Origin of the sequence: Stenotrophomonas sp. TEPEL, from assembly GCF_004348785.1 — a bacterium.
Classification (GTDB): Bacteria; Pseudomonadota; Gammaproteobacteria; order Xanthomonadales; family Xanthomonadaceae; genus Stenotrophomonas; species Stenotrophomonas indicatrix.
Genome location: NZ_QQXJ01000001.1, coordinates 2503366 through 2560003 on the forward strand (window position 1 = coordinate 2503366; position 56638 = coordinate 2560003).

Here is a 56638-nt window from a genome sequence, read left to right on the forward strand (position 1 = left end):
GCAAGAGCAACGTCAACGTCCAAAGCGGGTATCCGTGGTTTGGCGGGGCGGTGTCGGAGCGCGGGGACGCCGCAAGTACGTCCCTGTAGGCTTGGCAGCCGCATGNATGCGGCNNCCNAGCCTACAGGGACGTACTTGCGGCGTCCCCGCGCTCCGACACCGCCCCGCCAAACCACGGATACCCGCTTTGGACGTTGACGTTGCTCTTGCCTCTGCGGGTGCAGGGCGCAGCCCTGCCAACAAAAAACCCCGCTTGCGCGGGGTTCTCTGTGTACTGCATGCAACAGAGGCTTACGGACGGCGCGCCAGGGCCTCGACGTCCTTGGCCTTGGGCAGCAGGTCCTGCTTGGTCACGCGCAGGGCACCCACGGTCAACATCGGCACCGCCACCAGGATCGAGGACAGCACCACGATCACCGCACCGATCATGTGCGTCTCGGCCAAGCCTTCCATCGAGCTGCCACCGTACAGGTACAGGGCCAGTGCGGACAGGAAGAACATCACCGCGGTGATCACCGTACGCGACAGCGTCTGGTTGATCGAACGGTTCAGCACTTCCATCGGCTCCACGCGCAGGCTGCGGAAGTTCTCGCGGACGCGGTCGAACACCACGATGATGTCGTTGATCGCAAAGCCCATCACCGACAGCAGGCCGGCCAGCACGGTCAGGTCGAACTCACGGCCAAGCAGCGACACGTAGGCCACCGTCACGATCAGGTCGAACATCGCCACGATGCTGGCGGTGACCGCGAACTTCCATTCGAAACGCACCGCGATGTAGATCAGGAAGCCGGCCAGCATGAAGATGGTGGCGTACAGGCCATTCATCGCCAGGTCCTTGCCGATCTGCGGGCCAACGAACTCGTTGCGCAGCACGGTAGCCTGGTTGTCAGCCGAAGAGACCGCCTTGACCACGGCCGCGGCAGTGGCCTTGTCCTCGGCCGAGGCGCCACCGGTACCCGGAGCGTGCTCACCGTGCGGAGCCAGGCGGATCAGCAGGTCGGTGTTGCCACCGACGCTCTGTACCTGTGCGCCGTCGAAGCCGTTCTGCTCGAGCTTGGAGCGGACCTGTTCGACGTCCACCGGGCGCTCGAAGCGGGCTTCGATCAGGGTGCCGCCGGTGAAGTCCAGAGCGTAGTTGAAGCCCTTGAAGCCGATGATGCCGATCGAGGCCAGGAACACGATGATCGTGACGACCATCGCGACATGGCGCCAGCGCATGAAGTCGATCTGGGTATCGTTCGGGAGGATGTGCAGCGGAAACAGTTTCATGTGCGTGTCGTCCCGTCAGATGGCCACGTTCTGGAGCTTCTTGCGACGGCCGTAGATCAGCGTCGCCAGTGCGCGCGATACGGTGATCGCGGTGAACATGGAAGCGAAAATACCGATGATCATGGTCAGCGCGAAGCCCTTCAGCGGACCGGTACCGAATGCGAACAGCGCCACACCCACGATCAGGCCGGTCAGGTTGGCGTCGAGGATGGTGCCCGACGCGCGCTCGTAACCGGTCACGATCGCGGTCTTGCCCGGCACGCCGGCACGCAGTTCTTCACGGATACGCTCGTTGATCAGCACGTTGGCGTCGACCGATAGACCAACCGACAAGGCCAGGCCAGCGAAGCCCGGCAAAGTCATGGTCGCGCCGAACAGCGACATCACCGCCACCACGATCAGCAGGTTGAACAGCATCGCCACCGAGGTGATCAGGCCGAACATGCGGTAGTAGATGGTGAAGAACACCAGGGTGAACATGAACGCGTAGACCACCGCGGTGATGCCGTTCTTGACGTTCTCCGCACCCAGGCTCGGGCCGACCACGCGCTCTTCCACGAAGTCCATCGGTGCAGCCAGCGAACCCGACTTCAGCAGCTTGGCCAGGTCCTCGGCTTCCTTCTTCTGCAGACCGGTGGTCTGGAAGTTCTTGCCGAACACGCCGTTGATGTTGGCCACCGAGATCACTTCCTCGTTGACCTTGAAGCCACGCACTTCCTCACCGTCGACGACGGTCACGGTCGGCACGCGCTCGGTGTAGACCACCGCCATCGGCTTGTTCACGTTGGCGCTGGTGAAGTCGAACATGCGCTGGCCACCGACGTTGTTCAGCGTCACGCTGACTGCCGGGGTGCCGCTGGTGGAATCGGTCACCGCCTGCGCGGCCACCATCTGGTCACCGGTGACGATCACGCGCTTGTTCAGCAGCACCGGACCGCCGTTGTCACGGCGCTGGTAGACCTTCGCTTCCGGCGGAATACGACCCGACGCGATGGCGTCCTGCGCGTTGCCTTCCACCACGGCCCGGTATTCCAGGGTGGCGGTGGCACCGATCATGCGCTTGGCTTCGGCCGTGTCCTGCACGCCCGGCAGCTGCACCACCACGCGATCAGCACCCTGGCGCTGGATGATCGGCTCGGACACGCCGAGCTGGTTCACGCGGTTGCGCAGGGTGTTGATGTTCTGCTCGATGGCGCCGTTGGCGATCTGCGCGATCTCCGCTTCCGGAATGGAGACCGTGATGCGGTTGCCACTGACGTCGTAGCCGAGGGTCGGCTGCGCCTTGGCCAGCGCGGCGCGGGCACGGGTACCGGCGTCTTCGCCGGCCGAGGGGCTCAGGTTGGCGACGATGGTGTTGTCGGCACGACGCTCGACCGACTGGTAGGCGATGCGCGCATCACGCAGGGTGCTGCGCACGTCCTCGGTGTAGGCGTCCAGACGCTTGTCCAGCGCGGCTTTCTGGTCGACCTGCAGCACGAAGTGCACGCCGCCCTGCAGGTCCAGGCCCAGCACCATCGGGCGGCCGCCGAGCTTGGCCAGCCAGTCAGGCACGGTCGAGGCCAGGTTCAGGGCAACCGTGTAGTTCTCGCCCACGCTGTCACGCAGCGCATCGCTGGCGGCAGACTGCGACTTCAGGTCCGACAGGCGGACGATCAGGCTGTCCCCTTCCTTCTCTGCACCGATCGTGGTGACACCGGCCTTCTTCAGGTCGGCCAGCACACGGTCGCGCAGCGCATCGTCGATCTGCCCGCCACGGTTGGCGGTGATCTGGATGGCCGGGTCCTTCTGGTACATGTTGGGCAGTGCGTACAGCGTGCTGAGCGCCAGTACGATCACGATGACGACGTACTTCCAGCGTGGAAATTCGAGCATTGCTTGGGTCCCGCGCGGCGCCATCCCCGGCGCCGCGGTTGTGCTTCAGAAAGGGAGTGCTTACTTGGCCGAATCCAGGGTGCCGGTCGGCAGCACGCTGCCGACAGCGCCCTTCTGCACGCGGATGCGCACGTTCTCGGCCACTTCGACGGTGACGAAGTTGTCGCCGATATCGGTGACCTTGCCGGCGATGCCGCCGTTGGTCAGCACTTCGTCGCCGCGCTTGATCTTCTCCAGCATGGCCTTGTGCTCCTTCTGCCGCTTCATCTGCGGGCGGATCATCAGGAAGTACATGATGGCGATCAGGATGATCGGGAACAGCAGCGTGGTCAGGCCCATGCCCTGCGGTTGGCCGCCAGCGGCCTGGGCGTGGGCGGCGGGAATCAGGAAGGCAAGCAGGTTCATCGTTGGTCCTTTGGTTGGGCGGCGCTTCGGCCGTTTCACGGGCACGAGGTGTCGACCGCGGATCTTGGTCAGCCTTGAAGTATGCCACGGCCCCGGGCGTTCGTCCTTGGGCCGTTTGGCAGGGGGTGCTGCGGGTTTACAGGGGCGGCGCTACCGCCCCGCGTGCTGCGTAGAAGGACTCGCGGAAGGCCAGGAAGGTTCCCGCCTCGATGGCCGCGCGGATGTCGGCCATCAGTTTTTCGTAATAGAAGAGGTTGTGCTGGGTGCCCAGCATCGGCGCCAGCATCTCGTTGCAGCGGTCCAGATGGCGCAGGTACGAGCGGGTATAGCCGCCGGCACAGGCCACGCAGCCACAGCCCGGCTCGATCGGGTCCATGTCCCGCGCGTACTGCGAATTGCGGATGCGGACGGTGCCAAACGAGGTGAAATAGTGGCCGTTGCGCGCATTGCGGGTCGGCATCACGCAATCGAACATGTCCACGCCACGTGCGACACCCTCGACCAGGTCTTCAGGGCGGCCAACGCCCATCAGGTAGCGCGGACGGTCGGCCGGCAGCTCCGGGTCCAGATGGTCGAGCATGGCGTTGCGCTCGTCTTCCGGTTCGCCCACGGCCAGGCCGCCAATGGCATAGCCGTCGAAGCCGATCCCCTGCAGGGCCTCGGCCGAACGGCTGCGCAGGTCGGTATGCACCCCGCCCTGGACAATGCCGAACAGGGCCGCATCGTTGCCCAGCTCGTCATGCGCGTTGCGGCTGCGCTGGGCCCAGCGCAGGCTCAGTTCCATCGACCGGCGGGCGACGTCCTCGGTGGCCGGGTACGGCGTGCACTCGTCGAAGATCATCACCACGTCCGAATCGAGCACCTTCTGGATCTTCATGCTCTCCTCCGGCCCCAAGAACACCCGGGCACCGTCGGTCGGCGAGGCGAAGGTCACGCCCTGCTCGGTGATCTTGCGGCGGTGGGCCAGCGAGAACACCTGGAAGCCGCCGGAGTCGGTCAGGATCGGGCCATCCCAGCGGCAGAAGCCGTGCAGGCCGCCGTGGTCGGCGATGATGTCCAGGCCCGGCCGCAGGTACAGGTGGAAGGTGTTGCCGAGGATGATCTCGGCGCCCAGCGCACGCACCTGGTCCGGCAGGATGCCCTTGACCGAGCCATAGGTCCCCACCGGCATGAAGGCCGGCGTTTCCACCGTGCCACGCGGGAAGGTCAGGCGGCCACGGCGGGCGCGGCCATCACGGGTCTGGAGCTGGAACTGCAATCGGGACATGGAGCGGTCGTTCGGGCAAATAGCTGTCTATTGTCTCCCAAAACCGCCTTTCCTGCTTCGGTAGCGCTGCTCGATCGCGTGCTGGTAGGCCTCGAACACGCGCTCCTTGCCGGCAAACGCCGAGATCATCATCAGCAGCGTGCTTTCGGGCAGGTGGAAATTGGTCACCATCGCGTCGACGCTGCGGATCCGGTAGCCGGGGGTGATGAAGATCTGCGTTTCGCCTGCGAACGGCAGCAATTCCCCCTCACGCATCGCACTTTCCAGCGCGCGCACCACCGTCGTGCCCACGCCGATCACCCGGCCACCGGCCGCACGCGTGCGTCGTACCTGCTGCACCAGCTCGGCACCGACGTTCAGCCACTCGCGGTGCATGACGTGATCCTTCAGGTCGTCGGCGCGCACCGGCTGGAACGTGCCTGCGCCCACGTGCAGGGTGACGTGGCCGAAATCCACGCCCTTGTCCTTCAGTGCCGCCAGCAGCGCCTCATCGAAGTGCAGGCCGGCGGTCGGTGCCGCCACGGCGCCCACTTCGCGGGCGAACACGGTCTGGTAGCGCTCGCGGTCGTCCACGCCGGGCTCGCGCTGGATGTAGGGCGGCAACGGCAGCCGGCCGGCGTGCAGCAGCCACTGCTCCAGCGATTCCGGCACGTGGAACTGCAGCACGTAGAACTCGCCGTCGCGGCCCAGCACTTCGGCTTCGCCACCGGCGTCCAGGGCGATGCGGCTGCCGGCCTTCGGCGACTTGCTGGCACCGACCTGGGCCCGGGCCTGCTGGCCGCCGAGCAGGCGCTCGATCAGGATCTCCACGCGCCCACCGCTGGCCTTCTGCCCGAACAGGCGCGCCGGAATCACCCGGGTGTCGTTGAACACCAGCAGGTCGCCCGGTTGCAGCAGGGATGGCAGGTCGCGCACCTGCAGGTCGGTGAAGGCAGCCGGTGCCGGCAGCACCAGCAGCAGGCGGCTCGCCGAGCGTTCGGCCAAGGGGGCCTGGGCGATCAGTTCGGCCGGCAGTTCGTAATGGAAATCGGACTTCTTCAAGGCAGTGGACGGCAACAGGTCGACAATGGCGCGCATTGTACGTCCAGCGTCTGCGAGCCGGCACGAGCGAGGCCGAACGTCGCGCAAAATGCTGCTATGCAGCAGTCTTTTGCGGGGTTATCGCGCAAAAAAACAAGTGCTAGCATCGACGAGGAAGTCCGCTGCACGAGCCCGCCCCAAGCGCGCGTGAAGACGCGCGTTTCGCTTTTGAAGGCCCGTGCGACCCAACGTTTCAGGAGATCTGCAATGAGCTTCATCGAACGCCTCGCCCCCCTCCGCGCCCAGCCCGGCACCCGCCTCACCAACGGCCTGGATGACGCAACCCTGACCGCCCTCGCCGCCAACCAACCGCAGTTGGTCGCTGCGGTCGATGCCGCTGCTGCCGAATTCGCGCGCGTGCATGCTGAGCTGGGGCCGCTGCTGGCACAGGATGAGCAGGCGCAGATCGATGCCATGCAGGACGGCTTCGTCAATTTCTACGCCGATGATGCGGTGACCCCGTACGTGGCGCTGGCCGCGCGCGGTCCGTGGGTGGTCACCCTGAAAGGCGCGGTGCTGTACGACGCCGGCGGCTACGGCATGCTGGGCTTCGGCCACACCCCGGACGCCGTCATGGAAGCGATGTCACGACCGCAGGTGATGGCCAACATCATGACCCCCAGCCTGTCCCAGCAGCGCTTCATCACCGCGCTGCGGGCCGAGATCGGCCACCGTCGTGGCGGCTGCCCGTTCACGCGCTTCATGTGCCTGAATTCCGGCTCTGAAGCGGTTGGCCTGGCCGCGCGCATCGCCGACGTCAACGCCAAGCTGCAGACCGATCCGGGTGCCCGCCATGCCGGTGCGGCAATCAAGCGCGTGGTCATCAAGGGCAGCTTCCACGGCCGCACCGACCGTCCGGCGCTGTATTCCGATTCCAGCCGCAAGACCTACATGCAGCATCTGGCCAGCTACCGTGGCGAGGAGTCGGTGATCACCGTCGCCCCGTACGACGAGGCGGGCCTGCGCAAGGTGTTCGAGGATGCCGCGCACAACAACTGGTTCATCGAAGCGGTGTTCCTGGAGCCGGTGATGGGCGAAGGTGACCCGGGCCGCTCCGTGCCGCCGGCGTTCTATGCGCTGGCCCGCGAACTGACCCGCGCCCACGGCAGCCTGCTGCTGCTGGACTCGATCCAGGCCGGCCTGCGCGCCCATGGCGTGCTGTCGGTGGTCGACTATCCGGGCTTCGAAGGCCTGGATGCGCCGGACATGGAAACCTACTCCAAGGCACTGAACGCTGCGCAGTATCCGCTGTCGGTGCTGGCCGTGACCGAGCACGCCGCGCAGCTGTACCGCAAGGGCATCTACGGCAACACCATGACCAGCAACCCGCGTGCGCTGGACGTGGCCTGCGCCACCCTGGCCCAGTTGACCCCGCAGGTCCGCGCCAACATCGCCGAGCGCGGTGCCGAGGCCGTGCGCAAGCTGGAGCAGCTGAAGAACGAACTGGGCGGCCTGATCACCAAGGTGCAGGGCACCGGCCTGCTGTTCTCCTGCGAGCTGGCCCCGCAGTTCAAGTGCTATGGCGCCAATTCCACCGAGGAATGGCTGCGCCAGCACGGCATCAACGTGATCCATGGTGGCGAGAACTCGCTGCGCTTCACCCCACACTTCGGCATGGACAGCAGCGAGCTGGACCTGCTGGTGGGCATGGTGGGCCGTGCGCTGCGTGAAGGGCCGCGCCGCGAACAGGCGGCTGCCGCGTAATCCCAGACCCTCGTAGAGCCGGGCGCTGCCCGGCTGAAGGGCTGGCCGTGATCTGAACGAAATGGCGCCGGGCATGGCCCGGCGCTACAGAGAACAACGGCAAAGCCTCATAATTGCCCGGACACCCCGCCCTGCGACCGGCTTCACTGGTTGACCGCGGGGCGTTTTCGTTTCCGGCCAAGACAGGAAGATCCATGAAGTCGATCTGTGTGTACTGCGGTTCCAACGCTGGCAGCAAGCCGGTCTACACCGAACGCGCCATTGCGCTGGGCGATCGTATTGCCCGGGACGGCATGCGCCTGGTGTACGGCGGCGGCAATGTCGGCCTGATGGGTACCGTGGCCAATGCCGTGCTCGCCGCCGGCGGTGAGGTCACCGGCGTGATTCCGCGCCAGCTGGCCGACTGGGAAGTGGCCCATCGCGGCCTGACCGAACTGGAGATCGTCGGTTCGATGCATGAGCGCAAGTCGCGCATGTTCGATCTGTCCGATGGCTTCGTCGCCCTGCCCGGCGGCTTCGGCACCATGGAAGAGATCTTCGAGATGCTGACCTGGCGCCAGCTCGGCATCGGCAACAAGCCCTGCGCGTTCCTCGATGTGGACGGCTTCTATGCGCCGCTGATCGGCATGATCGATCGGATGGTGGAAGAGCGCTTCCTGCACCCCGAGCAGCGCCAGGACCTGTGGTACGGCTCGGACATCGAGGAGATGCTGACCTGGATGAAGAACTACCAACCGGCCCAGGCTTCGAAGTGGATCGACGAGAAGCGCCGCGCGGCGCTGCGTTGAAGACTACGTGCGCGGTGGCTCAGGCTGCCGCGCGCGTCCACGGTGCCGGCCGGCCCAGCAGGTAGCCCTGGCCATAGTCGCAGCCAAGCTCGAACAGCGTGTCACGCTGCGCCTCGGTCTCGATGCCTTCGCCGATCGTCTCGATGCCCAGCGTGCGTGCCAGTGACAGCACGCCTTCGACCAGCGCGCGCGTGCTCTGTGCCTCCGGGCCGTGCAGGCCGGCAATGAAGCTCTGGTCGATCTTCAACGTGCTGATCGGGAAACGGTGCAGGTAGGACAGCGCCGAGAAACCCGTACCGAAATCGTCCAGCTGCACCTGGATGCCACGTTCACGCAGGCCCTTCAGGATGCGCAGCGTGTGCGGACCGTCGTCGAGCAGCGCGACCTCGGTGATCTCCAGGCGCAGCCGCCGCGGGTCCGCGTTGTTCGCCTCCAGCAGGCCATACAGGCGCTCGCTGAACTCGGCGGAGCGGAAATGCCGTGGCGACACGTTGACCGACACATAGCCACGCCCGCCGTCGGCAAGGCCGACAATGACCTGCTCATAGATCAGCCAGTCGACCTGTTCGATCAGGCCACTTTCCTCACCCAGTTCCAGGAACGCGCCCGGCAGCAGCAGACCACGGCGCTCGTGCTTCCAGCGCAGCAGGGCCTCGTGACCGACCACCTCGCCGTCGGACAGGCGCACGATCGGCTGGTAGAACGGCACGAAGTCGCGGTTGTTGATCGCCCGCCGCAGGTCGGCCTCCAGATCCAGGCTGCGCAGCGCCTGCTCGCGCATCTCCTCATCGAAGATCGAGCAGCGGTCGTGGCCCTGGGCCTTGGCCCGGTACATCGCCGCATCGGCGTCGCGCAGCAGTTCCTCGCCGGTGCGATAGCGCGGGTTCCACAAGGTGATGCCCAGGCTGCCGGAGGGGAACAGCTCGCGACCGGCGATCCACATCGATTCCTGCAGCGCAAGCAACAGCCGCTGGCCGAAATCCAGGGCCTGCGCCAGGCCCTCCGGACAGTGCAGCAGCACGGCGAACTCATCACCGCCCAGGCGCGCCACCACATCGTTGTCACCGGCCATGGCCACGATGCGCTTGGCCACTTCCACCAGCAGGCGATCGCCGGCGGCGTGACCGATGCTGTCGTTGACCAGCTTGAAGCGGTCAAGGTCCAGGAACAGCACCGCGAACACCGGGCCGCCTTCGCGCCGGGCCAGCGCCAGCGCATCCTGCAGCCTGTCCAGCAGGTGCAGGCGATTGGGCAGTCCGGTCAGCGCATCGTGCATGGCCTGGTGGGTCAGCCGCTGCTCGGCGCGCAGGCGCTCGGCAATCTGGCCCAGCAGCTTTTCGTTCACCTCGCCCAGCTCGCGGGTGCGCTCCTCCACCCGCTTCTCCAGTTCGGCATGCGCCGAGCGCAGTCGTTGCTGGTCGCGCTGGCGCGCAAGACCAGTGCCGATGTTCTGCGCAACGAAGATCAGCAGGCGCTGGTCATGCACGCTGAAGGCGACCTGCTCGGTGTAACTCTGCACCACGATCGCACCGACCACTTCGTCGTCGCGCAGCAACGGCACGCCGAGCCAGCACTGCGAACGTGCGCCGGATTCGCGCACCTCGCCGGTTTCCAGCAGCGCATCGATCTGCGCACGCGAGGCCAGCAATGGCCGACGATGGCGGACCACATACTCGGTCAGGCCGCGACTGAACGCGCGTGGTGCACGACTCGCGTTGTGCTCGTCGACCGAATAGACGAAATCCAGCCCATCGCCCTCGGCATTGACCAGCGCGATATAGAAATTGCGTGCATCCAGCAAACGCCCGACCACGCCGTGCACCTGCCCGTAGAACTGCGCCAGGCTGTCGGCCGACATCGCCATTTCGGCGATGTTGTACAGCGCGGTCTGCAACTGCTCGGCGCGGCGGCGCTCGGCTACTTCATCCTGCAGGCTGAGATTGGCCCGCTGCAGCTCCTGCGTGCGCCGTTCCACCTGCTGCTCCAGCCGCACCTGCGCCTGACGGCGGTCCATGGCGGTCTGCACGTGCTGGGCGACAAAACCCAGCAGGGCCCGTTCGGCCTCGCCGTAGAGGTCGGCATGCTCGTAGCTCTGCACCACGATCGCACCACACACGCGGCCATCGCGCAGCATCGGCACGCCCAGCCAGTCCAGGCTTTCCGGGCCGCGCTGCGGGTCGTGTTCCTGGTCTATCCCCGCCAGCAGCTCGCGCGAAGGCCCGCTCAACGGCCGGCCATGCCGCAGCAGCGCTACTGTCAGGCTGCGCGGCATCTGGTCGATGTCGTAGCCCTGGGCAGGATCGGCGACGAAATCATCGACCTGGTCGGCGAAGTACAGGAAGCGGATCTGCCGGCGGGCATCGTCATACTCGACGATGTAGCAGTTCTGCGCATACATCAGCGTGCCCAGCACGCCGTGCACGTGGCGCAGCATCTCGCTCATTTCCAGGTCCGCACCGGCCAGGTCGGCAATCTGGAACAGGGCCTGCTGCAACCGCTCAGCTTCTTCCAGCGCCTTGATCTGCCCCGCCTGGCGGCCCCGCTGCAGGGCCAGCTCCATGGCCTGCCGGGCCAGCCCCCACCAGGCCGGGGAGGGCGTCGCCCCACGCACCGACAGCAGCAGCCGGGCGCCGTCGTACTCCCAGCCGTGGCGGCCTTCGGCATGGTCGGCCAGCGGCTGCCAGATGTCCTCGTCGCTGTCGCTGATGGGCCAACCGCCCTGCCCGCTGCCGAGCTGCGGATCGTCCCAGCCGACGCGCACGATCGCCGTTTCCTGCAGCAGCGCATGCAGCGCACGCACCAGCGCTGCGCTCAGCACAGGCTCGATGTTTGACGCTTCCAGCGCGCGGTCGGCTTCGGTGGACAAATGACGTTCTCTTGGCGCCGCCTGAGCGCCGCCTCCCCTGAATTACCGAGCATAACGCGCCACCCGGGGGGCAATGGAAGCCCGGCGACCCCGAAACGTGCCCTCGGGCGTTTTTCCTGTCGATCCCCTCCCGGTTCCTGCCGTGACTGTCGCCCTGTCCCACCCCATCGCTGGCTATGCGCCACCGCCTGCAGGGCTTACCCTGTACGGCGTGGATGCCAGCGCCCTGCCAACCGATGAAGCCTTGATGCTGGCTTGGGCCGCCGGTGAAGTGCACGCGTTCGAAAGCCTGTATGCCCGTCATCGCAAGCGCCTGTTCGGCTTCCTGCTGCGGCAGCTGCGCGACACCGCGCTGGCCGAGGAGATGTTCCAGGACGTCTGGCAGCGGGTGATCAGCGCGCGAGCAGGCTGGCAGGCCGATGCAGCCTTCAGCACCTGGCTGTTCCGCATCGCCCACAACCGCCTGAACGACCACTGGCGCGCCGCCCGCCATCGCCCCCCTGCACCGGCCGATGCCGATCTGCGCCTGGCCGCGCTGGAAGACGGGCAGACACCGGAAGCGGAACTGTCCGAATTCGAGCAACGTCGCCGCATCCAGCTGGCGATGGAAGAACTGCCCGCAGAACAGCGCGAAGTGCTGCAGCTGCGGCTGGAACAGGAACTGAGCCTGGAGGAGATCGGCCAGATCACCGGCGTTGGCCGGGAAACCGTGAAATCGCGGCTGCGCTATGCGATGGACAAGCTGCGTGCGGGACTGAACGCATGAACCGAGACGATGCACTGACGCCGGAAGAACGCGAACTGGCACGCCTGCTTGGGCGCCGCACCGAACAGGGCCCTCCGCCGGCACTGGACGCGGCGATCCTCGCCGCTGCGCGTGCGGCCGTGGAGACGCCAGCACGCGAGGCGGCCCCAGCGCCGGTGGCACCGCGCACGCCGCGCCCGCGCCGCCGCTGGCCGGCCGTGTTCGGCGTGGCCGCATCGACGGTGTTCGCCGTTGGCATCGCCTGGCAGATGCGTCCAGAGCCGCCCTCGGCCCCTGCCGAGGCAGTTGCCACCGCGCCGGCTGCACAGGAAATGGCGGCCGATGCGAGCGCCGAAGGCACGGCCTACGACAGCGCGGCCGCCGATGTCGCGGGCACCGAAGCCGCACCGGCACCTGCACCGGCCGCAGTACCGGCGCCTGCGCCGGCCAAGGCAGTACCGGTACCGGCACCGGCCATCGCGGACGTGGTGAAACCCGCGCCTGCCGCACCCCGGCAAGCACCCGCTCCAATGATGGCACCGCCACCTGCACCTGCAGCCGACACAGCGTTTGCGCCGCCTCCTATGCCAGCGGCAGCGCCTCCCGCGGCCGAAGCCTATTCGGCGCCTGCGCCTGCGGCCCCTGCCGCGACGATGAGGGCGCGCAAGGCCACTGCGGCGGCGGCGGCGGAATCAATGACCTCCGCGCAGGCCATCGCCGAAGACCGCGTCGCGCTCACCGCGGCCAAGCAGGGCGCGGCCGGCAGAACCGCGCCTGGCGTCATGCGCCGTGCAAGCGACGCGAACCTCAGCGCGGACGCGGTACAGGCCGAAGTGCAGGCCGATGCCGGGCTGCCACGCCGGCAATGGCTGCAGAAGATCCGCGAGCGCCGCGACGCCGGCCAGCGCGACCTGGCCCGGGCGAGCCTGGAGCGTTATCTGCAGACGTATCCAGAGGCGCGCCTGCCAAAGGATGTGCGACCGTTGCTGGACGACTGAAGCACATCGGCGGCAAGCCCGTAGAATGAAGGGAATGCCCGATACCCTCGCCCAACCGGTCAACCACACCCTGGACGTCAAGCACAGTCGCTTCATCGCGCATGCCGCGCCGATCGAGAGCGCGTCTGCGGCGATGGCATTTTTTCTGCAGGACGTATCGGTAGCCGATGCGACCCACAACTGCTGGGCCTACCGGCACGGCCAGGACTATCGCTCCAGCGACGACGGCGAGCCCGCCGGCACCGCGGGCCGCCCGATCCTGGCCGCCATCGATGGCCAGGGATTCGACCGGGTGATGGTGGTGGTTACCCGCTGGTTCGGCGGCATCAAGCTGGGCGCCGGTGGCCTGGTCCGGGCTTACGGCGGCGCCGCTGCCGAATGCCTGCGCACCGCGCCGCGCCTGCCACTGGTGGCGATGGCGCGGCTGCAGCTGGTGGCTGGATTCGAGGACCTGGGCGCGCTGCATGCGGCCCTGCCGGCCCACGCGGCCGAAAAGCGCGATGAACAGTTCGATGCCAATGGCGTGAGATTGCGGGTGGAATTGCCCGCAGAGCAGGTCGACGCATTGAAAATCCGCCTGCGCGACGCCACCCGTGATCGTATCCGTATCCAAGATGACCCCCTCGATGACTGACAAGGACGCACCGGCGACCGACCCGGCCTCCCCGCCGCTGCGCCGCCTCGGCAGCCTGCGCACACTGTGGCCGTTCGTGCGCCGGCACAGTGGATTGTTCAGCGCCTGGCTGCTGGCCCTGGCCGTTTCTTCGGCGGCGACCCTGAGCCTGCCGCCGGCGGTGAAGCAGATGATCGACCACGGCTTCAGCAGCGGTGGCCAGATCAACCGTGCCTTTGCGCTGCTGATGCTGGTCGCCGTGGTGCTGGCGTTGGCGACGGCGGCGCGTTTCTACTTTGTTTCGCTGCTCGGCGAGAAGGTCGTGGCGGATCTGCGCAGCCGGCTGTACGCGCACCTGATCCAGCTCGGTGCCAGCTTCCACGACCGCAGCCGCAGCGGCGAGCTGGTATCGCGCCTGACCGCCGACAGCGAACTGCTGCGCAGCGTGGTCGGCTCGACCATGTCCGTGGCGCTGCGCAGCAGTGTCACCGTGGTCGGCAGCCTGGCGATGCTGTTCGTCACCAGTCCGCGGCTGGCCGCGTGGTCGCTGCTCGGCATCCCGCTGGCGGTGCTGCCGATCATCATCGGCGCGCGCAAGCTGCGCGTTGTCGCCCGCAACAGCCAGGACCGCATCGCCGATGCCAACAGCCTGGCCAGCGAAACGCTGGGCGCCGTGCGTACGGTGCAGGCGCATGCGCGCGAGCCTTATGAACGCGGCCGTTTCGACCATGCGCTGGGCGATGCGATCCGTGCCGCGCGCCGGCGCATCGGCGCGCAGTCGCTGGTGACCGCCAGCGCCATCCTGCTGGTGTTCGGTGCGATTGTCGGGGTGTTGTGGCTGGGTGCGCACGACGTCATCGACGGTCGCCTCAGCGCCGGTACGTTGGGCCAGTTCGTGCTGTACGCACTGATCGGTGGTGGTTCGGTCGGTGCGCTGGCCGAAGTGTGGAACGAACTGCAGCGCGCCTCCGGCGGCATGGGCCGCATCGGCGAGCTGCTGCAGGAAGACATCGAGATCCGCGCGCCGGCCAAGCCGCGTGCGCTGCCACAGCCGCTGCGTGGCGAGATCCGTTTCGATGACGTGGTGTTCAACTACCCACAGCGGCCGGACCAGGCCGCGCTTGACCATTTCAGCCTGTACGTGCGGCCGGGTGAAACCGTCGCCCTGGTCGGCCCGTCCGGCGCCGGCAAGAGCACGGTGCTGTCGATGCTGCTGCGCTTCCACGATCCGGCAAGCGGCCGCATCTGCGTGGACGGCATCGATGTGCGCGAGGTCGATCCGGCCGAGCTTCGCGCGCAGCTGGCGCTGGTGCCGCAGCAGCCGACATTGTTCGCCGCCAGCGCACGCGACAACATCCGCTATGGCCGGCTGGAGGCCAGTGACGCCGAGGTGGAGGACGCAGCTCGTGCCGCCGAGGCCGACGCCTTCCTGCGTGCGCTGCCAGAGGGCTACGACAGCGAACTGGGCGAGCGCGGTGCCCGCCTGTCCGGTGGCCAGCAGCAGCGCGTGGCGATCGCCCGTGCCTTGCTGAAGGACGCACCGATCCTGCTGCTCGACGAAGCCACCAGCGCACTGGATGCACAGAGCGAACATGGCGTGCAGCAGGCGCTGGAACGCCTGATGGCCGGGCGCACCACGGTGGTCATCGCCCATCGGCTGGCGACCGTGCTGAAGGCCGACCGCATCGTGGTGATGGAGCATGGCCGTATCGTGGCCGAGGGCACGCATGCGCAGCTGCTGGCTGAAGGCGGCCTGTATGCGGAGCTTGCGCGCCTGCAGTTCATCGATTGATGACGTCCGGCTAACACCGGCCGGATCACTCTGGCGGCGTAGCGAAGAACCACTGAAGGAGGCCAGGCATGTCGTTCCGTCAGTTCCCTGCTGTCGACAGCAATGGCGAAAGCCACATCATCATCGAGTTCAAGCCCGAGGCCGGCGGCAGCGGACACGGCTCCGAAGCGACGCCGCGTTATGAGCTTGATGACGGGCGCCAGCTGGTACGCAACGGCCGCGAGTTCACCACCAGCGGCGGCGAGGTCAGGTTGTCGATCTAGCGATCCAACGCAGAGCCGGGCATGCCCCGGCTCTACTGCTGTTCCGGACCGAAAGAAGGTTGGTCATTTTTTGACCAACCATCTTGACAGCCTTGCACGCCAAGGCCTGCCGCAGGTTATCCACATGTTTGCGCAGAAGCCATCCACACGCCCTGTGGATGAATGGCGTTACGCCAGTACCCGGCCGATCCCGCTGGCATCCACTTCGGCCGCCGCTGCCGCGATAGGCCCTGGCTCACTGCCGGCCACGAAACCGATGCGGAAATGCACTTCGCCGGCGGGCGTGCGCGAGGAGTGGATCGAGGCCAGGCTGATGCCATGCTGCTCGAACACGTTCAGCAGCGCACGCAACGAACCGGCGCGGTCTTCAGGCAGATGCACCGAGAGTGCATTGCGCTCGGTCAGATCGGCCAGCAGATAGCCGACGCGCTCGAAGGTGTAGTTGCCCGCCGCCAGCGCCTGATCGCCGAAAGCACTCCTGTTGGCCTCCAGCAGGTGATCGCGGAACGCGCCCCGCGCAGCGTCGTCGCCCTGCCCCACCTGTACCTGCAGCGTCTGCAGCTGGCCGATCAGGCGTTGCAGCATCGGCGCCACATAGGGATTGCCGAACTGGATGTCTTCGTAGATCGCCGGATTCAACGACAGGATGCGCGAGATGATCGCGGTATCCAGTTCGAACGAAGCCGATCGATACGGCAGCATCGCCGCCAGCGTGCCCAGCTGCGGTTGGTACTCGCGCAGCACACCTGCCTGGGCCAGGTGGGTCGCATGCACCATCGCCTGCACCAGCGCCATCATCTGGTCATGGTGCTGCGGGCTGGCGCGCACACATTCGGCCTGCAGTGCCAGGCACAACGCGTCGACCCAGGGCCGCCAGTGCTGCAGTCGCGCCTCGCAGACCACCATCACCCGGCCCTTCAGGGTCGGCGCCTTGGGCGGCGCCGTCATCGGATGCAGGCCCACCACCTCGGCGCGCGAGGCCAGCATCGCCTGCACCGGCGCTTCCTTCACCGAGGTCACATCCAGCCACAAGCGTTCCTGCTCGCGGCCCGCCGACAGGCGCGCGTACTCGGCAATCAACGCGAACGTGTGCCGGATCGGTGCGGAGAACACCAACACGTCGGCCTGTTCCAGCAACTGCTCCGGCGCATGCGAATCGGGATCGGCCGGATCGTGGCCGATCACGCGCACCTGCATGTGCTGTTCGAAGAACCGGGTCAGCCATCGCCCATAGGCGCCGGCACTGCCGACGATGCCGACCGTGCGCGGCGTGCGTTCGTGCAGATCGCTCATGCCAGCCGTTCGGCGCGGAAGCGCATGCCGTCGGCCAGTGCCGCCGGTGCGGCCGCGATCACGTCGAACTCTTCGAAGCCGTGGGCCAGGGTCGCCTCCAGCGCCGCATGGGTGCCGGCGATGGCCCGCGAGATGGCCATCTGCATCGGCTCACCACGCAGCAGGAAGGACACCATCAGCGACATCAGCACGTCGCCGGTGCCTGCCACATCCACCGGCAGCAGCGGCGAGGTCCAGCGCCAGGTTTCCTCGCGCCCCACAGCCAGCGTCACCAGTTCGCCCGGATTGCCGCCGACGCTGTGTGCCAGCACCCACTGCGGCCCCCGCGCCAGCAGCGCGCGCGAAGCAGCAATGGCATCGGCTTCGGCCAGCGCCGGCATGCCGGTCAGGCGACCGAGTTCGAAGGCATTCGGGGTAAGCAGCCATGCATGCGGCAGCAGGCGCTCAGCGAAGATCGCTTCCAGTCCCGGCTCCACGTAGGGACCGGTGTGGGTATCGCCGATCACCGGGTCCAGGCAGTAGCGCAGCTGCGGACATGCCGGCAGGATCCCGTCCAGCCAATCAGCAAAGGCCGCACCGTTGGCGGCGCTGCCGAAGTAGCCGGAGACCAGCATCTTCGCCCGCTGCGGAAGACCCCGTTCATGCGTGCCGAGCAGCAGATCGGCGAACCAGTCGCTGGGCAGTACACGGCCACGGGTGGTCTCGTAGAACGGCGCATTGCTCAGCAGCGTGGTCGGGATCGAGGCCACGCGCACGCCCAGCGCACGCATCGGGGGCAGCGCGGCGCTGTTGCCGGCATGGCCGTAGACCAGTTGTGATTGGACCGAAATGACATCGATCGGCGAAGGACCGTCGGGCCGCTGGCGGCGGCCGTGGACGAGGTGGTTGTCGAGGGATTCGCTCATGCCCGCATTCTACGCCCAAGGGGGTTTTCGGCAGGGCTGCGCCCTGCACCTGCAGAGGCAACAGCCACAACCAAAGCCGAGGCAACAGCAACAGCCGGCTCTGGCTTTTCTGTGGTTTGGCGGGGCGGTATGGGGCTGCAGGACACGCCGTAAACCCATCCATGGGGGCTCGATGGCGCCATCCATGGCGCGCGGGGGCGTGAGCGCCATGGATGGCGCGACCGAGCTTACAGGGACGTACTTGCAGCGTCCCCCGCAACCGGACCCACCCCGCCATCCCACGAAATGCACGCTTTTGCCGTTGCCGTTGCCGTTGCCGTTGATCTGGCCTCTGCAGGTGCAGGGCGCAGCCCTGCCGAAGAACACCCTCAGTGCGCAGCAGGCCTGGACGGCGGCAGCCAGGCCGCGACGATGCCCAGCAACGGCAGGAACGCGGTCAGCTGGTAGACGAATTCGATGCTGGTCTTGTCAGCCAGCAGACCGAGCACCGCTGCGCCGAGGCCGCCCATGCCGAAGGCAAAGCCAAAGAACAACCCGGACACCATACCGATCCGGTGCGGCATCATTTCCTGCGCATAGACCACGATCGCCGAGAAAGCCGAAGACAGCACGAAGCCGATCAGCACCGCCAGCACCGTCGTCCACAGCAGGTCGGCATGCGGCAGCATCAGCGCGAACGGTGCCACGCCCAGGATCGAGGCCCAGATGATCGGCTTGCGACCGATACGATCGCCCAGCGGACCGCCGAAGAATCCACCCGCGGCGGACGCCACCAGGAAGGCGAACAGATGCAGCTGCGCCTGCGCCACCGGAATGCCGAAATGATGCATCAGGTAGAAGGTGAAGTAGCTGCCGATGCTGGCCATGTAGAAGTACTTGCTGAAGATCAGCACCAGCAGGATGGCCAGCACCCGGGCGATCGTGCGCGGCGGATGGCGCGCGGCAGTCACACCGTGTGCTGCTGGCCGGGGCGCGCCCAGATGCAGCGAATACCAGCGGCCGACATAGGTCAGCAGGGCAATGCCGATCAACGCTGCACCGGCAAACCACGATGCGGAATGCTGGCCATAGGGCACGATCACCGCTGCGGCGATCAACGGCCCCAGCGCCGTGCCGAAGTTGCCTCCCACCTGGAACACCGACTGCGCCAGGCCATGACGGCCGCCGGAGGCGAGGCGGGCGATGCGCGAGGCTTCCGGATGGAAGATGGCCGAACCGATGCCGACCAGCGCGGCGGCCAGCAGCACCATCGCGTAGTTGGGCGCAAAGCCGAGCAGCAGCATGCCGCACAGGGTCGAGGCCATGCCGATCGGCAGCGAGTACGGGGCCGGCCGGCGGTCGGTGGCGAGGCCGACCAGCGGCTGGAAGATCGAGGCGGTGAGCTGGTAGGTCAGCGTGATCAGGCCGATCTGGGTGAAGCTGAGATTGAAGCCGCCCTTGATCACCGGATAGATGGCCAGGATCAGCGACTGCATCATGTCGTTGACCATATGCGAGCTGGAGATCGCCGCCAGCACTCCTGGCGATACGGGGCGGGCGGATACGGCGGGAGCAGCCAGAGTCGACATTGCGCACGGTCAGGATGGGGGCGAGCCGTGCATGCTACGGTGGGCATCCGCTCCCTTCTGCCGCGTTCTGGTCATGGCCTATCGCAAAAAGGACACCCCCTGCCCCATCCGCGAAACCGCGCCGTGGAACGAGGTGCCGGTGCATCGCCCGGTCACCTGCCGCGCACGTGACTACCGCGCCGGCACCCGCATCGCGGCGCACAAGCACCGGCGGCACCAGCTGGTCTATTCCATGTCCGGGCTGATGGTGGTGCGCTCGGAGGTCGGCCGCTGGGTGGTGCCCTCCACCCGCGCCATCTGGATGCCGGCGGGCATGGCCCATGCGGTGGACTGCATCGCCGAGGTGCACATGCGCAGCCTGTACATCGAACCGTCATTCGCCCCACAACTGCCCGCCGAGCCCTTCGCCGTGGAGGTGGCACCGCTGCTGCGCGAACTGCTGCAGGCAGCCATCCTGATCGACGGACCGCATGAAGAAGACAGCCGCGATGGCCGCTTGGTGCGGCTGATGCTCGACGAACTGCACCGCATGGACGTACTGCCGTTGCACCTGCCCGAGCCCGTCGACCCGCGGCTGCACAGGATCTGCCAGCACATCCAGAAACATCCCGGCGACGAGGCGACCCTGCAGGACTGGGCACAGGCGTTGGCGATCGACGTGAAAACCATCCAGCGCCACTTCGCCAGCGAACTGGGCATGACGTTTGGCCAGTGGCGGCAGCAGGCGCGCCTGCTGGCCGCGATGGAACGGCTGGCCCGCGGCGAGAAGGTGATCGATGTTGCGCTGGCGATGGGCTACGACAGTCCCAGTGCATTCACCAGCATGTTCAAGCGCCAGCTGGGGCAGACGCCGGCGGCGTTTTTCCGTTGATCCGTTGATCCGTTGATCCGTTGATCCGTTCCACCGCGTGCACGCATGGTGCGGATCTGCTGCGCCGGAAACGAAAACGCCGGGCATGGCCCGGCGCTGTCGTTCATCATTTTCCTCAAGGGATCAGGACGTCATCCGGTCCCAGAAGCCCTTCACGCCATCAATGAAGGTCGCAGACTTCGGCGAATGCTTGCGTGCATCCTCGCCGTTGAAGGTGGCTTCAAACTGCTCCAGCAGCTTGCGCTGGTCGCTGGTGAGGTTGACCGGGGTCTCCACCACCACGCGGCAATACAGGTCACCTTCGCTGCGGCTACGCACCGAACGAACACCCTTGCCGCGCAGGCGGAACAGCTTGCCGGTCTGGGTCTCGGCCGGGATACGGATTTCCGCTTCGCCACCGAGGGTGGCCACGCGCACGATATCGCCCAGTGCGGCCTGCGAAATGCGGATCGGCACTTCGCAGTGCAGGTCGTCGCCGTCGCGCTGGAAGATGTGGTGCTCACGCACGCGCACTTCCACGTACAGATCGCCCGGCGGCGTACCCGCCGGACCGGCCTCGCCCTCACCCGCCAGGCGGATGCGGTCGCCGGTATCCACGCCTGCCGGCACCTTCACCGACAGCACCTTGTCTTCCTCGACACGGCCGTTGCCGTGGCAGGTCTTGCAGGGCTTGGCGATGATCTGGCCACGGCCACCACAGTTGTGGCAGGCCTGCTGCATGGCGAAGATGCCGCGCTGGATGCGCACCTGGCCACGACCATGGCAGACGTTGCAGGTCTCGACCTTGCCGTCTTCCGAACCGCTGCCATCGCAGTCGCCGCATTCGGCCAGGGTCGGAATCTCGATGCGGCGCTCGACGCCACGCACCGCTTCTTCCAGGTCCAGCTCCATCACGTAACCGATGTCGGCGCCGCGACGCGCCTGGCGCGGGCCACCACCGCCGGCCCCACCAAAGATGTTGCCGAAGATGTCGCCGAAGATATCGTTCATGTCCGGGCCGCCCGGACCACCGCCACCGCCGCCCATGCCGTGTTCGAACGCGGCATGGCCATGGCTGTCGTACATGCGGCGCTTGTTGCCGTCGGACAGGACTTCGTAGGCTTCCTTGCACTCCTTGAAGGAGGCTTCGGCCGCCGCATCACCCGGGTTGCGGTCCGGGTGGAACTTCATCGCGCAGCGACGGTAGGCCTTCTTCAGCTCTTCGTCGGTGGCGGTGCGGGCAACGCCCAGCACTTCGTAGTAATCGCGCTTGCTCATATCGTGGATCGCATTCCGGAAAGTCGGGATTCGTCAAAGCGGAAGAGCGGAACCAGGTCCGCTCTTGCGTCGGGCGCCCCGACACGCCAGAGGGCGGTCAGGACCCTGGTACGACAACGGGACGCTGGCGAGCAGCGTCCCGTGTCGGTCCGGATCAGGACTTCTTGTCGTCCTTGACTTCGGTGAACTCGGCGTCCACCACGTCATCCTGCGCCTTGCCCGCATTGCCGGCGTCGGCACCCGGGGCGGCACCGCCCTGGTCGGCCGAAGCCGCAGCGAACAGCGACTGGCCGGCTTCTTCCAGCACCTTCGACTTGGCTTCGATCTGCGCCTTGTCGTCACCCTTCATCGCGGTTTCCAGATCGGCCAGGGCCGCTTCCACCTTGCCGATCACTTCGCCACCAACCTTGCTGCCGTGCTCGGTGATCGCGCTGCGGGTGCCGTGGATCAGGGCATCGGCCTGGTTGCGGGCCTGCACCAGCTCCTGGAACTTCTTGTCTTCTTCGCGGTTGGCTTCCGCGTCGGCGACCATGCGTGCGATCTCTTCCTCGGACAGACCCGAACCGGCCTTGATCTCGACCTTCTGTTCCTTGTTGGTCTTCTTGTCCTTGGCCGACACGTGCAGGATGCCGTTGGCGTCGATGTCGAAGGACACTTCCACCTGCGGCAGGCCGCGCGGGGCCGGCTCGATGCCGGACAGATCGAACTTGGCCAGCGACTTGTTGAAGCGGGCCTGCTCGCGCTCACCCTGCAGCACGTGCACGGTCACGGCCGACTGGTTGTCCTCGGCGGTGGAGAACACCTGCGAGGCCTTGGTCGGGATGGTGGTGTTCTTTTCGATGATCTTGGTGAACACACCGCCCATGGTTTCGATACCCAGCGACAGCGGGGTCACGTCCAGCAGCAGCACGTCCTTGACATCGCCGCCAAGCACGCCGCCCTGGATCGCAGCACCCAGTGCCACGGCTTCGTCCGGGTTGACGTCCTTGCGCGGTTCCTTGCCGAAGAACTCGGTGACAGCCTGCTGCACCTTCGGCATGCGGGTCTGGCCGCCGACCAGGATCACTTCGCTGATGTCGCTCGAACGCAGGCCGGCGTCATTCAACGCAACGCGGCACGGCTCGATCGACTTCCTGATCAGCTCTTCCACCAGCGATTCCAGCTTGGCGCGGGTCAGCTTGATGTTCAGGTGCTTCGGACCCGACGCGTCAGCGGTGACGTACGGCAGGTTCACTTCGGTCTGCTGGGCGCTGGACAGTTCGATCTTGGCGCGCTCGGCAGCATCCTTCAGGCGCTGCAGGGCCAGCGGATCCTTGCGCAGGTCGATGCCCTGGTCCTTGTTGAACTCTTCAACCAGGTACTCGATGACGCGGTTGTCGAAGTCTTCGCCACCCAGGAAGGTGTCGCCGTTGGTGGCCAGCACTTCGAACTGCTTCTCGCCGTCGACATTGGCGATCTCGATCACCGAGACGTCGAAGGTGCCGCCGCCCAGGTCGTACACAACGATCTTGCGATCCTTGTTGTCGCCCTTGTCCAGGCCATAGGCCAGCGCGGCCGCGGTCGGCTCGTTGATGATGCGCTTGACGTCCAGGCCGGCGATGCGGCCAGCGTCCTTGGTTGCCTGGCGCTGGCTGTCGTTGAAGTAGGCCGGCACGGTGATGACCGCTTCGGTGACCTTCTCACCGAGGAAATCCTCGGCGGTCTTCTTCATCTTCTCCAGCACCTTGGCCGAGATTTCCTGCGGTGCCATCTTCTTGGCATCGCTGGTGGCCACCCAGGCATCACCATTGTCATGGGCCAGGATGCTGTACGGGACGTGCGCGATGTCCTTCTGCACTTCGGCGTCGGTGAACTTGCGGCCGATCAGGCGCTTCACCGCGTAGAAGGTGTTCTTCGGGTTGGTCACGGCCTGGCGCTTGGCCGAGGCACCGACCAGGACTTCGCCGTCCTTGGTGTAGGCGACGATCGACGGGGTGGTGCGATCACCCTCCGCGTTTTCGATGACGCGGGCCTTTCCGCCGTCCATGATCGCCACGCACGAGTTGGTGGTGCCGAGGTCGATACCAATGATCTTGCCCATGGGGGACTCCTTGAAGGAATGTTGTTTTTGTCAGTCCGGCCGTTCGACCGGTGGATGAATGGGATGTGGGGGAGGCTCGTGGAACATTCAAGCCATCCCCCGAACGCTGTGTTTCCGTTCGCCCAACACGTTCAGCGTCGGTCGTGCCGATGCCCCGGTCGCGGCGGGAAAACCCGCGCCAGGCCAGGCCCGGCGCCCGCGGTCAATCGGCGGCAACCACCACCAGCGCCGGCCGCAGCAGGCGCTCGTTGAGCAGGTAGCCCTTCTGGAACACGGTCACCACGCTGCCCGGGGCGGCGCCGGGGGCAGCGACCTGGCTGATCGCCTGGTGGTGTTCCGGGTTGAACGGCTGCCCGGTCGGGTCCAGCAGCACCAGGCCGTTGTCACCGGCGACCTTCAGCAGCTGCTTGTAGGTCAGCTCCAGGCCCTCGCGAAGCGGATGGGCATCGTCGCCGGCGGCCTTGAGGCCGGCATCGAGGCTGTCGAATACCGGCAACAGTTCGCCCAGCAGCTTCTCGTTGGCGAACTTGCGCGCCTGTTCGATGTCGCGGGCCACGCGCTTGCGCTGGTTGTCGAGGTCGGCGCGCTCACGCAGCGCTTCGGCCTTGACCTGCTCCACTTCGGCACGGAGCTGTTCGATCTGTTCGTTGACGCCCTCGGCGGCAGCTGCGTCGGCGGCGGCCTGCTGGGCGGCGATGTCTGGCTGATCTTGATTCATGTCTGGGTCCCTGGCGGTCACTCTCCGCCTCCACCCACCCTAGTGTGGGCGGGATGCTGCGTTTCAAGCGTCCGATGCACCCGGAGTTCGCCCGCCCGGCGAAAAGGCCGCGCCGAGCACATCGGCGGTAGCCTGGACCAGCGGAATCATGCGGTCGTAGGCCATCCGCTTCGGCCCGATCACGCCCAGCACGCCCAGTACCTGGCCGTTGGCGGTGTACGGCGCGGTGACCAGCGAGACCCCTTGCAGGGGCACCACGCCGGTTTCCTCGCCGATGAAGATGCGCACCCCGGGGGCCTGGATGGTCCGCTCCAGCAGCTGCAGGATCTCGCGCTTGCTGGAAAACAGCTCGAACAGCTCGCGCAGGCGCTCCAGGTCGGACAGGTCCTGCACCCCCATCAGACGCGTCTGGCCGGCCACCAGCATGTCGTCGGCCGGCGGCTGCAAGGCCTGCTCGGCCAGCTCGACGCTGTGCGCCAGCACCTGTTCCAGCTCGGAACGGGCGTCGCGCAGCTCCAGCAGCAGGCGGGTACGGATCTCGGCCAGGGGCAGCCCGGCAAAGTTGGCATTGAGGTAGTTGGCCACCTGCTCCAGCTGCCCCGGTGCGAAATCCTGGCGGGTCTCGATCACCCGGTTCTGCACTTCATTGTCGGCAAAGACCAGGATCGCCAGCACCCGGCGCCCGTCCAGCGCTACGAAATCGATCTGGCGGAACGCGAACTGCTCGCGGCGCGGCGCGCTGACCACGCCAACGAAGTGGCTCATCGCCGACAGCAGCTCCGAGGCACTGCCGAGCAACGCCTGGGTACTGCCGCCTCCGGCCAGCTCCTGACGCAGTCGGGCCAGCTCGCCTTCGCCCGGCGGCTGCATCTGCAACAGGCTGTCGACGAACACCCGGTAACCATGCGCGGTCGGAATCCGGCCCGCCGACGTATGCGGCGAGGCCAGCAGGCCCAGGTCTTCCAGGTCACCGAGGATGTTGCGGATGGTGGCCGGACTGACCTCCAGACCGGCCACGCGCGCCAGCGTCTGCGAACCCACGGGCTCGCCATCCTGGATGTAGCGCGCGATCAGCGTGCGCAGCAGGTGCCGTGCGCGCGGGGCAAGTTGGTCGGGAGAACCGTGCATGGAATCAACCTGTGAGACAAGGACATTAGATAATGGCGGCGCATCCCCTTGGCAAGTCATTGGACGACCCCGCCGCGCGTGCTAGCGTTGCGCGGCTGCAGACACCCCCTTACCCATGCTCAGACATCTTTCAATCAAGGATTTCGCCGTCGTCCGCGCCACCGAACTGGAGTTCGGGCCGGGCATGACCGTGGTTTCAGGCGAGACCGGCGCGGGCAAGTCGCTGATGGTCGACGCCCTGGGCTTCCTGTCCGGCCTGCGCGCCGACAGCGGCGTGGTCCGCCATGGCGCGGCCCGGGCCGAACTGTCGGCCGAATTCGCGCTGGACCAGCTGCAGGCCGCCCGCCAGTGGCTGGCCAGCAATGAGCTGGACGATGAAGACCAATGCCAGCTGCGCCGCGTGATCCGCGCCGACGGCGGCTCGCGCTCGTGGATCAACGGCCGCCCGGTCACCCTGGCGCAGCTGGCCGACCTCGCCGGCCTGCTGGTGGAAATCCATGGCCAGCATGAGCAGCAGGCCCTGCTGACGCGTCCGTCGCAGCTGGCCCTGCTGGACGCCTATGCCCGCAACGAAAGCGAACGCCGCCAGGTGCGCCGCGCTGCCGCCACCTGGCAGGCGCTGGTCGATGAATCCCTGGCACTGTCGCAACAGGGCGACGTGAGTGACCGCATCGGCTTCCTCGAACACCAGCTGCGCGAACTGGACCGTGAGGATCTGGAGCCGGAGTCGATCACCGCGCTCGGCGCCAGCCATCGCCGTCAGGCGCATGCCAGCGCCCTGTTGGCCGCCTGCCAGGCAGCGTCGGACCAGCTCAACGGCGACGAAGGCCACTCGGCGCTGGACCTGCTGCAGCAGGTGCGGCATGAACTGGCCAGGGTGGCCGAACATGACCCGCGCCTAGGCGACGTCGATGCCCTGATCGACAGCGCCTCCATCCAGCTGCACGAGGCCCTGGCCCTGCTCGACCGGGTGCATGACGACCTGGACGCCGATCCGGACCAGTTCGAGGAGAACGAGCGCCGCCTCGGCCGCCTGCACGACCTGGCCCGCAAGCACCGCGTACCGATGGATGAGCTGGGTGCGCAGCGTGAGCGCATGCGCGCCGAAGTGGAACAGCTGCGCGGCGCCGACGAGCGCCTGCAGCGTCTGGCCGGCGAAATTGAAAAGGCCGCAGCGGCCTGGCGTGCCGAGGCCGCAGCACTGACCACCAGCCGCCGCACCGCAGCTGCCGAGCTGTCGGCCACCACCACCGGCATCATCGCCGAGCTGGGCATGGGCGGCGGCCAGTTCCTGATCGAGCTGGAGCCGCAGGACAACGGCAAGCCGGACCCGCAGGGCGCCGAGCGCGTCGAGTTCCTGGTGGCAGCCAATGCCGGCCAGCCACCGCGTGCGCTGCGCAAGGTCGCTTCCGGTGGCGAGCTGTCACGTATTTCGCTGGCCATCGAAGTGGCCGCGCTCGACCTGGATGCAGTGCCGACCATGGTGTTCGACGAAGTCGACTCCGGCATCGGTGGCGCGGTGGCCGATATCGTCGGCCAGAAGCTGCGCGCCCTCGGCGAAAAGCGCCAGGTGCTGTGCGTGACCCATCTGCCGCAGGTCGCCTCCAAGGGCCACGCCCATTACCGGGTCAGCAAGGCACCGGTGGAAGGCATGACCCAGAGCGCGGTGGAGAAGCTCGACGCAAAGGCCCGCGAGGAAGAGCTGGCGCGCATGCTGGGTGGCGTGGAAGTGAGCAAGGAAGCCCGCGCCGCCGCGCGCAAGCTGCTGCAGGTGTAGGCCCCTGCACGCCTGTTGGCGCGTGAATCGCGCGCATCATCCACGCATGGCGTGGATCTCCTGCGGGCCTGACGCCTGGTATTGCCGGCCGCTGGCCGGCAACCCGGTGCGCATGGGCGAAGGTCATGAAATTGCCGGCCNGCGGCCGGCACTACCCCCGCGGCTGCGTCAGGTCGACGTTCTCCACCAGGAAATCAAGGAACGCGCGCACCCGCAGCGGCAGGTAGCCCCCCTGCCCCAGGAACACCGCGTGCACCTCTTCCAGGTCGCCCGGGTTGGCGTCCTCCAGCACCGGCAGCAACCGGCCTGCCGCGATGTCGGCCTGCACCTGGAACGCCGCCAGCCGGGCCAGGCCCAGCCCACCCAGCACCAGCTGACGCAGCGCGTCGCCATTGCTGGCGCGCGCATTCCCGCTCGGCAGCACCCGCTGCTGCTGGCCATCCTGCAGCAGCGGCCAGCCCTGCACCGACCGTGCATGGCCGATATCCAGCCGGTTGTGCGCCAGCAGTGCGTCGGCATTGGCCGGCAGTCCGTGTCGTGTCGCATAGGCCGGTGCCGCCACGATCATCATCCGCGTTGCACCCAGCCGGCGCGCGACCAGGCTGGAACTCTTCAACGGACCGGCCCGCACCGCCACATCGGTGCGCTGCTCCAGCAGATCGATCACCTCGTCGGTCAGGGTCAGGTCCACACCGACCTGCGGGTGGCGCTGCAGGAATTCCGGCAGCAGTGGAAGCAGGAAGTGCTGGCCGAACGGCACGTTGGCATTGACCCGCAGCCGGCCGCGCGGCTCGGCGTGGGCGCTGGCGCAGCGTTCGGCCTCTTCCAGATCAGCCAGCACCCGCAGGCCGCGCTCATAGAACGCGCAGCCCTCCGGGGTCAGCTGCAACTGGCGGGTGGAGCGCTGCAGCAGGCGTGTACCCAGCCGCTGCTCCAGCCGCGCAACCAGCTTGCTGACCGCCGACGGCGTCATCTCCAGGCTGCGGGCGGCGGCGGAAAAGCCGCCGGTTTCGATCACCCGCACGAATACTTCCAGTTCGCCGGATCGGTTGATGTCAGTGCGTGCCATGCCAATGAATTTGATTCACAGATGATTGTCCATGCGCATTCTAGTTCACAGATGACCCTGGACGCACCATGACCGTCCCTCCCACCGGGTCATCCCGATGAATCGCCTGAGCCAACTGCCCGCTACCGCCCTGCTTGCCCTCTCCGGCGACGCCGCCGCGTCACCTGCCCCGCACTGGGTCGCCAGCTGGCAAGCCAGCCCGCAGCCGGTGTGGGGCAGCGATTTCCTGTTTCCCACCCTCATTCCCGGCCAACTGCAGGACCAGACCTTCCGCCAGAGCGCTCGCATCAGCCTGGGCGGGTCGCGCCTGCGGATCCGCCTGAGCAATGCCTACGGCACCCAACCTTTGCGGATCGGCGCTGCCAGCATCGCCGCCCATACGGGGGACACGCCGCAGCCGCTGCGCTTCGACGGCCAGCCCGGGGTCGTGATTGCGCCCGGGCAGGACCGCCTGAGTGATCCGCTCCCCCTTCCCACCGCTGATCGGCAGGCGGTGCAGGTCAGCGTTTACCTACCCGACCGCACGCCGCTGCAGAGCTTCCATTGGGAAGGGCGGCAGACCAGTTGGATTGCGCCGGGCGACCAGCATCAACGGCCCGCACTGCGGGACGCCAGCAGCACCACGGCCCGCCTGCTCCTGTCGGCCATCGACGTCGAGGCCCCGGCCATCGCGCGCAGCGTGGTGGTGATCGGCGATTCCATCACCGATGGTGCCACCGCCAGCCTCGACCAGGACCAGCGCTGGACCGATCACCTCGCCGCGCGGCTGGCACCAGAAGGTGTAGCAGTGGTCAATGCCGGCATCTCCGGCGGTCGCCTGCTGCGCGATGGCATGGGCGAATCGGCCCGCGAGCGCTTCCAGCGTGACGTGCTCGACCAGTCCGGTGTCGCCAGTGTGATCGTGCTGATCGGCATCAACGACATCAGCTGGCCGGGGACGGCCTTTGCCCGCGACGAGACGCGACCGACCCTCGCCGAGTTGCAGGCCGGCTACCGCGAACTGGCCCAGCGCGCCCATGCCCGCGGGCTGCGCATCCTCGGCGCCACCCTGACCCCGTTTGCCGGCGCCCTGCCCGGCACCCCGCTGGACGACTACTATGCCGCGGACAAGGACGCCCTGCGCCGGCAGCTCAACGCCTGGCTGCGCACGGACAGCCCGTTCGACGCGGTGATCGACCTCGACGCGGCCCTGCGTGATCCGGCCGATCCCTCACGGATGGCGGCAGCCTACGACTCCGGTGACCACCTGCACCCGGGCGATGCGGGGAACCGGGCGATGGCCGAGGCGGTGGCTCTGGACGTCCTGATGGGGCCATCCACGCAGGGCGTGGATCTACCGCGACGCTGAGGCCATAAAGCAAAAACCCCGGGCATGCCCGGGGTTTCGTCGCAATCAACTGGCTGCGGGGCTTACTTGCGCTTCCTGCGCACGTACAGCACCAGCGAGTGCTCTTCCAGCTCGTAGCCGTGGTCGGCCGCGATCTTGCGCTGCAGGTCTTCGATCTCGGTGCTTTCGAACTCGATGATCTTGCCGGTGTCCACATCGACCATGTGGTCGTGGTGGCCGCCGCGGTCGAGTTCGTAGACGGCCTGGCCGCCTTCGAAATTGTGCTTGAGCACGAGGCCGGCAGCCTCGAACTGGGTCAGCACCCGGTACACCGTGGCCAGGCCAATCTCGTCGCCATGCTCCAGCAGCTGGCGGTAGATGTCCTCGGCGGTCATGTGGTGCTGGTGGTTCTGGGCATTACGCTGCTCGAGCAGCGCCAGGATCCGCATCCGCGGATGGGTCACCTTCAGGCCGACTTTACGCAGGTCGTGGGTTTCCATAGGTCTCCGTTCATTGGCGATTTAGCGCCAGCTGCCTCGGATTGGGTCGCGGTGGCACGCCGGGAGTGTATCATCGGATCGATTTCCCCAACCGCCAGTCCCGATGCGCAATCTCCTGTTGGTCGCCGCCGTTGCCTTGTCCACCACCGGGTGCGGCATCATCTACAAGCAACCCATCTACCAGGGCAACCTGATCCGGGAAGATGCCGTGGCCAAGCTGCAGGTCGGGCAGAGCAAGCAGCAGGTCAACGCCCTGCTGGGCACCCCCTCGGTGCCGGACCCGTTCCACGCCCAGCGCTGGGACTACACCTCGACCGAGCGCGTGAACCGCCTGGGCCGTACCGACGTGAAGAATTTCGTCGTGTACTTCGAAAATGATGTGGTCACCCGTTGGGAAGGCGATTACTTCCCGGCCAACGACAAGGCCCTTGCCCAGCAGACCGTGCGCCAGTTCGGCCGCAATCTGCCGAAGGACAAGAAGAAGAAGGGCGGCCGCTGAGCCACCCTGCCCGTCCTCCGGGACGGGCCTGGGGATCACTTGCCGCGGGCGCGACGCCGGCGGTTGTCCTTGGGGTCGGCCTGCAGCACGCGCAGCAGCTCGACGCGATCGCCATCCAGCAGCACCTGCTGCGGTCGCGCCAGTACGCCATGCACTGCGGCGGCCGGACAGTCGGCACTGCCTTCGAGCCCGGCCGTTGCTATCGCATCAGCCACGGTCGCCCCTTCGTCCAGCTGCAACCGGCGCGACAGCACCCGTTGTGGCCAGGCCAGCACGACCTCGACCTCGATCATCGTTCAGTCCTCGTCGGCGACGCGGACGAAATCGTTGACCATGCGATCGGCCAATCCCTGGAAGCCGATGGCCAGCGCCGGACCCAGCAGGCGTGAACTCGGCTCGAAGTCCAGGGTGAGGGTGACCTTGCAGGCATCTTCAGCCAGGGCATGGAACTCCCAGCGGCCGTGCAGTTGCTTGAACGGCCCCTCGCGCAGCTGCATGTCGATGCTGTGCGGGCGATGCAGGGTGTTTTCGGTCTGGAACCAGGTACTGAATGAACCCAGGCCCAGGTCCAGGCGAGCGACCAGCCGGTCTTCGCCCTGCTCGACGATGCGGGCGTCGGAGCACCAGCGGAAGCGGCGCGGATAGGCCTGGACGTCGTTGACCAGATCGAACATGCGCGCGGCCGAATGTTCGACCAGGGCACTGCGGCGGATAGTAGGCATGAATACAGGACGCTTCGGCAATCGACCGGGCGGGCCCGAATCGGAGACAATACGGAAATGAGCAAGAACACCGGCAAGGATAAAGCAAAGAGCGCGACGGCCAACAAGACCATCGCGTTGAACAAGCGTGCCCGTCACGAGTACCACATCGAAGACCGCTTCGAAGCCGGCCTGGCCCTGCAGGGCTGGGAAGTGAAGTCGATCCGCGCTGGCCGCGGCAACATCGTCGACGCCTACGCCTATGTGAAGGACGGCGAGATCTTCCTGATCGGCGCGCAGATCACCCCGCTGATCCAGGCCTCCACCCACGTGGTGGCCAACGACCGGCGCGAGCGCAAGCTGCTGCTGCACCGGAGCGAGATCGACAAGCTGGTCGGCAAGGTCGAGCGTGATGGCTACACGATCGTGCCCACCGCCATGTACTGGAGCAAGAACAAGATCAAGCTGGAAGTGGCGCTGGCCAAGGGCAAGCAGACCCACGACAAGCGCGATGCCGCCAAGGATCGTGACTGGGCGATCGAGAAGCAGCGGGTGATGCGTCGCGGCAACCGCGACGCCTGATGGAGCGCGCCGGCACACCTGCGGTCGCCAATGCTGAAGACGCGCGCGAGCTGTGCGCGCGGTTGTCTGCGTTCAACCGCGCCAGCAGCGGTTTCGACTTCGAAGACGTGCCGGTCCGGCTGGCCTGGCGCGATGAACAAGGTCAACTGCGCGGCGGACTGCTTGCCGATGTCTGCGCAGGTTGGCTGCAGGTGCACGTCCTGTGGGTCGACCCGGAACTTCGCGGGCGTGGCATCGGCCAGCGCCTGTTGGCGGATGCCGAGACCCAGGCCCGTGACCTTGGTGCGCGCGGGGTGATGCTAGACACCTTCGACTGGCAGGCCGAACACTTCTACCTGCAACAGGGCTATGAAGTGTTCGGGCGGCTCCCCGACTGCCCGCCGGGCCACGAGCGGATCTATCTGCGCAAGGTGCTGCCAGGCCTTTAGCCCACGGCACGCCCGTCTGCTTCCGAAGAACTGCGCCAGACTGCCCCAGCGCGGGGCATCGCCCACCGTTACGGGCAACGACTCAACCCGCCAGCAGGCCCTGCCCGCGCAGACGCGGTGACAGCGCCGCGTGCATCACTGCCAGATGCATCACCACCGACAGCTCCGGAGCATGGCGATCATCACCGGCACGCCACTGCTGCGCCAGCCGCGCGGCGTCGACGGGCAGCAGGGCCAGCAACTGGGCGTCGTCCAGCGCGTCGGCGGAGGCCTGCAGCTGCCGCGCCAGTTGCCGCGACTGCCACACGTGCACGCCAATACTGAGACTGGCCACCGACATCAGGGTCAGGGCCAGGCCATGTTCGAACCACTGTGACAGCACATCCGGACCCCACAGGAGTGCGGCCAGTACCGCCAGGGCCGGCAACCGCCAGCCCAGCCAGTGGAAGCGGCCACGCCGAGGCCAATGCACCACCACCGCACTGGAAATCAGCGCGGCTGCGGCCGTGGCCGGCAACCCGGTTGCCCAGGTTGCAGCCAACAACACCGCCAGCACCGCCCAGACCCAGCCGGGCGGCAGTGCCCGCCGCTGGTAATCGGCCCCTACCGGGCCAACCAGCTGACGCAGGCTGCGTTGTTGCATTGCTTCGGTCACCGGCCGTCCTCCGTATCTGTTCTGGCTGGAATGGTCCTAGCCAGTGTGTCGCAAATTCGTGCCCACGACGTTAGCAATCCGCTATGACGGAAGCTCTACAACATGTTGCGGATTGGCGTGACGACGGTTGGGCGAGCCGGGTGACTGTTCAGGGTTTTTGGCGTAGCATGTGCGGTGTTAGGCAGGTACTGATCGTGGCGACACGGAACAGGCCTCGCACCTTGCAGAACTTGAAGAAACCGGGGGTGCATTGGTTTCGACGGGGGTTGTGAAGTCGCCTGGCGCATGCCGAGGGGGTAGCTTTCCTCGTAAATCCAGCTGCAAAACTCTAGTTGCCAACGACGACAACTACGCTCCGGTCGCTCTCGCAGCCTAAAAACTGCGGTGCGTGACCTTCTGCCGACTTAGGCGGAGCCTCGAAACTGCTTGTGTCCATGCTCGCAGCGTAGAGTCATTATCATGGAATCGCGCTGGGCGGCTGCCTGTCAGTCCGGCACAAGAACACAACAGGCTGGTTCCCGGGTGCGCTTTGCACACCGTGCTGCTCGGGGATGAGATTCAACGGTGAGCTAAGCATGTAGTGCTGGGGATGGAGTGCCTTCGGACGGCGGTTCAATTCCGCCCACCTCCACCATTTGTACCGCCCTTCGGGGCACGAAAAGCCAGATCTCCCGTCGATTGGGGTCTGGCTTTTTTGTTGGCCGCATCAGGTCCAGAACCGCTGCCTCGACAAGGAGAAGCACCGTGGCGTTGATGAACAGCTCCGAATGCAACTGCAAGGCACGCAGCGATACGGCGATCTGCCCGACCTGCGATGCAGCTGCCCCACCGGCCACTCAGCAGCCAATCGACGCTGTCTATGCGGCACCGGTATCGCAATCTGCGCCTATCGCCAGGAACCGGGCCATCTACATCCTGCTCGCCCTGTTCCTGGGCATTTTCGGCGTCCACAACTTCTACGCCGGTTACCACGGACGCGCGGTCTGCCAACTACTGATCACGCTGTTGTTGGGCTGGCTCTTGATCGGCGTGCTGTTCACCGGCCTATGGGCACTGGTGGAAATGATCACAGTGGAAACCGACGCCTCTGGCGTGCAGATGGTGTAATCCTTGGCTACGGGAGGGGCCGCCATGGATCTCGACAGAATCGACGTTGTCTCTTGGCTCGACCAGATCCTGGATCAGGATCCGGCAACCTATGAAGACGCCTACTGGGGTCCCCGCCCGGCCGCGGCCATTGCGGTGCCCCACCTGCTTGCCCGGCTGCCGGCGGTGGATGATGGTTACTCGCGCGGAAAGCTGCTGGAACTGCTCGGCGAATCAGGCGACAGCACGGTCAGCCCGACCCTGCGGGCTGAGCTGCAGCATCCGTTGGAAGAGGTCCGCCAGTGGGCGCAACTGGCCTTGGATGCCCTTGATCGGGGAATCCCTTGGCAGCCCAGCGAGGGGGCCTAGCCGACAACGCTGCCCTGCCCCACACTTCAGCCTGTCTTCCCGGACTTGGTGCCGGCGCCTACGCTGCTCCGCGACATACAGAAGGATCTGCAATGAACAAGCCCCTTGTCGCCCTGATGCTGGGCCTGGCCTTGACAACCGCCGCTGTTGCCGCACCTCCGGCAACCAGCACCACCGCGCTGGAAACTCTGCTGGCCTGCAAGGCGGGTTCCGATTTCACTGAAGCGCAGGTGGAGCAGGCATTCCATGCCGCCGGCCTGAGCCGCGACCCCGGCAGCGTGTTCGAGCCCAAGGGCAAGCCGGTAGCGCTGTTCGGAGGCACCGTAGCCAGCGCGGATGTGAGCATTTCCAAGCCCTACAAGAGCCTGCACGTGTATCTGCAGGGCGTTGATCACCAGCGTTTGGCCCGATCCTGGGGAGTGACGACGGTCAATGACGCGGCCGAGACCGAAGCGCCTTCCTACCTCAAAAAGATTGATGCCACGCACACGCTGCATGTGGGTGCCGGTGACGAATACGAAGGTTATTCGGCTGCGGTGACCTGCCTGATAGAGGGATGATCTGCGGGGAGACCGGCTGACAGGCGGGGTTCGCCGGGCACGGTCCGGCGCTGCCGCAGGCCTGCTTCCGCGTTGACACGCCTGCCGCTAGAGTGGCGCCAGCGCAGGGAGTCCACATGGAAAGAACAGGCATCGGCGTCATCCGCACCACCTTCATCCTCGTTGCCCTGCTCGCCCTGAGCGGATGCGCGACGCTGCGCCAGTTCGGCCCATCGGTGCAGGTGGGCACGGTCACTCCGGGTCAGTACATCGCGCTCAAGCGCGGCGACATTCTCACCAGCGGCAAGCTCAGCGCGGCCACCATGGAGACCCTGCGCGTGGCCGGCCTGGACGAGGGCGCCTGTGCCAAGCCCGGCCTGCCCTGCATCGAGGCGATGGAGGGCAGCATCGTCGTGCGCGAGGAAGACAAGCGCTCGGCGCTGGCCGAACTGTGGGTGCAGTACGCGATGACGATGCCGGCGCCGAAGCGCGAGTCGGCGTCGGTGGCCCGCAGCAAGGCCGCGACGGCCCCGCCTGACCCGACCTTCCAGCCGCGCCTGGATGCGTGGATGCAGATCGCGCGGCAGTCCTACGCGTATCTGTTCTTCACCGAACGCACCGCCAACCAGCGTGGTTTCGAAGACCGCCAGACCCAGGTGCGCGACTACTACAACCTGGCCGTGCAGGAATCAGCCGTGATGCTGTTCGAGGCCTATTCGAGCAAGCAGGTGCGCAACGACAACGGGCGGTTCCAGTTGGGTCGCTGGACCTTCGTACTCGCGCCTGCCGACGATGGCCCGGCAGCGGACACGCGCGAGCCGATCGAACTGGTACCGGCCGCATCGATGTCCTTCACCGGCACCTTGCGCAGCGTGCATCGCCGCGATGGCTTCGGCGCCGAACTGGTGGCGGTGATGGCCGACCCGGCCAGCACCGGGCCGGCGGCCGCCGCCGCTGGTACCGCAACGACGGCCGAGCGCGACTGGAGCGAGATGCCGTCGCCGTCGATGACCGTGCTGCTGCGTTTCTCCGGCAACAACCTGTGGGAAGTGCTGCACGACGACGAGCCGGAACTGGAGATCCACGATCCCTACCAGGTGGCGGTGGTGGAACTGCACGGCGAGCAGGTGCCACTGGCGGCGAACTTCACCGCCGGTTACGCGCTGTGGCTGGCCCGCTCCAACTTCAGCCGGCAATCGCTGCGTACGCTGTTCGGCGGCAAGGGCGGCATCGACAAGCCGCATCTGTTCATGATGCAGCCGTATGATCCGGACCGCCGCGTGCTGCTGATGATCCATGGCCTGGCCAGCAGCCCGGAGGCGTGGGTCAACGTGGCCAACGAGCTGATGCGTGACGATGAGATCCGCGGCGACTTCCAGATCTGGCAGTTCTACTACCCGACCAACATGCCGATCGCCCTCAGCCACGATGAGATCCGGCGGATCCTGCATGAGACACTGCAGCACTTCGACCCAACCGGCAAGGCGCTGGCATCGCGCGACATGGTGGTGGTCGCGCACAGCATGGGCGGGGTGATTTCGCGGCTGACGGTGTCCTCCTCCGGCGACCATCTGGTCGATACCCTGCTGGCGACCGCGCAGATGACCCCGGCGCAGCGCGAACTGCTGCGTACGAAGGGCGCGCCGGTGCTGACCTTCCAGCCGGAACCGGAAATTTCACGGGTGGTGTTCATCGCTACCCCCCATCGCGGCACCGATGTTGCCGGCACGCGCCTGGGGCGCTGGCTCGGCCGCTTCGTGCGCCTGCCGCTGACGGTGCTGGAGGATGTCGCGACATTGGCAAACGACGGCAAGGTCGAGCGCAACGATGACAAGCACGGCTACCAGATGAACAGCATCCAGAACCTGGACAAGGACGACGCCTTCGTCAAGGCCGTGGCCGATCTGCCGATATCGCCGAAGGTGCGTTACCACTCGATCATCGCGCGGACCCAGGCCGAAGGTCCGCTGGAAAAGACCGACGATGGACTGGTTCCCTACTGGAGCTCGCACCTGCCGAAGGCCGTCTCGGAAAAAGTGATCGTGTCCGGTCACAGCGTGCAGGAAGCCACGCCGGCCATCGTCGAACTCCGTCGCATCCTGCATGAGGACATGGAGGCTCATCCTCTGCCGGCGAAGTAGCGCACGACTTGCAGCAACCATGGCCCGCGCTTTCCCGTCCGGGCCACCGACAACAACGAGGCAATGGAATGCATATCTCAACACTGGTCGAGCTGCTCGGCAGCAAGGGCTCGGATGCGCATCTGCAGGCATGGTTCGCGCAGCACGGTATCGGCAAGACCCCGACCACGATCAGCGCGAACCAAGGGCAGAAATCGGTCAAGGACAAGCTCCACGACATGGAGTTCTACTTTGCCTTCGACATCATCAATGATCGCTTCTATCCGCCCACCGTCGGAGCGCGTGGCAGCCTGCTGAGCCACTTCAAGTCCGCCACCCTGTTCAGTCGCCGGCCCAAGGGTAATCCGCCAAAGCCCGAAGGCTTCTGGGACGGATACGTGCAGCCATCAGCCACACTCCAGGACTGCCTGGCGTACTTCAACGGCCGGTTGGAAGAATTCGGCGACACCGCCTACTTTGAAAAGCCGCTTACCGGGGACGTCGACATCAAGCTCTGGTTCTGCAAGCGCAGGCAGCGCGTGGACACCATCCAGCTCAATCTGCATGAGGACCGCGAGTTCATCGGCCATCATGATTTCGACCCTGGCAATGAACACAACACCACCCCGCAGGCGGCAACGCTGGTACTGAAGTGGCTGTTCGATCGCCGGCACCTGCGGCTGCCGCAGGCACTCTACGATGCCGGGTTGGAGGATGATCACCAGGCGATCCTGCGCTTTGCCGAGCAACATCTTGGCAACCACGTCTGGGCAGGCCAGCTTCACGATTCACCTGCGCTGCGCAGCGTGCTGGCCCACACCAGGACCACCCGCCCCCTGCAGCTGGACAACGGCAGCCCGCTGCACCTGTTCGACAAGTGGCTGTACCTGAAGGCAGGCGGAGCATGGGAACGGCATCAGGCCCTCTACAACGACGACACACTGGCCGACTGGAGTGCGAGCGTGGATGCGTTCGAACGCGCGGTGGTGCTTGATGCCGCGCAGCGACAGGCTTTCCTGGCGATGCTGGACGACGCCTACCAGCGGGTTCAGCAAGCACACCCTGCCTAATCGCATTGGGGGGACATCCCTCATCGTGCGTACGCATCGCTCTGGCTAAGGTGACCACTCTCTTCCGCAGGAGGTCCGCATGAACACGTCAGAGCCCAGCCGTCAGCCCAGTCCCGATCCGGCCGAGCGGGATGCGTTTTTCCCGTCGCCCTACTCGCTGTCGCAGTTCACTTCGGCAACCACCGATCTGTCCGGCGCGGACTATCCCGATGCCCGTCGTGACGGACGCTGGAAAGTGCTGATGATCGCCGCCGACGAACGTTATCTGCCGACCGCCAACGGCCACCTGTTCTCGACCGGCAACCATCCGGTGGAGACGCTGCTGCCGATGTATCACCTGCACAAGGCCGGTTTCGGCATCGACGTGGCCACCCTGTCGGGCAACCCGGTGAAGTTTGAATGGTGGGCGTTCCCACGCGAAGACCGCGAGATCGGCGACCTGTACGAACGCTACGCAGCCCGCTTCCGCCAGCCTCTGCACCTGGACGAGGTGGCGAGGGCACTCGATGCCGGTTCGGACTATGCCGCGGTGTTCATTCCCGGCGGTCACGGTGCGTTGATCGGCCTGCCGGAAAGCCGCGCGGTGAAGACCACCCTGCAGTGGGCGGTGGACAATCAACGTCACATCATCACCCTCTGCCACGGCCCTGCCGCGCTGCTGGCAGCCGGCGTGGATGAAGCCGGTGGCGGTTCATTGTTCCGCGGGCATCGGATCTGCGCCTTCCCCGATGCGATGGACCGGCAGACCCCGGATATCGGCTACATGCCGGGTCAACTGCCGTGGTTCTTCGGTGAGCGCCTGGCCCAGCAGGGCGTGCAGATCGTCAACGAGGGCATCGATGGCAGCGTGATGCAGGACCGCCTGCTGTTGACCGGCGACAGCCCGCTGGCGGGCAATGCGCTGGGCAAGCTGGCTGCGCGCACCCTGCTGGATGCGTTGGCCGGTCGCTGAGAGGACCGGCACTTCCTGCCAGCGTAGGTTGCGCGCTACACAGGACCGCACCTGTGTGCTGCTGCAGGTGTGGCGCCTGTGGCACCGGCAAATGCCGCCGAAGAGGTCGGCCTGCAGGAAGAGTGCGTGCCCTTGCGGGCCGGCCTCGGCGTCCACCAGCGTTGCACGTCTTTACGTGGTCCATGACGCTGGCACCCGCGTGGCCAGCGACCACTACAACCGCGACGGGAACGGGATGATGTACGACCCCTGATCGACCAGTGGTATCAGCCGGGCGGTCGCACGCCGTCCGCCCGGCCCTTGCAGCCGCCCATCCCGGCATACCGCTGCCCGTGTCTTCCATGGCATCCTCCATGAAACCGCTTTCATGGAATGGAGGGATTCCACGATGTTGTCTCGCTTCCGCACGTCCGCGCTCTGCGCACTCCTGGCTTTTGCACTGCCCGCCGTCACCTGGGCAGCCTCACCCGCACCGTTGAAGGTCATGTCATTCAACGTGCGCACGCCTGCCGACACCGACCCTGGCAAGCGCTGGGAAGACCGCCGCGATGCCATGGTCAAGGTGATCCAGCAGGCGCATCCGGCGGTGATCGGCACCCAGGAGCTGGTGCTGGAGCAGGCCAATTACCTCGCCGAGCATCTGCCCGACTATCGCTGGTTCGGCGAAGGCCGACGCGGCGGCAGCGGCGACGAGCACATGGGCGTTTTCTACGACAGCAAGGTGCTGGCAGTGGAGCAGTCCGGTAACTTCTGGCTGTCCGATACACCCGAGGTCGCAGGCAGCATCAGCTGGGGCAACCTGTTCCCGCGCATGGTCACCTGGGCAGTGTTCCGTCGCCTGGATGATGGCCGTCGCTTCTACTTCATGAACACTCACCTGCCCTACCGCGACGAGGACGAACCGCGGCGGATCAAGGGTGCCGAACTGATCGCCACGCGCGTGGCCGCGCTGCCTTCCGATCTACCGGTGGTGCTGACCGGTGATTTCAACAGCGAGCCCGGCGGCGGCACCTACCAGGCCTTCACCCGGGTTCTGCAGGACACACGCACCCAGGTCAAAACACCGCAGGGGCCGCGCCTGACCTTCCACAACTTCACAGGAACGGCGACCGCCGAGCTGGACTGGGTGCTGGTACGTGGCTTCCACGCGCGCAGCTTCCTCACCGATGACCGCCGCATCGACGGCGTACTGCCCTCCGACCACTTCCCGCTGGTGGTTGAGCTGGACTGGCCGAAACACTGAGCAATGCGGCGACCCTCGCTACGGCGATGGTCGCTTGCCCAACAGGCGGTACAACGCCTGATGCTGATCGCGCGCTTGGCAGATGCGTGCGCCGACGGCAAGGAACACCGCAATGCCGACAAGGCCAACACCCAGCATTGAATCGGGCAGGCGCACGAAGCCGATCACCGCGGCCATCGCTGCCAGTACCAGCAACACCACCACGAGGACCGACAGCCCGGCCCCCGGCAGGCCGGGATCACCGAGCAGCGTCCGTTGCGCCGATGGCTTCTGTTCGCTCATGTCCTGTCCTCCCGTGGTTTTCCCCACTAGTTACACGGCGGGCGGCACTTCCGGCAGAGTCAGAAACGTCACAGCGGCGAGAACGTCCACGGCGGCCCACGCGCTACCCTGCCAGCATCCTCGTTGAGCGGAGACAACGCATGACCCATCGCAGCCGACTGGCCGGGTTCATCATCGATTGCCAGGACACGCCCGCCGCAGACAGCGCGCGCTTCTGGGCCGCAGCGCTGGGCCTGCAGGCCGAGCCCGCCCGTGCTGAAGGCGACGCAGAGTATGCCGATCTGACAGGCGCGCCGGCGGGATTGAACGTGGAGGTGCAGCGGGTCGATCACCCGTCGCGGGTGCATCTGGATATCGAAAGCGACGACATCGACGCCGAAGCCGAAAGGCTGGAAAAACTCGGTGCCCGCCGGGTCGGTTTCGTCAAACGCTGGTGGGTGATGGAAGCGCCCACCGGTCATCGATTCTGCATCGTGCGCATGCGTGATCTCGATGCACCGGCCAACCACTGGCCATGATGAAAAAAGGGACGGAAGCAGCTGCTTCCGTCCCCGGTCGATCAGCGCGCCTGCGCCACGCTCGGCGCCTGCGGTGACTGACCCCAGCCACCGAGTGCCTTGTACACACCCACGACACTGACATTGACCTCTGATTCGGCGGCCGCCAGTGCATCATCGGCCACCAGCTGCGTGCGCTGCGCGTCCAGCAGGGTCAGGAAGTCCTCCGACCCTTCGCGGTAGCGGATCTGCGCCAGCGATTCGGCACGCCGCGCCGCCTGCGCCTGCTCGACCACGATGGCCAGCCGTGCCTGCTGCTTGGAGTACCGGGTCAACGCGTTTTCGGTGTCCTCCAGCGCCAGCAGCACCGCCTGTTCGTACTGCGCGGCCACGCCCTCGGCCTCGGCCTTGCTGGCACGCAGGCGTGCCTTGACCGTACCGAAGTCGAATGCCGCCCAGCTCAACGACGGGGTCAGCGACCAGGCCTTGTTGTTGCCGTTGACCAGGCCACTGGCATCGCCACCGAGGAAGCCGACGAAACCGGACAGCGACAGCCGCGGGAACAGATCGGCCGTGGCCACGCCGACACGCGCGGTGGCGGCGGCCAGGCGACGCTCGGCCACGCGCACGTCGGCACGCTGGCGCAGCAGTTCGCGGGTATCACCCAGCGGCAGTGCCTTGGCAAACGCCGGCACTTCGTGCGGTGCCAGCATGGCGGTCAACACTTCCGGACGCTGGCCAAGCAGGACAGCCAACCGGTTGCGCGACTGCGTCTCAGCCACTTCCAGCAGCGGGATGTCGGCCTCGATGGCCTTCAACCGTGCGCGGCTGCTCTGCACGTCCAGCTCGCTGCCGGCACCCAGTTCCCAGCGCGCCTCGGTCAGACGCTGCGTATCGCGCAGGTTGACCAGGGTGCGCTGGGCCACCGCGATGCGCTTCTGGGTGCCACGCAGTTCGAAGTAGTTGCGTGCCACTTCGGCAGCGATCAGCACCTGCGCGTCGGCAAGGTTGGCCTGCTCGGCGTCCAGGTCGGCACGCGCGGCCTCTGCAGCACGGCGCTTGCGGCCGAACAGATCCAGCTCCCAGCCCGCATCGAAGCCGAGCTGGTAGCTTTCACTGAACACCCGCTGCCCACCCAGCTGCGGATCGGGTTGCTTGCGGCGGTCGTAGCTGCCGCCAGCGGTAACGTGCGGCGCCTGATCGAAGCGGCTCTCGACGAACACGGCACGGGCCTGGCTGACGCGGGCGACAGCCACGCGCAGGTCCAGGTTGTCCAACAGCGCGCCGTGCACCAGTTCTTCAAGCACCGGGTCATCGAACTGCGCCCACCAGCTGGCCACCGGCGAGGCGGTGCTGAAGACCGGCTGCTGTGCACCCTGCAGGACGACGGGCTCCTGCACCGGTGCCTTGTAGTTGGGGCCGACGCTGACACAGCCCGCCAGCACCAGGCTGGAGACGGCCATCGCCAGGGTGCGGATCACCATGGCAGCACCTCGCCCAGGTAGGTGAAGCTGCCGCTGGCGCCGGACTCGCCGATCAGTGCCATCTGCACGCTGGAACGCGCGCCCTCGGCGATTTCGATCTCGCCGTTGCCACCGTTCATATCGGTTTTCACGTAGCCGGGGTGCACGGTGTTGACCTTGATCGGCGTACTGCGCAGTTCATGGGCCAGGGCCAGGGTCCAGCTGTTCACCGCGGCCTTGGACGCGTTGTAGGCCGGGATCTTGAAGTCGTAGATGCCCGAGGTCGGATCGGCATGCAGGGTCTGCGAGCCGAGCATGCTGGAGACGTTGACGATGCGGCCGGCCTTGGCCTGCTTGATCAGCGGCAGGAAGGCCTGGGTCACCGCCACCAGGGCATACACGTTGGTCTCGAACGTGCGACGCCAGGTGTCCAGCGACTGCTCCGACGGCAGTTGCGCCGGGTTCTCGATCATGATGCCGGCGTTGTTGACCAGGATGTCCAGGCGACCGTGGCGCTGGCGCACCTGCTCGACCGCCTCGGCGATGCTGGCGCCATCATTGACGTCCAGCTGCAGCGCTTCCACCGGCAGGCCCTCGGCCTGCAGCTTCAACGCCAGTTCCACTGCGGTTTCGCGCTTGCGCCCGGCCAGCAGCGTGTGCACGCCGGCCTGTGCCAGCTGGCGCACGGTTTCCAGGCCGATGCCGCGGGTTGCGCCGGTGACCAGCGCGATCTTGTTCTGATGGGTGTTCATGGATTCATTGCCTTGGTAGGGGGAAGCGGGCGCCGGTGGTTGCCGGCGCCGCTGTTTTCCATGTCAGTGGTGGATGGTGGGCTCGCCGTGCTGCACCAGCTGGCCACCACCGTTGCGGGTGACGAACTTGCGCAGTGCCACGTAGAACACCGGGGTCAGGAACAGGCCGAACAGGGTCACGCCCAGCATGCCGGCGAACACGGTGATGCCTGTCACCGAGCGCACTTCGGCGCCAGCGCCATGCGACAGCACCAGCGGCACGGTGCCGGCGATGAAGGCGATGGAGGTCATCACGATCGGGCGCAGACGCAGGCGGCAGGCTTCCAGTGCCGCTTCGACGATGCCCTTGCCGCCCATTTCCAGCTCTCTGGCGAACTCGACGATCAGGATCGCGTTCTTGCACGCCAGGCCCATCAGCACCACCAGGCCAACCTGCACGAACACGTTGTTGTCGCCGCCGGTCATCCACACGCCGAACAGCGCGGACAGCAGGGTCATCGGCACGATCAGGATCACCGCCAGCGGCAGCGACCAGCTTTCGTACAGCGCGGCCAGCACCAGGAAGGCCAGCATGATCGCCACCGGGAACACGATGAAGGCCGCCTTGCCCTGGGTCGCCTGCTGGTAGCTCAGGTCGGTCCATTCGGTCGCCATGCCCACCGGCAGCACCTTGGCGGCGATGGCGGTGAGGTTGTTCATCGCTTCGGCCGAGGACAGCACACGCGGGTCGGCTTCACCGGCCAGGTCAGCGGCCGGGTAGCCGTTGAAGCGCAGCACCGGGTCCGGACCGTAGGTTTCCTTGACGGTGACCATCGAGCCGATCGGCACCATCTCGCCGCGGTCGTTGCGGGTCCGCAGCTTGCCGATGTCCTCGACGCTGTCACGGAACTGGCCATCGGCCTGTGCGATCACCTGCCAGGTACGTCCGAACTGGTTGAAGTCGTTGACGTAGGCCGAACCCAGGTAGGTCTGCAGCGTGTCGAACAACTCGGTCAGCTGTACGCCTTGGGCCTTCGCCTTGACACGGTCCACCTCGGCATCCAGCTGCGGCACATTGGCCTGGTAGCTGGTGATCGGGAAGGCCATGCCCGGGGTCTGCGCGACCGCGCCCTGCATCGACTGCACCGCGTTCTGCAATGCGCCATAGCCGAGGTTGCCACGGTCCTGGATGAACATCTGGTAGCCGTTGCCGTTACCGAGGCCGAGGATCGGCGGCGGCATCATGGCGAAGGCGAACCCTTCCTGCAGGCCTGCGATCTTCTGGTTGATCTCCGCATTGATCTGCGCCGCGGTGCGGCCATGGCGCTCGCTGAACGGCTTGAGCGGAATGAACGCAACACCGGTGTTGGGCGTGTTGGTGAACTGCAGGGCATTCAGGCCCGGGAACGAAATGGTGTGAGCTACACCGTCGGTTTCCTGGGCGATCTTGGCGACCTTGCGCAGCATTTCATCGGTACGCGCGATCGACGAACCCTCCGGCAGCTTCACACCGGCGATCAGGTAGAGCTTGTCCTGGGTCGGAATGAAGCCCGGCGGCACCAGCTTGAAGATGAAGCCGGTACCCACCAGCAGCACCGCATACACCACGAACACCGCACCACGACGACCGAGGATCTTCGACACGCCACGCTCGTACTTTTCCGAGCTGGACTTGAAGAAGCGGTTGAACGGACGGAACACCCAGCCGAACAGTCGGTCGATGATGCGGGTCGGAGCATCCTTCGGCGCGCCATGCGGCTTCAGCAGACGAGCTGCAAGGGCCGGCGACAGGGTCAGCGAGTTGATCGCCGAGATCACCGTGGAGATGGCGATGGTGACCGCGAACTGCTTGTAGAACTGACCGGTGACGCCGGACAGGAACGCCATCGGCACGAACACCGCACACAGCACCAGCGCGATGGCGATGATCGGCCCGGACACTTCGCGCATTGCCTGATGCGCAGCGGCCAGCGGGGTCAGGCCCTCTTCGATGTTGCGCTCAACGTTTTCCACCACCACGATCGCGTCATCGACCACGATGCCGATCGCCAGCACCAGGCCGAACAGGCTCAGCGTGTTGATCGAGAAGCCCAGCAGGTACAGCGCGCCGAACGTACCGACGATCGACACCGGCACCGCGATGAGCGGGATGATCGACGCACGCCAGGTCTGCAGGAACAGGATCACCACCAGCACCACCAGCGCGATGGCTTCCAGCAGGGTGGAGACCACGGCCTTGATCGAGTCGCGCACGAAGATGGTGGTGTCATACACCGCTTCGTACTTCACGTCGGCCGGCATGGTCTTCTGCATCTCGTCCATGCTGGCCATCACCGCATCGCGGATCTCCAACGCATTGGCGCCGGGGGCCTGGAAGATACCGATACCCACCGCGTTCTTGCCGTCCAGCTGCGAGCGCAGCGTGTAGTCACCGGCACCCAGTTCGACACGGGCCACGTCCGCCAGCCGCACCACTTCACCGTCGGTGCCGCTCTTGAGCACGATGTCGCCGAACTCCTGCTCGCTGCGCAGGCGGCCCTGGGCATTGATCAGGGTCAGGAACTGGCTGTTGGGCATCGGCTCGGCGCCGAGCTGGCCGGCCGAGACCTGCACGTTCTGTTCGCGCATGGCACGCACCACGTCGCTGGCGGTCAGGCCGCGCGCGGCCACCTTGTCCGGGTCCAGCCAGGCGCGCATGGCGTAATCACCACCGCCGAAGATCTGTGCATCGCCGACGCCCTGGATACGTGCCAGCGCATCCTTGACGTGCAGGCGGGCGTAGTTGCGCAGGTACAGGGTGTCGTACTTGCCGTTGGGCGAGGTCAGGTGCACCACCATCAGGAAGGTGGGCGACTGCTTCTGGGTGGTCACGCCTTGCCGGCGCACGTCCTCGGGCAGTCGCGCCTGGGCCTGGGCAACGCGGTTCTGTACCTTCACCGCCGCTTCGTCCGGGTCGGTGCCCGGGCGGAAGGTGATGGTCATCTGCAGCACGCCGTCGGAACCGGCCACCGACTTGAGGTAGATCATGCCCTCAACGCCGTTGATGGCCTCCTCCAGCGGGGTGGCCACGGTTTCAGCGATCACCTTCGGGTTGGCGCCCGGGTAGACCGTGCGTACGACCACCGACGGCGGCACCACTTCGGGGTACTCACCGATGGGCAGCATCGGAATCGAGATCAGGCCTGCGGCGAAGATCACGATCGACAGCACCGCCGCGAAGATCGGCCTGTCGATGAAGAAACGGGAAAAGTCCATGGAAGAATTCCTGGAAAAGGCCGTCGGCGGGCAACAGCCGCCCTGCCCCTCGCCGATCTGGCGAAGGCAGTGACGGCTGCCGCTGGCACCGGCAGCTAAGCGGGGACGCGGATCAGGAGCCGGCGGATCAGTGGTTCAGTGCGGCAGTTGCATCGCGACCCGGCGCCGGCGCAGCGGCGGGCTGCATCGCCACCGCCTTCGCCTGCACCGGCATACCGGGCATGAAGACCTTCTGCACGCCATCGATGATCACCTTGTCACCGGCGGCCAGGCCCTGCTCGACGATGCGCAGGCCTTCGGCGGTGCGGCCGAGGCGGATGTCACGGCGCTGGGCCTTGCCATCCTTGTCGACCACATAGACGTACTTGCGGTCCTGGTCGGTCAGCACGGCCTTGTCGTCGATCAGCATGGCCTGGAACTGGCCGCTGCCGAGCAGCTGCACGCGGGCGAACAGGCCCGGGGTGAACTGGCGATCGGCGTTGTCCAGCAGCGCGCGGACGCGGATGGTGCCGGTGCTGCGGGTCACCTGGTTGTCGAGGAAGTCGACCTTGCCCGAGTGCGGGTAGCCTTCTTCACCGGACAAGCCGATCTTCACCGGCAGCTCGCTGTCGCGCTCGCTCGGGCGCTCGCCCTTGCGTGCCATCTGCGCGTAGCGCAGGAAGGTGCTTTCGTCGGCATCGAAGTACACGAACACCGTATCCAGCGAGACCAGCGTGGTCAGCACGCTGGCGCTGTCGCCGGCGGTCACCAGGTTGCCGGCGGTGACCATCGCCCGGCCGGCACGGCCGTCGATCGGCGCACGCACCTTGGTGAACTCCAGGTTGAGGCGGGCGGCATCCACCGCGGCCTGCGCAGCCTGCACCGCCGCACCGGACTGGTCGGCGGCCGCACGACGCTGTTCGGCGGTCTCGGTGGAAATCGCCTGCTGTTCGGCCAGGCGCTTGGCACGCTCGGACTCGCTGCGGGCCAGCACCGCCTGGGTACGCGCACGGGCCAGTTCGGCGTTGGCGCGGTCGTACTCGGCCTGGTAGCTGCGGGCATCGATGGTGAACAGGACGGCGCCCTTCTTCACTTCTTCGCCTTCAACGTAGTTGACCTTGTCGATGTAACCGGACACGCGCGGGCGCAGCTCGACGCTCTGCACGGCCTCGACGCGACCGCTGAATTCATCCCACTGGCTGACCTGCTTGAGCAGCACGGGGGCAGCTGAGACCTGCGGCGGGGGCGGCGCGCCGGCTTCTTCGGCATGGCCACCGCTGCAGGCCGCCAGGACGGCGGCAGCGAGGATCGACACGCCAGCCATCGCGATGCGATGGCCGAAACGATGTGGAGTGGTATTGAGGGAAGTCATGGCATGCATCCGTACGGAGGGGTGGTACAGCTATTTGAGAATTGCTATCAACTTTCGGCGGCGTATCCTGCGACCTCAACCAAAGTCGAGGTCAAGCAACGCCTGCGGTGTCGCGCCACAACGGCGGTATTTCCAGGTGCAGCAGGCCGCGTGGCAGTTCGGCATCACTGCTGTCGCAACGGACGATTGCGCGGTTGTCGCGGCACCCGTCGAGCAGGGACACCACGCGGCGACCGACCAGCAGTGAACTCGGCCATTCAATACAGGCGTTGGCAGCGTTGGCCGGCGTGCAGACCGGACTGCACACTTCCAGCATCTGCGCGCGTACGCCTACGGCCTGCGCTTCCTGGTGCACCACCTGCGCGTACATGCGCAGCGCGGCGGTGGTGATCGAGGTCTCGCCATAGCCCGCCCAGGGCTTGAGCCCGGCCGGGCTGCCGATCATCACGTAGCGACGGGCGTGCACGTTGTCCTGCAGCAGCGGCAGCAGGTGGTGCACTGCGTGCACATGCGGCATCAGGTCCGCCTGCAGTGCTGCCGACAGGGCGTCACCGCCACGCTCGACCACGCGGCCACGGTTGTACGGGCCGCCCATCGCGGCAACCACCGCCGCCAGCGGGCGCGGGCGCTGCGCCACGCGTTCGGCCAGCGCACGTGCCGAACTGTCATCGCTGAGCGAGCCCAGCATCGTCTGCAGGCCCGGCTCATCGGCGAACTGCTCGTGCAACGCCGCCAAGCGGCCGGGATCGCGGCCGACCACCAGCACGGGGCTGCCGGCCTCCAGCAATGCGCCGACCACACCCTGTCCCACGGCACCGGTGCCGCCGAGAACCAGGACCTCGGGCGTCAGAATCCCATTCACGGGACATTTCCTCCCAAATCCGGGATAGTCCCGATCCGGCGCAGTCGGTCACCCTTGTGTGAAGCAAGGTGCAAGGCACCGCCACGCTGCTGACGCATGGGTGCGGTAAACTCCCGAAAGTCCTTGTTAACCAAGGAGCTGGGACGAGATTCAACGGTCATTGCCAGGTCCAGGGCGTTCTGGCCGGCAATCCGGAAGCGGGCAAGAATGTTGCGCAGGCTCATGGCGGACGGGCTCCAATTAGCGAATGGCGCCACGATAGACCTCAAACCCCTACTTGATTAGTCCTGATTAAGGGGAATAATCATCCCGTCCCCGGTCCAATCGTTCTGTCACGATTACCCCATCCCCGACGTCCAGGATCCCTGACCATGTCCCACGATCTCAACGAGACGCTGATCTTCGTCAAAGTGGTCGAGCAAGGCAGCTTCATCGCGGCTGCCAAATCGCTCGGCCTGCCCAAGACCACGGTCAGCCGCAAAGTGCAGGAACTGGAGACGCGCCTCGGTGCGCGCCTGCTGCACCGGACCACGCGCCGTCTCGGCCTCACCGAAGCCGGTTCGATCTATCACGAGCATTGCCAGCGCATCGCGCGCGAGCTTGAAGAAGCTGAAAGCGCGGTCAGCCAGCTGCAGTCCGGTCCACGCGGCTGGTTGCGCTTCACCGTGCCCTATTCGATCGGCATCACCTGGATCGCACCGCTGCTGGGCCAGTTCCATGCGCAGTATCCGGAGATCCGCCTGGACATGCACATGGGCAACGAGAAGCTGGACCTGATCGCCGGTGAGGCCGATCTTGCCCTGCGCGTGGGTGCCCTGCCCGATTCCAACCTGGTGGCGCGCAAGCTCGGCAGCCTGCGCACGCAGGTGTTCGCCAGCCCGGCCTACATCGAGCGCTACGGCGAGCCGCTGCATCCGGAAGAGCTGCAGTTCCACCGCATCCTGGCCATGCGCAAGCCGTACCACACCGGCAATTCACCACGCTTTACCTGGCAGCTGGGCGAGAATGGTGGCGAGCTGCGCGACTTCCCGGTGACGCCGCTGATGACGGCCAACGACATGTCCGCGCTGAATGGCGCGCTGGTGTGTGGCGAAGGCCTGCTGCTGACCGGCGACGTGATGGCCAAGCCCTTCGTCGAGTCGGGCATGGTACGCCGCGTTCTGGCCGGCTGGACCGGTCCGGAAGTGGATTTCAACGCGGTGTTCGCCGGTGGCCGCCTGGTGTCGCCGAAGGTTCGCGCGTTCGTCGATTTCCTGGTGGAGAAGCTCAACTTCGATGCCAACTACATGCTGGCGCAGTGCCCCGGTGCGAAGCTGGCGCGGCAGCAGCAGGAGCAGGAAGAAGCGGCGCTGGCGAGCAGCGGCAAGCGGATCCTGGAGAAGGTGGCTGCTTCGGCGGCGTAAGCTGCAGCGATGCCGCCTGTACCCTGCTCCTGGATCGCCTCCGGTAGATGCCGACCTTGGTCGGCACCGCTCTGCACATGGGCTATCGGCGTGACGAGCGAGCTCGGCACCTACAGAAAATGCCGCCTGCAAGGGCGGCATTTTCGTTCCGGCTGCGCCGGAACAGCAATAACGCTGCGCGTTATTGTTTGAGAGGAATCACGCGGATCTCGACGCGGCGGTTCTTGGCACGGCCGGCATCGGTGCTGTTGTCAGCGATCGGGTAGGCCTTGCCCGCGCCCAGGGTTTCGATGCGCACGCTCTGCACGCCCTGGCCGATCAGGTACTGTGCCACCGAATCAGCACGCTCCTTGGACAGGCGGTTGTTGACCGCGTCGCTGCCGATGCTGTCGGTGTGGCCGACCACTTCGATCATGGTCTGGTTGTACTCACGCAGGGTGCCGGCAACGCCATTGAGCGAGCCGTAGAACTGCGGCTTCAGTGCCGACTTGCCGAAGTCGAAGGTGATGCCATCGGGCAGGTTCAGCATGATGTTGTCGCCCTGCCGCTCGACGTCGATGCCGGTGTTGGCGGTGCGCTCACGCAGCGCGCGCTCCTGGCGATCCTGGTACTGGCCAACCGCAGCGCCACTCAGTGCCCCGATACCGGCACCGATCAGCGCATGCTGGCGACGTTCGGTCGCGCTGTCGCCGGTCAGCAGGCCGGCGGCCACGCCGATGGCGGTACCGATCAGGGCGTTGCGGCCGGTGCGGTTCTGCTGCTCGGTCGGGTTGCCGTACGGGTCACTCTGCACATAGGAGCCGCCGGTGGCGCAGGCCGACAGGACGGCCGCACTCATCAGGGCCAGTGCGACGTTGCGGGTGGTGTTGCGGATCATGGTGTTCTCCTTGGTTTCCGGTCGGGCCGGCGGCTTGCGGGCGGCAACGAGGATAAACAGCCGGACGCGATGTCGGGATGATGATCAGATCGGTCGACAGGGACGTGTTCAGCTAGCTGTCTGGACCGCTCAGCCAGCGCTTTACCCCGCCGCCGACCGACGGTAGGCGGCCAGAGCAGCATCCCGGCCAGCCGCCAGGTCCACCAGCGGCGTGCGCGGGTAGCCGGGCGCCAGCTCTGCCAACAGGAGCGGATGCTGCCATGGCGCGAACCGCGCTTTCACCGGCAGCGCCGCCAGCTCCGGCACCCAGCGGCTGATGTAGCGCGCCTGCGGATCGAACTTCTCGGCCTGTGTGACGGGATTGAACACGCGGAAATACGGAGCCGCGTCGGCCCCTGTGCCGGCCACCCACTGCCAGCCCATCGTGTTGTTGGCCAGGTCGGCATCCACCAGCGTGTCCCAGAACCAGCGCGCACCGTGCAGCCAATGCGCGCGCAGGTGTTTGCACAGGTAGCTGGCGACGATCATCCGCACCCGGTTGTGCATGTAGCCGGTATGCCAGAGCTCGCGCAGGCCAGCATCGACGATGGGGACGCCGGTATTGCCGCGCTGCCAGTGGTGCAGCTGGGCGGCACTGGGGCTGGCCCACGGGAAGCGATCGAAACGTGGATTGAGGTTGTCGGTCGGCGTCTTCGGGAAGTGGTGCAGCAGGTGATGGGCGAAGTCACGCCAGCCAAGCTGGCGCAGGTAGCCGTCGATATCGGCATCGGTACCGGCACTGCGCAGGCCTTCCAGCGCGTGGGCGATGCGCCACGGCGCGATTTCGCCGAAATGCAGGTGCGGCGACAGCCGCGAGGTACCGACCCGATCCGGCAGGTCGCGCTGCTCGCGATAGCCGCGCAGCGCACCATCCTCGAACACGGACAACGCCTCGAGCGCACCGGTCTCGCCCGGCTGCCAGTGTTCCCAGAACCCGGTATCCCAGTGAAGCGTGGGCGCCAGCTGCAGCGTATCCAGCGCGAGGCTGTCGACCGTATGCGCCGGCAGCGTCTCCGGTGCGGCCTGCAAGGCGGGCAAGCGCCAGTGGCTGAGTACGTTGCGCCAGTACGGAGTGAATACCTTGTAGGGCTGCCCCTGCTGGGTGGCGATGTCCCAGGGCTCGAACAGCAGGCTGCCGTTGCAGCTCTGCGCATCGATGCCCTGCTCGCGCAGCGTGCGTTTGATGGCGGCATCGCGCGGTTGCGTCGCCGGTTCGTACTTGCGGTTCCAGTACACCGCTTCAGCGCCGGTCTGCTGCACCAGCTCCAGCAGGGTCGGCAGGCTGTCACCGGCACACAGCACCAGCGATGAACCCCGTGCACGCAGGTCGGCATCAAGTGCCGCCAGCGAACGATGGCGCCACGCATTGGAGGCCGCGCCCGGCGCCCACTCGCCCTCTTCGTGCGGCGCGTGGATGTACACCGGCACCACATCGTGACCCGCTTCCAGCGCCGCCTGCAGCGCCGGATTGTCCTGCAACCGCAGGTCCCGACGGAACCATACCAACGCTACCGACACGTGCACTGCCTCTCAGTTGCTGGGCGGCCATGATAGCCAGTGACGGTGAAGGCGATGCGTGCGACCGGCTCTGCTAGGCTGCGCGCTCTTCCGCTTCCGCCCGGCCCTCGTCATGGATGATCTTCGCGCCACGTTTGCCCGCTTCGGCCCCCTGCAACCGCAATCCGCCGACGCGTGGCAGGGGCCGTTCCCGCTGCCGGACGTGCTGGCCGGATTCTACGCACACGTCGGCCCGTTCGGCGAGGTATTCAATCCTGCAAAAGGCCCCTGCGGCATCACCATTCCAGGCCTTGAGGTGTGGATACCGCCCTTGCAGCGCCTGTGGGCCTATCAGGCAGGCTATCGCTGGAACGGCAACGATGGCGAACCGATCAGCGACTGGCCGGCGCAGTGGCTGGTGATCGCCGACCGTGGCGCCGATCCCCTCATCCTCGACATCGACGACGGCCGCGTACTGTTCGCCCGTCATGGTGCGGGCCACTGGGACGCCGGCGGGTTCGCCGCCGACGTGCCGACCCTGATGGCCGCGTTGGCTGCGGCCGGCAGCGTTTACCTAGATGCCGATGAGGATCTGTACAGCGATGACGATGATGGCGGGATCCGTCCGGTTCATCGCGACGCGGCGCTGCGCGCTGTCGCCGCAGTGATGGGCGGCACGGATGAAGCAGAGCTGTTCCTGGACACGCTGCAGTAGAGCCACGCCATGCGTGGGGTGTGCGGAGAGATTCAATCCACGCATGGCGTGGATCTACATCATGCCTTCCCTGATCACCCGCCGGTCGTTCTTTCCTGCGGCACCTGCTCCGGCTGAGCGGCCAGGAACGGGTGCAGTACGGTATCGGCAGCAGCCACCGCGCCCACCACCAGCAGCAGCGCAACGGCAATGGCGGCCATCGGAACGAGGCGCGGGCGCGTGCTCATCGGTCGTTCCTCACTCCCAGCACCGGTCGGTGCGGCCCTTGGCGGTCTGCGCACGCGCGCAGTCACGCGGCGTGATCCGTCCCTCCTGCTGCTCCACCCGTTGCTTGCCGCCATTGTCATCGCGCTTCAGCTCGAAGGCGTCGTACAGGCGCCCGGTCACCGTGCGGGCCTCGTAGCGAAGGCGCTGCGGATCGATGCGCAACACCTGGAACAGCTGTGTGTCTTCGCCCACAGGGTCCATCGTCCTGCGTGCTTCGTCCGACAGGCGGTACTGTTTCGGTCCAGCCACCGTCACCACGTACTGCGGTGTTGCCGCCTGCCCTTCGCCGCGACGGCCGTAGGTATGGTCATGCCCCTGCAGTACCAGATCCACCTTGTGACGGCGCACCACCGGCAGCAGCACCTTGCGCAGGGCAGCATTCTCGCGGCCCTCGCGCGGCGAATAGAACGGCTGGTGCAGCAGCACGATCGTCCACGGCTGCCGGTTGCCGGCCAGCACCTTGTCCAACCACTGTGCCTGCGCCTTGGCGGTACCGAGATCCAGCGCCGAGGTGCCATCGACCACGGCCACGCGCACGCCCTGTGCGTCGAACCAGTAGCTGGTACCCGCCGCCGCGCTGGCACCGTTGCCGGGCAGGGCGAAGGTCACCGGCCAATGGCGGCCCAGCACACGGCGCTCCTGTGGCGTGTCCTCGAATTCCTCGAAGTACTCGTGGTTGCCGATCGCCGGCGCTACCAGCGTCTCCTGTGCCAGCCAGCTGGTGGCGGCAAACCATTCGCCCCATTCGCTGTCGTCCATGTTGTTGCCACCGCTGACCAGGTCGCCAGCAAACAGGCTGATCCGTGCCTCCGGCGCGGCCTTCTGTGCAGCCCGCACCACGCGGCTTACATGGCTGACGTTCTTGTTCTGGGTATCGCCGAAATACAGCAGGGTCAGCGGCTGGTCGGCAGCGGCCAGCGTACGCAGCTGGTTCCACGCGCTCCAGCTGCCATTGCCCTGTACGCGGTAGACATACAGGGTGTCCGGCTGCAAACCATCGATGTCGGCGCGGTGATGATGCGACAGGCCGTTCTCGGTCTGCAGCACCTGGGTCTTCGCGCGCACCTGGACGATGCCCTCGATGGCCGGCGAGTCGTCGGCCCGTGCGATTTCCAGCAGCGGCGACTGCACGCTGCCATCGGTGCGCCAGGCCACTGCGAAACCGTGGCTGGGGTCGACCGATGGAGAGGCAACGATGCGGTCCGGCACCGGTGTGGCCGCGTAATAGCGGCTGCCCGACGGCACCTGCGTATTGGGCTCGGCCGCAGCCATCGCCATCGATGGCCATGCCAGCAGCAGCCCGATCGCAAGCAGGCGCACCAAACGCGCGCTCACGAGCCACACTCCAGCGGCAGGGCCAACTGCCTGGCGATGCTCTCCCAGTCGAAGGCCACCACGCCCTGGTCATCGTGCACCGCATACAGGGCGCCGTGCGGGAACCGTGGCGTCGGCTGCTGCATCATCCAGATGCCGTCGGTGTTGGCCACGGTATTGCCCTGGAACGCACCCACCGGCTTCAGCGTATGGCGGTCGAACAGATGGAACACGCTGCGCTGCTTGCCCTGCTCGGTGGTGATCCACCAGCCGTCCTTGCCGCAGGTACGCAGCATCACGCCTTCGGCCTGCGCCTTGAACACGTCGCGGCCGAAGGTGGTGCCGGTGAAGCGCCCCGCCAGGGTGTAGACCTTGAATTCGCTGGCGTAGCTTTCGTCCTCTTCGGCGATCAGCAGGCGATCATTGGCCGGATCCCCCCAGATCGATTCGACCACACGCAACGCGCCGGCTTCGCTGGTATCACCGATGCTGGCCGACAGTGTTGCCTGCACCTTCGTGCCATCGCGGGACACGTGGTACTGGCGCACGCGCTTGTCCAGCTCAGCCAGCGGCGGCAGGATGTCCTTGCCCTGCGCGTCCTCGCCGTTGTCCCAGGAATCGGTGACGTAGACGCTGTAGCCATCGGCACGGCGGTCCACCCACAGGCCGTACGGCTTGCGCAGATCGTCGGCACCGAAGGTGGCCAACGGTGTGAAGTCCGGCAGCGAAAGCACCTGCACACGGTGGTTGTCGCGCTCGACGATCCACAGCAGGTCATCGATCACCGCGATGCCGTTGGGACGATCGAACTGGCCCAGGCCGGTGCCGGTGCTGCCGACGTCGCGCAGGTGCTGGCCGTTGCTGCCGTCGTAGACCACCAGCTTGTCGGTGGCCTTGGCCGTGGCGATCAGCCAGGTCTTTCCATCCGGCGCCTGCCAGGACGCGGGCGAATCGATGTTGTCGGCCGGGGTCATCGGGGTCAGGAAGGCCTCGGCGATGGTCGCCACGTTGCGCTCGACCGGTGCCACAGCGCCGGTCGCTGCAGCCGCTGCCGGCGCCTTGTCCGCCGCCGGCGTGCAGCCGGCGGCAAGAACGGCTGCCAGCGAGGCCGCCATCAGGGTCATGCAACGCGCCATCACAGCGCCACCTTCAGGCCGACGGCGTAGGTGCGGCCATACTCCTCCATCTGCAGGGTGCGTGAGCGCGTGCCCTGGTACAGCTCCAACGGCTTGTCCAGCAGGTTCTGCGCTTCAAAGTACACGCTTACGTTCGCGTTGAACTTGTAGTCCAGCGAGAAGTCGAGCTGGGTGTTGGGCGCGACGTAGATGTCGAACGCACGGCCCTTGCCGATGCTGTCCAGGTACTCGCTGCGGTACACCGCCGCCAGACGGGTGCTCAGGCCGTACTTTTCATAGCCGATGTGGGCGCTGTACACGTGCTTGGAGGCACGCGGCAGGGTGAAATCCTCACCAGCGCGATCCTCGATGCCAGCGTCGAATCCGGTATCCAGCCAGGTGCCGCTGGCGCCCACCAGCAGGCCGTCCAGGCCGGCGGGCAGGAAGGCCAGCTGCTGCTGCCAGTTCAGCTCCGCACCACGCACGGTGGCTTTGCGGCCATTGATCGGCTGGGTCACGTCGAAACCACCGTAGGCCGGATCGTTGGTGCGCACCGTCTCGACGATAT

53 protein-coding genes, 1 other RNA gene and 1 pseudogene (1 of these 55 cut by a window edge) are annotated in these 56638 nt (G+C 66.4%); 24 read left to right on the forward strand and 31 right to left on the reverse strand.

All coding sequences use genetic code 11. The features are described from left to right. Positions 1–291: 291 nt before the first annotated feature. The 5 genes from secF to queA all read right to left on the reverse strand — a co-directional run bounded on the left by secF (position 292) and on the right by queA (position 5857). A complete protein-coding gene (gene secF, locus TEP_RS11255; protein ID WP_132825339.1) occupies positions 292–1272 on the reverse strand; it encodes a protein translocase subunit SecF in 981 nt (326 codons plus the stop codon). 15 nt (positions 1273–1287) lie between these two features. After that, complete coding sequence (secD, locus tag TEP_RS11260; protein ID WP_165933918.1) at positions 1288–3144, reverse strand: protein translocase subunit SecD; 1857 nt, start codon at positions 3142–3144, stop codon at positions 1288–1290. 60 nt (positions 3145–3204) lie between these two features. Beyond that, complete coding sequence (gene yajC, locus TEP_RS11265; RefSeq protein ID WP_025875124.1) at positions 3205–3549, reverse strand: preprotein translocase subunit YajC; 345 nt, start codon at positions 3547–3549, stop codon at positions 3205–3207. A gap of 136 nt (positions 3550–3685) precedes the next feature. Continuing rightward, entirely contained in the window at positions 3686–4816 is a 1131-nt protein-coding gene (gene tgt, locus TEP_RS11270; RefSeq protein WP_025875126.1) for a tRNA guanosine(34) transglycosylase Tgt, read from the reverse strand. A gap of 27 nt (positions 4817–4843) precedes the next feature. Further along, on the reverse strand, positions 4844–5857 hold the full coding sequence (gene queA / locus TEP_RS11275; RefSeq protein ID WP_132826519.1) for a tRNA preQ1(34) S-adenosylmethionine ribosyltransferase-isomerase QueA: 1014 nt from the start codon (positions 5855–5857) through the stop codon (positions 4844–4846). 246 nt (positions 5858–6103) lie between these two features. Between queA and TEP_RS11280 the strand changes: the two genes are divergently transcribed. Both TEP_RS11280 and TEP_RS11285 read left to right on the forward strand, forming a co-directional pair. Then, positions 6104–7600, forward strand: a complete 1497-nt coding sequence (locus TEP_RS11280) for an aminotransferase class III-fold pyridoxal phosphate-dependent enzyme (protein WP_132825341.1) — start codon at positions 6104–6106, stop codon at positions 7598–7600. A 194-nt stretch (positions 7601–7794) separates the two neighbouring features. Continuing rightward, the gene (locus tag TEP_RS11285) at positions 7795–8388 is read left to right on the forward strand and encodes a TIGR00730 family Rossman fold protein (protein WP_089240478.1); all 594 of its coding nucleotides are present in this window, start codon (positions 7795–7797) and stop codon (positions 8386–8388) included. Between the two features lie 19 nt (positions 8389–8407). On the opposite strand, the gene TEP_RS11290 is transcribed toward TEP_RS11285, so the two are convergent. Further along, positions 8408–11254: an EAL domain-containing protein gene (locus TEP_RS11290; RefSeq protein WP_132825342.1), complete on the reverse strand. Its 2847-nt coding sequence runs from the start codon at positions 11252–11254 to the stop codon at positions 8408–8410. A gap of 247 nt (positions 11255–11501) precedes the next feature. Between TEP_RS11290 and TEP_RS11295 the strand changes: the two genes are divergently transcribed. The 5 genes from TEP_RS11295 (at position 11502) to TEP_RS11315 (ending at position 15665) form a co-directional block, all read left to right on the forward strand. Beyond that, the gene (locus TEP_RS11295) at positions 11502–12020 is read left to right on the forward strand and encodes an RNA polymerase sigma factor (RefSeq protein WP_229291374.1); all 519 of its coding nucleotides are present in this window, start codon (positions 11502–11504) and stop codon (positions 12018–12020) included. Beyond that, a complete protein-coding gene (locus TEP_RS11300; protein ID WP_132825343.1) occupies positions 12017–12997 on the forward strand; it encodes a hypothetical protein in 981 nt (326 codons plus the stop codon). The genes TEP_RS11295 and TEP_RS11300 overlap by 4 nt, the downstream gene beginning before the upstream one ends. Positions 12998–13031: 34 nt before the next feature. Further along, positions 13032–13631 (forward strand): YigZ family protein, encoded by a 600-nt coding sequence (locus tag TEP_RS11305; RefSeq protein WP_132825344.1) that lies wholly within the window; start codon positions 13032–13034, stop codon positions 13629–13631. Next, a complete protein-coding gene (locus TEP_RS11310; protein ID WP_132825345.1) occupies positions 13624–15402 on the forward strand; it encodes an ABC transporter transmembrane domain-containing protein in 1779 nt (592 codons plus the stop codon). The genes TEP_RS11305 and TEP_RS11310 overlap by 8 nt, the downstream gene beginning before the upstream one ends. Positions 15403–15470: 68 nt before the next feature. Beyond that, positions 15471–15665 carry a hypothetical protein gene (locus TEP_RS11315; RefSeq protein ID WP_132825346.1) on the forward strand — a complete coding sequence of 65 codons (195 nt, stop codon included), beginning with the start codon at positions 15471–15473 and terminating at the stop codon, positions 15663–15665. Positions 15666–15833: 168 nt separating this feature from the next. On the opposite strand, the gene TEP_RS11320 is transcribed toward TEP_RS11315, so the two are convergent. The 3 genes from TEP_RS11320 to TEP_RS11330 form a co-directional block, all read right to left on the reverse strand. Next, positions 15834–16958: a prephenate dehydrogenase gene (locus TEP_RS11320; protein ID WP_132825347.1), complete on the reverse strand. Its 1125-nt coding sequence runs from the start codon at positions 16956–16958 to the stop codon at positions 15834–15836. Then, a complete protein-coding gene (gene pdxY, locus TEP_RS11325) occupies positions 16955–17863 on the reverse strand; it encodes a pyridoxal kinase (RefSeq protein WP_132825348.1) in 909 nt (302 codons plus the stop codon). Before pdxY ends, TEP_RS11320 begins: the two co-directional genes overlap by 4 nt. Positions 17864–18231: 368 nt before the next feature. After that, positions 18232–19431: an MFS transporter gene (locus TEP_RS11330; protein WP_132825349.1), complete on the reverse strand. Its 1200-nt coding sequence runs from the start codon at positions 19429–19431 to the stop codon at positions 18232–18234. A 73-nt stretch (positions 19432–19504) separates the two neighbouring features. Between TEP_RS11330 and TEP_RS11335 the strand changes: the two genes are divergently transcribed. Next, on the forward strand, positions 19505–20302 hold the full coding sequence (locus TEP_RS11335) for a helix-turn-helix transcriptional regulator (protein WP_132825350.1): 798 nt from the start codon (positions 19505–19507) through the stop codon (positions 20300–20302). Positions 20303–20425: 123 nt separating this feature from the next. Here the strand turns inward: TEP_RS11335 and dnaJ are convergent, their stop codons facing one another. The 4 genes from dnaJ to hrcA all read right to left on the reverse strand — a co-directional run bounded on the left by dnaJ (position 20426) and on the right by hrcA (position 25485). Continuing rightward, entirely contained in the window at positions 20426–21559 is a 1134-nt protein-coding gene (dnaJ, locus tag TEP_RS11340) for a molecular chaperone DnaJ (protein ID WP_132825351.1), read from the reverse strand. 154 nt (positions 21560–21713) lie between these two features. Further along, the gene (gene dnaK / locus TEP_RS11345; protein WP_132825352.1) at positions 21714–23639 is read right to left on the reverse strand and encodes a molecular chaperone DnaK; all 1926 of its coding nucleotides are present in this window, start codon (positions 23637–23639) and stop codon (positions 21714–21716) included. A 202-nt stretch (positions 23640–23841) separates the two neighbouring features. After that, positions 23842–24357 carry a nucleotide exchange factor GrpE gene (gene grpE, locus TEP_RS11350; protein ID WP_025878870.1) on the reverse strand — a complete coding sequence of 172 codons (516 nt, stop codon included), beginning with the start codon at positions 24355–24357 and terminating at the stop codon, positions 23842–23844. 63 nt (positions 24358–24420) lie between these two features. Then, positions 24421–25485, reverse strand: coding sequence for a heat-inducible transcriptional repressor HrcA (gene hrcA, locus TEP_RS11355; protein ID WP_049468881.1), 1065 nt, complete (start codon positions 25483–25485; stop codon positions 24421–24423). A 115-nt stretch (positions 25486–25600) separates the two neighbouring features. Between hrcA and recN the strand changes: the two genes are divergently transcribed. Next, positions 25601–27262 (forward strand): DNA repair protein RecN, encoded by a 1662-nt coding sequence (gene recN / locus TEP_RS11360; protein WP_132825353.1) that lies wholly within the window; start codon positions 25601–25603, stop codon positions 27260–27262. A 151-nt stretch (positions 27263–27413) separates the two neighbouring features. On the opposite strand, the gene TEP_RS11365 is transcribed toward recN, so the two are convergent. Next, positions 27414–28331, reverse strand: coding sequence for a LysR family transcriptional regulator (locus TEP_RS11365; RefSeq protein ID WP_132825354.1), 918 nt, complete (start codon positions 28329–28331; stop codon positions 27414–27416). Positions 28332–28428: 97 nt separating this feature from the next. Here TEP_RS11365 and TEP_RS11370 point away from each other — a divergent pair, with 97 nt between their 5' ends. After that, complete coding sequence (locus tag TEP_RS11370; protein WP_132825355.1) at positions 28429–29679, forward strand: SGNH/GDSL hydrolase family protein; 1251 nt, start codon at positions 28429–28431, stop codon at positions 29677–29679. 62 nt (positions 29680–29741) lie between these two features. Here the strand turns inward: TEP_RS11370 and fur are convergent, their stop codons facing one another. Beyond that, positions 29742–30158 carry a ferric iron uptake transcriptional regulator gene (gene fur, locus TEP_RS11375; RefSeq protein ID WP_132825356.1) on the reverse strand — a complete coding sequence of 139 codons (417 nt, stop codon included), beginning with the start codon at positions 30156–30158 and terminating at the stop codon, positions 29742–29744. A 103-nt stretch (positions 30159–30261) separates the two neighbouring features. Here fur and bamE point away from each other — a divergent pair, with 103 nt between their 5' ends. Next, positions 30262–30657, forward strand: a complete 396-nt coding sequence (gene bamE / locus TEP_RS11380) for an outer membrane protein assembly factor BamE (RefSeq protein ID WP_049468453.1) — start codon at positions 30262–30264, stop codon at positions 30655–30657. 35 nt (positions 30658–30692) lie between these two features. Here the strand turns inward: bamE and TEP_RS11385 are convergent, their stop codons facing one another. Beyond that, the gene (locus TEP_RS11385; RefSeq protein ID WP_132825357.1) at positions 30693–30950 is read right to left on the reverse strand and encodes an RnfH family protein; all 258 of its coding nucleotides are present in this window, start codon (positions 30948–30950) and stop codon (positions 30693–30695) included. A 3-nt stretch (positions 30951–30953) separates the two neighbouring features. Then, positions 30954–31379, reverse strand: a complete 426-nt coding sequence (locus tag TEP_RS11390) for a type II toxin-antitoxin system RatA family toxin (protein ID WP_049468448.1) — start codon at positions 31377–31379, stop codon at positions 30954–30956. A gap of 57 nt (positions 31380–31436) precedes the next feature. On the opposite strand from TEP_RS11390, the gene smpB reads away from it, so the two are divergent. Next, the gene (smpB, locus tag TEP_RS11395) at positions 31437–31940 is read left to right on the forward strand and encodes an SsrA-binding protein SmpB (protein WP_025878861.1); all 504 of its coding nucleotides are present in this window, start codon (positions 31437–31439) and stop codon (positions 31938–31940) included. Next, entirely contained in the window at positions 31940–32368 is a 429-nt protein-coding gene (locus TEP_RS11400; protein ID WP_132825358.1) for a GNAT family N-acetyltransferase, read from the forward strand. Before smpB ends, TEP_RS11400 begins: the two co-directional genes overlap by 1 nt. A gap of 82 nt (positions 32369–32450) precedes the next feature. Here TEP_RS11400 and TEP_RS11405 read toward each other — a convergent pair whose 3' ends face one another. Continuing rightward, complete coding sequence (locus tag TEP_RS11405) at positions 32451–33023, reverse strand: hypothetical protein (RefSeq protein WP_132825359.1); 573 nt, start codon at positions 33021–33023, stop codon at positions 32451–32453. 241 nt (positions 33024–33264) lie between these two features. On the opposite strand from TEP_RS11405, the gene ssrA reads away from it, so the two are divergent. From ssrA to TEP_RS11450, 8 genes are all read left to right on the forward strand, one after another. Further along, positions 33265–33657: a transfer-messenger RNA gene (gene ssrA, locus TEP_RS11410) on the forward strand. A 119-nt stretch (positions 33658–33776) separates the two neighbouring features. Further along, positions 33777–34130: a TM2 domain-containing protein gene (locus TEP_RS11415; protein ID WP_025878857.1), complete on the forward strand. Its 354-nt coding sequence runs from the start codon at positions 33777–33779 to the stop codon at positions 34128–34130. Between the two features lie 24 nt (positions 34131–34154). Continuing rightward, positions 34155–34478: a HEAT repeat domain-containing protein gene (locus tag TEP_RS11420; protein ID WP_132825360.1), complete on the forward strand. Its 324-nt coding sequence runs from the start codon at positions 34155–34157 to the stop codon at positions 34476–34478. A 92-nt stretch (positions 34479–34570) separates the two neighbouring features. Next, positions 34571–35038, forward strand: a complete 468-nt coding sequence (locus TEP_RS11425; protein ID WP_132825361.1) for a hypothetical protein — start codon at positions 34571–34573, stop codon at positions 35036–35038. 116 nt (positions 35039–35154) lie between these two features. Beyond that, positions 35155–37158, forward strand: coding sequence for an alpha/beta fold hydrolase (locus TEP_RS11430; protein ID WP_132825362.1), 2004 nt, complete (start codon positions 35155–35157; stop codon positions 37156–37158). Positions 37159–37226: 68 nt separating this feature from the next. Further along, positions 37227–38207 (forward strand): hypothetical protein, encoded by a 981-nt coding sequence (locus TEP_RS11435; RefSeq protein WP_132825363.1) that lies wholly within the window; start codon positions 37227–37229, stop codon positions 38205–38207. Positions 38208–38286: 79 nt separating this feature from the next. Beyond that, a complete protein-coding gene (hchA, locus tag TEP_RS11440) occupies positions 38287–39159 on the forward strand; it encodes a glyoxalase III HchA (protein ID WP_132825364.1) in 873 nt (290 codons plus the stop codon). 388 nt (positions 39160–39547) lie between these two features. Then, positions 39548–40402 carry an endonuclease/exonuclease/phosphatase family protein gene (locus tag TEP_RS11450; RefSeq protein WP_132825365.1) on the forward strand — a complete coding sequence of 285 codons (855 nt, stop codon included), beginning with the start codon at positions 39548–39550 and terminating at the stop codon, positions 40400–40402. A gap of 18 nt (positions 40403–40420) precedes the next feature. On the opposite strand, the gene TEP_RS11455 is transcribed toward TEP_RS11450, so the two are convergent. After that, entirely contained in the window at positions 40421–40684 is a 264-nt protein-coding gene (locus TEP_RS11455; RefSeq protein ID WP_132825366.1) for a hypothetical protein, read from the reverse strand. Positions 40685–40824: 140 nt separating this feature from the next. Here TEP_RS11455 and TEP_RS11460 point away from each other — a divergent pair, with 140 nt between their 5' ends. After that, positions 40825–41202, forward strand: coding sequence for a VOC family protein (locus TEP_RS11460; RefSeq protein WP_132825367.1), 378 nt, complete (start codon positions 40825–40827; stop codon positions 41200–41202). 41 nt (positions 41203–41243) lie between these two features. Here the strand turns inward: TEP_RS11460 and TEP_RS11465 are convergent, their stop codons facing one another. From TEP_RS11465 to TEP_RS11490, 6 genes are all read right to left on the reverse strand, one after another. Next, positions 41244–42665, reverse strand: a complete 1422-nt coding sequence (locus TEP_RS11465) for an efflux transporter outer membrane subunit (protein ID WP_132825368.1) — start codon at positions 42663–42665, stop codon at positions 41244–41246. Next, positions 42659–43396 carry an SDR family oxidoreductase gene (locus TEP_RS11470; RefSeq protein WP_132825369.1) on the reverse strand — a complete coding sequence of 246 codons (738 nt, stop codon included), beginning with the start codon at positions 43394–43396 and terminating at the stop codon, positions 42659–42661. The genes TEP_RS11465 and TEP_RS11470 overlap by 7 nt, the downstream gene beginning before the upstream one ends. A 63-nt stretch (positions 43397–43459) precedes the next feature. Beyond that, on the reverse strand, positions 43460–46630 hold the full coding sequence (locus TEP_RS11475) for a multidrug efflux RND transporter permease subunit (RefSeq protein ID WP_025878843.1): 3171 nt from the start codon (positions 46628–46630) through the stop codon (positions 43460–43462). Between the two features lie 127 nt (positions 46631–46757). Continuing rightward, positions 46758–47981, reverse strand: coding sequence for an efflux RND transporter periplasmic adaptor subunit (locus TEP_RS11480; protein ID WP_132825370.1), 1224 nt, complete (start codon positions 47979–47981; stop codon positions 46758–46760). 91 nt (positions 47982–48072) lie between these two features. After that, a complete protein-coding gene (locus TEP_RS11485) occupies positions 48073–48843 on the reverse strand; it encodes an SDR family NAD(P)-dependent oxidoreductase (RefSeq protein WP_025878841.1) in 771 nt (256 codons plus the stop codon). Beyond that, on the reverse strand, positions 48840–49067 hold the full coding sequence (locus TEP_RS11490; protein WP_025878840.1) for a hypothetical protein: 228 nt from the start codon (positions 49065–49067) through the stop codon (positions 48840–48842). The genes TEP_RS11485 and TEP_RS11490 overlap by 4 nt, the downstream gene beginning before the upstream one ends. 147 nt (positions 49068–49214) lie before the next feature. On the opposite strand from TEP_RS11490, the gene TEP_RS11495 reads away from it, so the two are divergent. Continuing rightward, positions 49215–50246 (forward strand): LysR family transcriptional regulator, encoded by a 1032-nt coding sequence (locus tag TEP_RS11495; protein ID WP_025878839.1) that lies wholly within the window; start codon positions 49215–49217, stop codon positions 50244–50246. A gap of 181 nt (positions 50247–50427) precedes the next feature. Here the strand turns inward: TEP_RS11495 and TEP_RS11500 are convergent, their stop codons facing one another. After that, complete coding sequence (locus TEP_RS11500) at positions 50428–51123, reverse strand: OmpA family protein (RefSeq protein ID WP_049470452.1); 696 nt, start codon at positions 51121–51123, stop codon at positions 50428–50430. 141 nt (positions 51124–51264) lie between these two features. Beyond that, on the reverse strand, positions 51265–52680 hold the full coding sequence (locus TEP_RS11505; protein WP_132825371.1) for a deoxyribodipyrimidine photo-lyase: 1416 nt from the start codon (positions 52678–52680) through the stop codon (positions 51265–51267). A 112-nt stretch (positions 52681–52792) separates the two neighbouring features. Here TEP_RS11505 and TEP_RS11510 point away from each other — a divergent pair, with 112 nt between their 5' ends. Beyond that, positions 52793–53374: a hypothetical protein gene (locus TEP_RS11510; RefSeq protein WP_132825372.1), complete on the forward strand. Its 582-nt coding sequence runs from the start codon at positions 52793–52795 to the stop codon at positions 53372–53374. Positions 53375–53466: 92 nt separating this feature from the next. Here the strand turns inward: TEP_RS11510 and TEP_RS11515 are convergent. The 4 genes and pseudogenes from TEP_RS11515 to TEP_RS11530 form a co-directional block, all read right to left on the reverse strand. Continuing rightward, positions 53467–53601 (reverse strand): annotated as a pseudogene (locus tag TEP_RS11515) (inorganic diphosphatase); the annotation flags it as partial. A gap of 10 nt (positions 53602–53611) precedes the next feature. Further along, on the reverse strand, positions 53612–54919 hold the full coding sequence (locus TEP_RS11520; RefSeq protein WP_132826520.1) for a metallophosphoesterase family protein: 1308 nt from the start codon (positions 54917–54919) through the stop codon (positions 53612–53614). Between the two features lie 53 nt (positions 54920–54972). Next, complete coding sequence (locus TEP_RS11525; protein WP_132825373.1) at positions 54973–56091, reverse strand: phytase; 1119 nt, start codon at positions 56089–56091, stop codon at positions 54973–54975. Further along, on the reverse strand, positions 56091–56638 hold the end of the coding sequence (locus TEP_RS11530) for a TonB-dependent receptor (protein ID WP_132825374.1). 2011 nt of this gene lie beyond the right edge of the window; 548 of the gene's 2559 nt are visible here — the last part of the coding sequence; its start codon lies beyond the right edge, outside the window; the stop codon is at positions 56091–56093. Before TEP_RS11530 ends, TEP_RS11525 begins: the two co-directional genes overlap by 1 nt.

Excerpts from the sequence above, each read along its gene's own strand:
- secF (WP_132825339.1), bottom strand. The coding sequence starts at position 1,272 with ATGAAACTGTTTCCGCTGCACATCCTCCCGAACGATACCCAGATCGAC.
- secD (WP_165933918.1), bottom strand. The coding sequence starts at position 3,144 with ATGCTCGAATTTCCACGCTGGAAGTACGTCGTCATCGTGATCGTACTG.
- yajC (WP_025875124.1), bottom strand. The coding sequence starts at position 3,549 with ATGAACCTGCTTGCCTTCCTGATTCCCGCCGCCCACGCCCAGGCCGCT.
- tgt (WP_025875126.1), bottom strand. The coding sequence starts at position 4,816 with ATGTCCCGATTGCAGTTCCAGCTCCAGACCCGTGATGGCCGCGCCCGC.
- TEP_RS11280 (WP_132825341.1), top strand. The coding sequence starts at position 6,104 with ATGAGCTTCATCGAACGCCTCGCCCCCCTCCGCGCCCAGCCCGGCACC.
- TEP_RS11285 (WP_089240478.1), top strand. The coding sequence starts at position 7,795 with ATGAAGTCGATCTGTGTGTACTGCGGTTCCAACGCTGGCAGCAAGCCG.
- TEP_RS11295 (WP_229291374.1), top strand. The coding sequence starts at position 11,502 with ATGCTGGCTTGGGCCGCCGGTGAAGTGCACGCGTTCGAAAGCCTGTAT.
- TEP_RS11300 (WP_132825343.1), top strand. The coding sequence starts at position 12,017 with ATGAACCGAGACGATGCACTGACGCCGGAAGAACGCGAACTGGCACGC.
- TEP_RS11305 (WP_132825344.1), top strand. The coding sequence starts at position 13,032 with ATGCCCGATACCCTCGCCCAACCGGTCAACCACACCCTGGACGTCAAG.
- TEP_RS11310 (WP_132825345.1), top strand. The coding sequence starts at position 13,624 with ATGACTGACAAGGACGCACCGGCGACCGACCCGGCCTCCCCGCCGCTG.
- TEP_RS11315 (WP_132825346.1), top strand. The coding sequence starts at position 15,471 with ATGTCGTTCCGTCAGTTCCCTGCTGTCGACAGCAATGGCGAAAGCCAC.
- TEP_RS11320 (WP_132825347.1), bottom strand. The coding sequence starts at position 16,958 with ATGAGCGATCTGCACGAACGCACGCCGCGCACGGTCGGCATCGTCGGC.
- pdxY (WP_132825348.1), bottom strand. The coding sequence starts at position 17,863 with ATGAGCGAATCCCTCGACAACCACCTCGTCCACGGCCGCCGCCAGCGG.
- TEP_RS11330 (WP_132825349.1), bottom strand. The coding sequence starts at position 19,431 with ATGTCGACTCTGGCTGCTCCCGCCGTATCCGCCCGCCCCGTATCGCCA.
- TEP_RS11335 (WP_132825350.1), top strand. The coding sequence starts at position 19,505 with ATGGCCTATCGCAAAAAGGACACCCCCTGCCCCATCCGCGAAACCGCG.
- dnaJ (WP_132825351.1), bottom strand. The coding sequence starts at position 21,559 with ATGAGCAAGCGCGATTACTACGAAGTGCTGGGCGTTGCCCGCACCGCC.
- dnaK (WP_132825352.1), bottom strand. The coding sequence starts at position 23,639 with ATGGGCAAGATCATTGGTATCGACCTCGGCACCACCAACTCGTGCGTG.
- grpE (WP_025878870.1), bottom strand. The coding sequence starts at position 24,357 with ATGAATCAAGATCAGCCAGACATCGCCGCCCAGCAGGCCGCCGCCGAC.
- hrcA (WP_049468881.1), bottom strand. The coding sequence starts at position 25,485 with ATGCACGGTTCTCCCGACCAACTTGCCCCGCGCGCACGGCACCTGCTG.
- recN (WP_132825353.1), top strand. The coding sequence starts at position 25,601 with ATGCTCAGACATCTTTCAATCAAGGATTTCGCCGTCGTCCGCGCCACC.
- TEP_RS11365 (WP_132825354.1), bottom strand. The coding sequence starts at position 28,331 with ATGGCACGCACTGACATCAACCGATCCGGCGAACTGGAAGTATTCGTG.
- TEP_RS11370 (WP_132825355.1), top strand. The coding sequence starts at position 28,429 with ATGAATCGCCTGAGCCAACTGCCCGCTACCGCCCTGCTTGCCCTCTCC.
- fur (WP_132825356.1), bottom strand. The coding sequence starts at position 30,158 with ATGGAAACCCACGACCTGCGTAAAGTCGGCCTGAAGGTGACCCATCCG.
- bamE (WP_049468453.1), top strand. The coding sequence starts at position 30,262 with ATGCGCAATCTCCTGTTGGTCGCCGCCGTTGCCTTGTCCACCACCGGG.
- TEP_RS11385 (WP_132825357.1), bottom strand. The coding sequence starts at position 30,950 with ATGATCGAGGTCGAGGTCGTGCTGGCCTGGCCACAACGGGTGCTGTCG.
- TEP_RS11390 (WP_049468448.1), bottom strand. The coding sequence starts at position 31,379 with ATGCCTACTATCCGCCGCAGTGCCCTGGTCGAACATTCGGCCGCGCGC.
- smpB (WP_025878861.1), top strand. The coding sequence starts at position 31,437 with ATGAGCAAGAACACCGGCAAGGATAAAGCAAAGAGCGCGACGGCCAAC.
- TEP_RS11400 (WP_132825358.1), top strand. The coding sequence starts at position 31,940 with ATGGAGCGCGCCGGCACACCTGCGGTCGCCAATGCTGAAGACGCGCGC.
- TEP_RS11415 (WP_025878857.1), top strand. The coding sequence starts at position 33,777 with ATGAACAGCTCCGAATGCAACTGCAAGGCACGCAGCGATACGGCGATC.
- TEP_RS11420 (WP_132825360.1), top strand. The coding sequence starts at position 34,155 with ATGGATCTCGACAGAATCGACGTTGTCTCTTGGCTCGACCAGATCCTG.
- TEP_RS11425 (WP_132825361.1), top strand. The coding sequence starts at position 34,571 with ATGAACAAGCCCCTTGTCGCCCTGATGCTGGGCCTGGCCTTGACAACC.
- TEP_RS11430 (WP_132825362.1), top strand. The coding sequence starts at position 35,155 with ATGGAAAGAACAGGCATCGGCGTCATCCGCACCACCTTCATCCTCGTT.
- TEP_RS11435 (WP_132825363.1), top strand. The coding sequence starts at position 37,227 with ATGCATATCTCAACACTGGTCGAGCTGCTCGGCAGCAAGGGCTCGGAT.
- hchA (WP_132825364.1), top strand. The coding sequence starts at position 38,287 with ATGAACACGTCAGAGCCCAGCCGTCAGCCCAGTCCCGATCCGGCCGAG.
- TEP_RS11450 (WP_132825365.1), top strand. The coding sequence starts at position 39,548 with ATGTTGTCTCGCTTCCGCACGTCCGCGCTCTGCGCACTCCTGGCTTTT.
- TEP_RS11455 (WP_132825366.1), bottom strand. The coding sequence starts at position 40,684 with ATGAGCGAACAGAAGCCATCGGCGCAACGGACGCTGCTCGGTGATCCC.
- TEP_RS11460 (WP_132825367.1), top strand. The coding sequence starts at position 40,825 with ATGACCCATCGCAGCCGACTGGCCGGGTTCATCATCGATTGCCAGGAC.
- TEP_RS11465 (WP_132825368.1), bottom strand. The coding sequence starts at position 42,665 with ATGGTGATCCGCACCCTGGCGATGGCCGTCTCCAGCCTGGTGCTGGCG.
- TEP_RS11470 (WP_132825369.1), bottom strand. The coding sequence starts at position 43,396 with ATGAACACCCATCAGAACAAGATCGCGCTGGTCACCGGCGCAACCCGC.
- TEP_RS11475 (WP_025878843.1), bottom strand. The coding sequence starts at position 46,630 with ATGGACTTTTCCCGTTTCTTCATCGACAGGCCGATCTTCGCGGCGGTG.
- TEP_RS11480 (WP_132825370.1), bottom strand. The coding sequence starts at position 47,981 with ATGACTTCCCTCAATACCACTCCACATCGTTTCGGCCATCGCATCGCG.
- TEP_RS11490 (WP_025878840.1), bottom strand. The coding sequence starts at position 49,067 with ATGAGCCTGCGCAACATTCTTGCCCGCTTCCGGATTGCCGGCCAGAAC.
- TEP_RS11495 (WP_025878839.1), top strand. The coding sequence starts at position 49,215 with ATGTCCCACGATCTCAACGAGACGCTGATCTTCGTCAAAGTGGTCGAG.
- TEP_RS11500 (WP_049470452.1), bottom strand. The coding sequence starts at position 51,123 with ATGATCCGCAACACCACCCGCAACGTCGCACTGGCCCTGATGAGTGCG.
- TEP_RS11510 (WP_132825372.1), top strand. The coding sequence starts at position 52,793 with ATGGATGATCTTCGCGCCACGTTTGCCCGCTTCGGCCCCCTGCAACCG.
- TEP_RS11520 (WP_132826520.1), bottom strand. The coding sequence starts at position 54,919 with ATGGCGATGGCTGCGGCCGAGCCCAATACGCAGGTGCCGTCGGGCAGC.
- TEP_RS11525 (WP_132825373.1), bottom strand. The coding sequence starts at position 56,091 with ATGGCGCGTTGCATGACCCTGATGGCGGCCTCGCTGGCAGCCGTTCTT.